Source organism: Candidatus Poriferisodalis sp. (genome assembly GCF_965203655.1).
In the GTDB taxonomy this organism is placed as follows: Bacteria; Actinomycetota; Acidimicrobiia; order Acidimicrobiales; family Poriferisodalaceae; genus Poriferisodalis.
This window is the reverse complement of the sequence record NZ_CBDBDD010000003.1, coordinates 230,687-276,931: the sequence shown is the minus strand read 5'-3', so window position 1 is coordinate 276,931 and position 46,245 is coordinate 230,687. Positions and strand designations below refer to the sequence as shown.

Sequence of the window (46,245 nt, the reverse complement as noted above, 5' to 3'; positions counted from 1 at the left end):
GCCGTGGATGCCATCGAGCGGCTTGCCATCCGGGGCGCGCCAGCCCTCGGGGCCTTCGGGGCGCTTGCGCTGGTTGTCGGCCTCGACGAGGCGCAACCCGGTTCGCTGGGTGACGCCGGTGCGGTGCTGGAACGTTTCAGGACCGAGATCGGCGACGCCCGCCCGACCGCGGTCAACCTGCGATGGGCAGTGGACCGCACGATCGATGCCGCGCTGGCTGCCGCCGGTTCGTTCGGCTCGAGCGACAACACGGGCGATGGCAGCGCCAGTGAGCAGGGCAACACCGGCGACAGCGGCAGTGCAGGCAGCGTTGCCGAGCTGCGCCGGCGGCTGCTGGATGAGGCCCTGGCCATCGGAGCGGAAGATGCTCGGGCGTGCGCCGAGATCGGACGGTTCGGCCGCGAGCTGCTCGCCGACGCCACTGTCATTGCGACGCACTGCAATGCAGGACGGCTCGCCACGGCGGGCACGGGCACGGCACTGGGCGTCGTGTACGCGAAAGCCGCGGGGGGCGAACCGGTGCGTGTGCTGGCCGCCGAGACCCGCCCGCTGCTGCAGGGTGCACGGCTCACCGCCTGGGAACTGGCCGACGCGGGCATTGATGTGTCGGTGGTCGCCGATGCCGCGATGGCGTCGCTGATCGCGGGTGGTGCGGTGGACGCGGTAGTCGTGGGCGCGGATCGCATCGCTGCCAACGGCGACACGGCCAACAAGGTCGGCACGCTGGCGCACGCGCTCGCTGCCGCGGACGCTGGCATCGGCTTCTATGTCGCCGCCCCGACCACCACGATCGACGCAGCGCTTCCATCGGGCGAGTGCATTGCCATCGAGCAGCGGAACCCCGACGAGGTGCACCACGCCGGAGGGACGCGTCTGACCCCTACGGAAGCCGTCGCCATCAATCCCGCATTCGACGTGACGCCCGCCCGCCTGATCACGGCGATCATCACCGACGCCGGCGTGTTGCGACCGCCGTACGACCGGTCCATTGCTCAGGCGCTGGCTGCAGCCGGAGACGACATGCGGGAGTCAGTCGAATGAAGGGCACAAGCGAATATCCGCCGGTGGCGTTGGGCTCGGCCCAACCGGGGAGAGGCCGGTGCTGAACCGCTGGGACGACGCTGAGGCGGCACGCTGGGCCGAGCTGGGTGACCTCGGCGAGATCACCTACGGCTCGCGCGTGGTGGGCGCCGATCCAGCGCTGGTGCTGCACGGCGGCGGCAACACGTCCATCAAGGGCCACAGCACCGACGCCTGGGGCGAACCGGTCCCGACGCTGTGGGTGAAGGGCAGCGGCTGGGATCTCGCGACCATCGAACCGCCCGGCTTCGCACCGCTTCGCTTGGAGCCCGTCCGGCGCCTGGCCGAGCTGGCGGAGCTGAGCGACACCGAGATGGTGAACCAGCTGCGGATCCAACTGCTCGACGCCAGCGCTCCGAACCCGTCGGTGGAGGCGATCCTGCATGCGCTGCTGCCCCACCGCTCGGTGCTTCATAGTCATGCCGACGCCGTGCTGGCACTCACCAACACCGCCGACGGCGACGGGCGGGTGCGCGAGCTGTGGGGCGACCGGGCTGTCGTGGTGCCCTACGTGATGCCCGGTTTCGATCTGGCCCGTCGCTGCGCGGACGAATGGCAGGCGCAGGCCCACGACGGCACCGAGGCGATGGTCCTGCTCAACCACGGCATCTTCACCTTCGGCGAGACCACGCGCCAGGCATACGACTCGATGATCGACCGGATCAGCGAGGCCGAGCAGTGCCTCGCAGAAGCGGGCGTGACATCGTTCGGCGAGACCGGCGACGACAGCCTGCTGCAAGAACTGTGGGGCAGCGCCGACGCCGGGGCTCTGACGGCGGACCAAGTCGAAACGGTGGCCGAGCTGCGTGCAGAGATGTCGGCCGCGGCGGGCGTACCGATGCTGCTGCGGGCCGTGCATGACGAGCGGGCAGCAGCGTTCTGCGCCCGCAACGACCTGGTTTCGGTGGCACAGCGAGGGCCGGCGACGCCCGATCACATCATTCGCACCAAGCAGTTCCCGATGGTGGGCCGCGACGTGGATGCCTTCATCGAGGGTTACCGCGCGTACTTCGAGCGAAACTGCGGGCGTCACGCCGACGGCGCATCGCAATCCGATCACAGATCCGACGAGGAAGGCAGTTCGCAGACCTCGCTCACGATGCTCGACCCAGCACCGCGTGTGGTGCTCGATCCCGAACTCGGGCTGTGGACCGCGGGCCGCCGCGCAGCCGACTGCGACATCGCTGCGGACATCTACCTGCACACGATCGACGTCATCAGCGCCGCAGAGGCTCTCGGGGGCTACGTCGCGCTCAGCGAAGCCGACCTGTTCGACGTGGAGTACTGGGAGCTCGAGCAGGCGAAGCTGGCGCGGGCCGGCGCGCCAGCTGGCTTGGCCGGCCAGGTGGCGCTCGTGACGGGTGCTGCTTCGGGCATCGGACAGGCCGCAGCCGCGGCGTTGGCCGCAGCCGGAGCGGCAATAGTCGGCATCGATATCGACATCGGCATCACGCACGACGATGACGGCGACAGCGACCGGCCGTCAGCACTGCACGGTTCGGCATGGCTCGGAATCGAGGCCGACGTCACCGATGCCGGAGCGGTGACCGAAGCGGTTGCCAGCGCAATCGAGCGCTTCGGCGGCATCGACATCGTGGTAGCGGCGGCCGGCATCTTCGGCCCGTCGGCGCCGCTGGAAGAGCTCGTTGATGACTCCGGCCTCGGCACGGCATGGCAGCAGACATTCGACATCAACGTGAGCGGCGCGGCGAACACCCTCGCCGCGGTTCATCGGGTGGTGCGGCACTCGCCGGCCGGAGGTCGTGTTGTCATCGTCGGTTCGAAGAACGTGCCCGCACCCGGCAAAGGCGCAGCGGCCTACTCGGCATCGAAAGCAGCGCTGACGCAGCTCGCCCGTGTGGCAGCGCTCGAATGGGCGCCCGACGGCATCACCGTCAACGTCGTGCATCCTGACGGCGTGTTCGACACGGGGCTGTGGTCGGACGAGCTCATCGCCCAGCGCGCTGCCAGCTACGGGCTCACCTCCGAGCAGTACCGGCGGCGCAACCTGCTGGGCCGCGAACTGGCGTCACCCGACGTCGGCGCGCTGATCGCCCAAATGTGCGGCCCGGCGTTCGCCCACACCACCGGCGCCCAGATCCCCCAGGACGGCGGCAGCGACCGAGTCATCTAGCCGGGCCGACCCCTCCTATCCGCTACGTGCGCGACGCGACGCGCGAACGTGGGGAGTGCACGCCCGCAAGTGGAGGTGCGCCGTGGAGCGCGCGGACCTGACCGAGTTGCACTACATCTGCCATATGAACAACTTGCCGTCAATTCTCGCGAACGGCATCCTCAGCCATAGGCACGCTCAACGACACCACCCGACCCGAATCGCGAACGAAGATGTCCAAGGCCGACGTGCTAGGACGACGGTGCCGGGCGGCCGTCCGTTACACGACTACGTGAATCTGTATCTCAATGCACGCAACCCGATGCTGTATCGGGTCACCGACGGCGGTAACGACGTAGAACATCTGTGTGTGTTGTCAGTCTCGACGCAGGTACTTGACCACGACGACGTGGTGCTGACCGACGGAAACGCTGCCTCGGGTCCGACGGCGTTCCGCTCGGTGTCCAGCGGCTTGGCTGCGATCGAGCGTCAACGCGTCTTCGCCCAGAATTGGAACCATGCAGATCCGTTGGAGAAGCGAGAGCACCGACGGGTGATGTGTGCTGAAATCCTTGTGCCAAGATCCGTCGACGCTGCGATGATCTCGGGCGTCTACGTCGCCAGTGACCGGATCGCTGCCTCAGTCTCGGCTAGCGTTGCGAACGTTCGCGCGATCGTCAAGGAGTCTCTCTTTTTTCGTTGATGCGAGTAGGCACGAACAAGGCAGGAAGCACAGCCGGGGGGACAGCGTGATTCATCTCACGACAGGCGATGTGCTCTCGGCCAATGCTCAGACGCTCGTCAACACGGTCAATTGCGTAGGCGTAATGGGCAAAGGCGTCGCGCTGGGCTTCAAGCAGCGGTTTCCTGAGATGTTCCGCGACTACGCCGAGCGATGCCGAGAAGGCTTGGTGCGGCTTGGAGAACCGTACCTCTTCAGACCACTCGTCGAGCCTTGGATACTCAACTTCCCTACTAAGGACCATTGGCGATCTGTGTCACGGCTCAGCGACATTGAGGCGGGACTCGACTACCTCGCATCCCATCTCACGCAGTGGGGCATCACGTCGATGGCAGTGCCTCCTCTCGGCTGTGGCCAGGGCGGTCTCGACTGGCCAACTGTGGGACCCGTGCTGTACCGCCGGCTCGAGGAGTTGGCAATCCCGGTGATTCTCTACGCGCCCCAAGACACGCCCGTCGAGCAGGTCTCCAGGGAGTTCCTGATGGAAGGCGGTGGCGGAGCAGCGACCGATCCCGATTCGAACATTCCGGCAGCCTGGATGGCTCTGGCAGTGATCATCCGCAAGCTAGAGCGAGAGCGTTATGCGGCACCTGTCGGACGAACTTCGTTTCAGAAGCTCGCGTACTTCGCGACCGTCGCAAGTGTTCCTACTGGCCTTGAGTTCGAGCAACGAAGCTACGGACCGTTCGCCAACGGACTCAAGTCAATTCAGACGAGGCTTATCAACAACGGAATTCTGGCGGAATCCAAGGTGGGCCGAATGTTCGAGGTTCACACAGGTGCCGCGTACCGCGATGTGGTACGCCGCCGCCAGCATGAAATCGAAGTGCACATCGAAGCGATCGAGCGCACGGCTGATCTCATGCTCCGCGTCGACACAAAGCGGGCTGAAGCCTACGCGTCGGCGCACTTCGCGGCCGTTCTGTTAGCTCACGACAAGGGCGGGCGGCCGACTGAGGCCGAGGTGCTGGCGCAGGTCATGCGCTGGAAGTCACGACGCCGCCCACCTCTGGCCGAAGAGGACGCTGCCGACGCGATCCGCAGTTTGAGCATGCTGGGTTGGCTTGACGCGGAATTCAGCGAGACACTCCCGGCGCACGACGACTTTCCTGATACCGAGAGCGCTGCAGCGTAGGCACCTGCAGGCCACCGGCTGAATCTGACAAGCAGCTAGAACTGGCGGGCGTCGATGGTGACGCCGGCGTCTTGGGCTAGAGCGCGGAGTGTTTCGATATCGGCGGGCTCGGCCGTGAGCGTGATCTGAGTGCTTTGTGTGATGTGCTGGATCTCGTTGTTCTCGAAGCCGTCTTCGATGCGGTTGATGATCTCGCGCAACAGGTTGACGAGGCTGTCCCGGTCTACCTCCGGCCCGAGGCTCGTGTTGGCGGTCAGCGAGAGCTGCCAGTGCTGGGCTGGCGGCGGTGGCGGAGTCGGCGTGGGTGGGGTGGGCTGAGGCTGCGCCGGGGTGACGACATCGGGCGGGGCAGGTTCGGGTGCTGGACTGGGGGCTTCGGGCACCGTCGCGCGCCGGAGGCGCACGGTACGAGAGGCCAGATTGATGTCGCCGCGGTCGTGAACGGTGTACACGTTGTTGCCGTCGTCGATGAGTTCGACATCACCGCGACGGACGGCTTCGTAGATGGCCTCGGACAGCTCACCTGCTCCAGTAGGCAGCAGTGGCTTGTGCGGGTTCGACCAGAAGCTGTCGCGGACCTCGGCGAGTGGCACGCCGTAGTCACTGTCGCGCAGGTTGTGCATCAGAGCGCTGTAGCCGAACTCACCGACTTCGAACGCCTTGCTCTCGTCGCGCAGCAATGCCCACACGTGAGCTCCGTTCAAGGCGTCCTGCTTGTCGGTTGCGAGCCGTACGAAGCGCTCTTCCCGTTCGAACTCGCCCTTCGGTGCGAGGTATGCGATGTGGCGGTAACACAGCTTGACCCGAGCATCGAGCGCCTTGAGCGCTTCGGCGGCGTCCCGCTTCGCTTGGGCAGCCATGTCGTCGTCGGCTTGGACGGCAGGAAGCTCGGCCACACGCTTGCGGGCCAGCCACTCCGAGGCGAGGCCTCGGGCCTGCGCCCGAGTGGCCGTGTTGGCGACTGCAAATACAGCCGACGATGCCCACTGCACGCTCATGGGCGACGAACCCCGGCCCATCGCGGCTGCGATTGCCTCGCGGGTCACCGTGTCGTCGCCGTTGAACAGCGAGAACCAGCGCGAGTCCAGGATCACCAGGCGCGTCTGGTGCTGCCGGTCGATGCCGGCCTGTCCGATCACGTCGCGTGCCGCTGCAAACGAAACGCCCTCTGGAGGGACATCGCCGCCATCGACAGAAACGACGTCACCGAAGGGGCCCGAACTCGTCAGCGCAAACGCGCGCTCCGTGACGGCCTGGTCACGGTCGGCCTCGCTGACCGCCTGTTTCTCGGCTTTGGTGAGCATCCCGAGCGTCTTGCGAGTCTCGACGACCCACCGCTTAGGACTGCTGCCTCGACCCGCAATCGAGTCCACCGAGGCCATGCCCGCATCGGTTTCCAGCAGCTCAACAGCCACCGCCTCGGCATCGCCAGCGCCGTAGCCGCTGACCGGCACGAACGACGCAGCGTGCAGTTCCGCCTCGGTCGCACCCCGAGCACCGTTCGCTCGGGGACACAGCGACCGGACGAACAGCGCTGTAGCCATCCGTTCCGCTGATCGCGGATTGTCGTTGCTCCAGCCCTCGGTGCGAAGCGCGTCTAGCCGACGTGCTACACCCCGGTCCGGATTGTGCTGATCAACGATGTCGACGCTCGCGACCTCGCGCAAGTTCGACAGGGTCCGGTGATCGGCCACCAAACCGGAACTGAGCAGCGAGTCGCGTACCTGATGTGACTGCAAGGGCAGGTCGCCACTATCGATCAGTTCCGGAACCCATTCGCCGTCGGAAGCCCGACGCGACTGCTCATAGGCAGTCGACGCGAAGAGGCGGATGGTGGAACGGACACGCTGGAAACCGGCATGCTGCGCCCACTCGTTCTCGGCGAGGGCAATCAGGCTGGGATGGAACGGAAAGCAGCGGGCCACGGCGTCACGAAACGCGGCGCCTGTCGGCCCGCCAAGCTTGTCGAACACCTTGGTCGCCCACGGACCTCGCATGTGCTCGGTGAAACGGTCCGCGACGTGGTCGGTCTCGGCACGGGGCGGCAGGCGTTCGAACAGCCGCCGTTGGATGATCTCAGCGAAGTCGCCGCCGCCCGTTACCGCCGTTGTACGGCCGTTGCGGGTCAGCAGCGCCTCCAGTTCGGTTTGGCACTGGGCACCCGCTTCGTTCAACGCCATGTCGTCTTGGTCCGACGCGATCATCACCACCACGACGACACAGTTCGGCACGTCGTTCACGACATCGAGCAACGCCCGAAGGAACGCCATCTCACGCAGTGCACCGTCGGGATCGTTGGCCGCCGCCAGCCGGATGTAGTCCATGATCTCGTCGACCAGGATGAGCACCGGCCGACCGGTACTCCGCAGCGCCTCGGCTAGATGCTTCTTACTGGTGATGTGCTCCTTGAACTGGTCGTAGCGGTGCCCGTCCTTGTCGAAGAGCCGCCACAAGAACCGCTCGCCGAGCAGTTGCGCAGGGCCGAAGTCTTCGCTCGCAGCAGTGGTGTTGTCGCAATCAAGCACAACGCAGACCGGGCTGCCGAGGTCGGGTCGCACGTTGCCATCACCGGCGATCTCTCGCGCCGATGCGAATACCTCTCGGCCCAAATCGGTCGGTGCCAGCTCAGTGGGATGAGCGGCGAGATGCCAGAGGCCGATCAACCCATGTGACTTGCCCCCGCCCATCGCTTGGTCGAGTCGCCATACGGCAGCTGTCTGCGTTGATCCCTCCACACCGAGTCGCACAGCAACCCGTGCCATGAGCTCGACGAGGTCACCCGTCGGGTGAGTAATCGCGCCGAAGTACGACGGTGACGCGTATGGCGTCTGATTGGACTCGATGCCAGCCACGCCGAACACGGCGTCGTGCAGTGACATCTGCACGTCGTCTACCGCACCATCGCTGCGCGTGACCTCTGGACGCAAGGCGACGGTTTCCCACCACGGATGCGCTTGGGTACTCGCGTTCATCGTCAGTCAATCCCCTCCTGCACAAACAGCGTGCCCTGTCGATCCTGTCGTTCCTCTTCCGCCAGCCGCTCGCCGGTCTCATGCGTCAGCCGCGTGGCCCGCTCGGCGATCAGATGCCGCTGCCGCACGACCCAAGTGAAGGTCTGCCCGTCACGATCGCTCTCGCCGAGCACGCGACCGAATTCGGACATGGCGGCCCACAGCATCTCGTCATCCGCCCGCTCCAGCAGGTGCAAGGCCGTCGCGATGTCGCTGATCGAACGCCCCTCAGCGGCAACAGCGAACACGATGTCCACCACGGGGCTTGTGGGGTGGAGGCTGAGCGAGTCGACGGTCTCATCGCCGAATGCCAACCGTGGACCGCCCTTCACTTTCTGCAGCACTCCCTTGACATCGTCCTCAGTCACGTCGTAGGACAGTCGCAGCCAACGTGCCTCGGACGCTGGGGCGACGCCGCGGCCGTGCTGACGCAGCCACGAGAGCGCGAACCGGGTACGCACATCGAAGTCAGTCAGCTTGAACCGATCAATCCGTACATCGGCGGCGGCTTCGACTGCACGATGCGCCATCCCCAGAAAGTGATCGAACGGCACAGGCTGGCCAGTGAAGTCGCGCACTTCGGAGTACTTGCCGACAACCTCCATCGCCGGGGCAATCGCCGCCATGCGCTGGTCGGAATCGGCCAAGCCATCAGCAGTCCAAGCAGGGACACGCGATGCGATCACCGCCCGAATCTCCTCGTCCACCATGCGGACATCACCAACGGGCCGATCCTGTCGGGCGGCGCGGCACGCCATCATGATCGTATTGTCGATGTACTCGCCAGCCTGCTTGCCGCCCTTCTCGGTGCTGCACGGCCACGAGCCGGTCAAAACCAGTCCTGCATCGCTGATGGCCGTGAGCACGCGAACCCAAGCATCAGGATCTCCATGCCCGAACACGATGCTGACCACACCGTCGGGCTTGACCTTCAGTCGCGCCTGCTCAAAAGCCTTCGTGATGGTCTGCCTGTAATGAGCTTCCGTGCGGTGATCAGGATCATCGATGGTTGTCTTCTTGATAACCGCTTCATGCGTCTTCTCCTGCAGCCCACCGGCGTCGGTGGTCACCCCGAACCAGGGATCGGCGGTGACCAGGAGCCGCTTGAGCCACACGTACATCAAGTCAGATGAGTCGCAGTAGTTGATCATCGAGTCGTATGGCGGGTCAGTCACCACTGAATCGAGGGACGCATCTGGCAGCGCCAACTCGGTGGCAGAACCGCGCTGCACCGATGCCGGATTGCCAGCAGCTCGCTCAAGTTGCTTTCGGAGGCTTCGAATCGTGTGAACCGACAATGAGATCCACGTGCCCGGACCCTCACCGCATCCGGTTTCGAAGTAATCGAAGCTGTGTGAGATACCGGAGTCGTTGTAGTAGATGTGCCCCGTCTTCTGCGAGGGAACCTGAAGCGTCGCGCACCTGCTGCTGTACTTCATTCGACGGGCGAGATTCGAAGCGGCGTAGCCCGCCAGCGCCGAGACGTAGTCGTCGCTGGCCCCCGCAGCTTGCATCCGCGCACTCATCTGGTTGACGATGCGTGCAAGCCGGACGAACCCAAGGGTTTGGCGGTCGTTGCACAGTTCGCCCCAACTGCGATATCCGAAGTTCACGGGGGCGATGAACCTCGAGAGCCCGGGGTCCATCGGCTCACGGGGCACTGCAGATAAGTCAGGCCCGAATGGCCCTTCCGCGCTGAGTACCGCGTCGAGTCTCTCCGCGGCAGCCAGATCGGCGCTGCTGGGCTCGCGGTAACGCTTGCCAACATCAGCATCAAGATCGGCAACTGCAAGCATCACATCATCCTTGAGGCCGTCGCGCATCATGCGCTTGAGCGTTTCCGAGTGATGTGTGTGGCCGCAGAACGAACAGACGCCGCTCTTGCCGCGATCCCCCGCAGTCTCTCTCAGTGTGGGTTGAGACTCCGGCTTCCCGTCGTGAACCTCGGCAGCACAGGCACCTAACGATTCGTGGGGAACGATTCGGTAGGACTGTCCCGGGTCGTCCTTCTTTGGGTTGGGATTGCGAAGGGCGAGCCTTCCGGTGAGCGGAAATCGGTTGCCGCAGTTCGTGCAGGGCAACGTCACGGCCCACACGTAGCCCCACGGACGCTTGCCGTTGACGACTGGATAAAACTCACCCATCACAGACTCGTAACGACGTCCTACTTCGTTGAGCACGAATCGCACGTCTCGCAATAGCCGCGGTTCGGTGAAGTACTCGGCGGCGTGCTCGTCGTACCCTTCGAACGGCAACGGCGGCTCGTCGTCCCAATTGCGCATCGGGTAGTCGGCCAACAAGCGGCCGGCGAGAGTTGCAACCGGTGAGTAGTCGATGCCCCAGGCCTGCACGCCCAACCGGGCGGCTTCGAGCGGAATCATCGCCCTGCCCGAGAACGGATCACAGAGCTTCGCACCGTCGGGGTAATGCTTGGCAAGCTCGGCGCGCAATTCGACATTCGCGGCGTCGTAGTCAGTCATCGCCTCCCGAACGAGATTCTTCAGGCTTTCTTGTTCGCTCGGATCGTGAGGCCACGGCAACAAAGAGCAGAGCACGGCCGCCTTGGCCTGGGCCAGTGGTCGTGATGCGAACCAGGTGAACAAGCTCTTCTCAGCGAAGCCCGTGCCCCAGCCACGGGCCGAGTGCGTCGATACTTCCTCACACGGGAACCACCGTTCGATCAAGCGCGTGCTCATGCATCGTCGCCTTGATGTTCAAGTGCCGCGCTCAATGCGCTGCCGGCGAGCCGGTACTCGGTGACGTCCTGGAGGCTGTCGCGGAAGACGTTCGCTGGGTCCTGCCAATGCCCGAACAGGCTGCCCTCGCCGTCGATGCAGTTGTCCACCACATACAGCCAGTAGTCATCCCGATGCTGACGGGCACTGGTCAATTCGCCGGAGGTCAGACGCACGCCGCTCGTAGAGGCCTGACCGGCCACGCCCTTGACCTCGATGCAACGCACTTGAGGTCCGCGACGAGCTTCGAGGTCGTAACCACGGTTCTGCGTGTGGACATCGGTGACATGCCAGCCATCGGCTACCAGATGCTCAGTGACCCAACGCATGGACACCTCCTCACTCTCAGCAGCAGACTCCAGATCAGCTGGGTCGGCATCCAGCCCAGCCACAACACGCGCCCAACCGATGCGGCGCGGTCCGGATGTGGTCACCTGCGCGACCTTCTGAGCTTCGGCAAGTCGGCTGTCAACCGCGGACTTGATTCGCTGACGTTCCTTCCTGCCAACCGCACGATCAGCGATGTGGTCGGTCAGATGGTTTGGCAACGGCAGTAGCTGGCTCCGTAGCTGGGCCACCCACTTGCTGAGCCGCTGTTCGCGTGCTGCGCGTTCGGACTCGGCGGCGCTATGCGCCACGGCCAGCGCGGCATTGGCGACTGATTCATCAAGCGGTACGCGCTCAACCGCGATACCGGTGCTAGTCATCTCTGACGACGGCGCTACGAGGTTCGGCAATTCCGCCCACGACATGCGGCGCGTGGTGCCATCGGCCAATACGGCGATCAGCCAAGTCTGCGTGCTGTGCCTGGGGTGATGCCGCGGGTTGTCACTGTTTCCACCCTCGGTGATGTCGCTCTCGAACACGAACAGCGTGTAGCTCTCGGGAGAAGCGGTGTCGCAAAGCACAGCGCCCTGCCACATGTCGGTCTCAAGCCGGGCACGCAGTCCTTCGGCCAGCGCGCCGAACGCGTCGTCGCTCGGCCCGAGCATGTAGGCATCGGCTGCACGCTTCACACCTTGGGCTATTGCGGCCGACTGAGCTTCGTGCCGGGTCACCACCAACAACTGTTGACCGTCGGCACCGCCGAGAGCTGAGGGCAGATCCCAACCTTGGGCTTGTGAGTCCGCAGACAGGTAGTAGAAGCCGTCGCCGAGCGGCGCTGGCCGGCAGCCGATCAAACCCGCTGAGGCGGCCCGCTCCAAGAAATGCTCGACGATGACGGGATTGACGCGGGCAACAACCTCGTCGATGCGCGCTGCGTTCGCCGTCTCGGTATCCACTTCCACGCTGAGTTGCGTGGACTCCGCCAAGTAGTCGTCTCTGGCGCGCCTGAGTTCATCGACGGTGGGCCAAGGGTCTGCCGGATCGAACGAGGTCTCGCCGTACCACGGCAGGAGGGATTGCTCTGCTGTGCCGGCATTAGCGCGGGCGCGCTCCATCACTGCTGCAAGACAATCGAACATTTGGCCATCGAGTTCGTTCGCGGCGGCGATCAGCCGTTCAAGCAGCGTTGCAAGCACGTCCCCTTCGCGCGTGCCGAGCGCAACCAAGTTGTAGAGGTACACCTTGTCGTCTTGGCCGATGCGATGGATGCGCCCCATGCGCTGCTCTAGGCGAACGAGCGACCACGGGATATCCCAGTTGACGAGCACATGGGCGGCTTGCAGGTCGATGCCCTCGTTGCCGGCATCAGTGGAGACGATCACCTCGAACTCGCCGTCCTCGAACTGCTGGCGCGTGGTGGCCCGCTCGGGGTGGCTGTCTGCGCCCGAGTAGCTGCGTGCCGTGTAGCCGGCCTTCGTGAACATGCGCACGAGCCATGTGGCCGTGTCGGCGTACTCGGTGAACACGACGAGCTGCTCGCCCGATCCGGGAGTGATGCCGTGCTCGGCCAAGCACTTGCCCAGAGGCAGCCACTTGGAAACTGCTGAACTGGTGTCGGCGGCGGTGCTGGATGCCGCGTCGACGGCCGTTTCCAAGTCGGCCAGCAATTCGGTGATCGCTTCCCGCTCGGCGCGCGCATTGAGCGAACGGGCTGCGGTGACCTGCTCCTCGGCTGCGTCGTCGTCGCTCTCACGTTCGATGACTGCCACATCGTCGTCGCCCGCGAGCGCCGGTCCGTCGGCGGTGCCCATCCGGTCAAGGCGGCGCCGCAGCGTGCAGGCGAGCGCGTACAGCGATGACGCCGCCCGCTTGCCATAGACCATCGCGGCGAGCTGGCGTCCGCGAACCGGGAAGTAGGTATTGGCGATGTGCTGCGAAGCGTCGTAGTACTGCCGCTCGGTGGCATTCAGCCGCACCTTGAGATTGAACGCCTCGCGCTCACGGAACAGCCGTGTGTGCGAGTCGTAGTCGACCAACTGCTCCTTCATGCGGCGCAGAAAGTGCAGCGAGCCAGGGCGAATCAACTTGCGGGTGAGCGGTGCACCGCCCCCGGGCGGCGACGCCAGAGTGTCGCCGCCAACCGCACTAGGGAAGATGATCGGGTCGACGAGATGTAGTAGTTCCCGGAAGTAGCGTTCATCGCCCCGATGGGGCGTCGCGGTGAGAAACAGCGCGTGCGGCACGTCAGCAGACAGCTCGCGACCGACTCGATGAAATGTCTCCGCAGTCGGTGTCATGCGATGCGCTTCATCGAAGATGACGGCATCCCAACCTGCGCGGTCGGGATGCAGCGCTTCGCGAACCTGCGGATTCGCCGCTGCCAAGTGCAACGAGACGACCCAGGTGTCGGCCTGAGTGGTGGCCAAACCATCCCAGCGCACGGTCTCGGCGGTGACCTCGCGCAGGCCTCCACCAAGGAACCTCTCGAAATCGGCCTGCCATTTGCCAACCAAGTGCGCTGGGCAGACAACAAGCGCCCGCTTCACGAGCCCAAGTCGTTGAGCCTCACGCAGCCACAGCCCCGACATCATCGTCTTACCTGTGCCCGGTTCGTCGGCGAGCAGAAAGCGCAGCAACGGCTGGGGCAGCATCCGCCCGTATACGGCATCCATCTGATGCGGATATGGCCGCAGCCGAGTGGACACCAGCACCGTGGACGCTGCGGCACGAGCAGCGTCGAGCATCCACTCTGTCCACAGCCCGGCCAGCACCGTCTCCGGCGCCGCCAGGCAGTCAGCAGCCACGACCTGCAGCGACTCGAACTCCTCGGTTGTCAGCGACACTTTGCGCAGCGAAGCATCGTCATCGTCGTTGCCGTCCGACTCGGATGGGTCGGCCACGTACAAATCGAGCTTGAGCCCACGCGGCACGCACATGTCCACCAGCACAATCGCCGCCTCGCCCGGCAGCCTGACCCGCTGCCCCACCAGCGCCGCAGCCCGCTCGCCCAGCGTCTGCCCCTCCGCCTCCAGCACCCCCGTGACAGTACCGACCCGCTGCGACATCAGTTGCGTAGCCTCGCCGCCCGCCTCGAACCGCACACCGACTCCAAGATGCAGTCTCAATCCTCCAGATGCGCCCCAGAGGTCCCGAGAACTCAGCGTGAGGTGCCATACCTCTGACGATCATTCTGGATTCGGTCAAAACCTGCCAATTCGTGAGACCGGAGTCGCCATCACCTCAGGCACCCTGCTGTGGTGCCGGACCCAGTCAGCGACTTCGGGCGACAGCATTTGGAGCAACCGGAGAATCCTGGCGTAGTCGTCTCGAAGTCTTCTGCGAATTATCGGTTCGTGATGCGCTATGCGGTTGCGCAGCGTTCGGAGCCGGTCGAGTTGGTCGTATACGTCCTTGCGCGCTGGCGTCGGGTTGAACGCCTGGTGCAGCAGTGGACGCCATAGCAGGCGGTCATTGCCCTTTGCGAGCAGTCCGACCCAGAGGCCGAACGTGCTCGCAGCGACGATCCTCGCCGGCGTCTCGGTCTTGCCTTCGCGGCGTAGAGCCTGCTTCGCGCTCTCGATGGCTTTTTGTTGGCTATTGCCCAAGCCAATCTTCTCGTACCAGTCCTCGCCGTATTGGTCCGAAAGCAGACGGTGCATGGTGTTGCGTAGGGTCACTTCAAGCGCTTGCAGCGGTCCGAGGAATGCTGAAGCGAGCGCTGCGTTGCGCACGTATAGACGCAGGGCCCTGAGTTCGCTCCCGTTGGCGAGCGCGAGATACGTTCGAATGCGATCGGCGGAGATCGTCTCCAAGATTGCCGTTCGTGTCGCATCGTCGTAGATGTACAGGTCGCCTTCGTGCCCTTGATTCTGTGGTGCTAGCCTCATGGGCGTACGCTCCTTGTTCGCCTCTCGCGGAAGCGGCTGGGGGCAGACCTTGGGGGGGCGACACCAGATCTGGTGCCGCCCCCCGACTCCTCCTACGCAAGCTGCGTTAGGTCACCTGTCGCCGGGGAATTCGCGCCAGTCGCTGTCACCGGCGCAGCCGACTCATCGCTGCCGTACACCATCTGCAGTGCAAGCTCCGCCATCTGCAGCCACTGACGTTGCTCAGAGGTTGACAACGGACCCTCGGCTGGCAACTTCGACCACAGGCCACGCAAGAGAGGATCCGTAGGTCCTTCCAGTTCGGCAAGGGGCGGGGGAGCTGGCTCTGGCTGCTCGGTCGCAGCAGCTGGCTCGTCATCGGTAGGAGGCGGTGCTTCCGCTTGTGGTAGCCGAGCACCAGCAGGCTTCACCAGCCGGTTCCTTCCGGACCCGAAGAATCCCGCGGTGCTTGCGGAGCGTTGCAAGACCTGCCGAGCCTTCCCGACAGACTTTTCGGTCACACCGAGCTTTCCGAGTTCTGACTCGAGACCTGCGTCCTGCGGCAGGAGCTTGCCGGAGAAAGTTTCGTAGACCTGTTCGTAGAGAGGCACATTCAGGAAGGCTCGGACTGCGGCATCGTTGCGTTGTTCGGGGTCAACGATTGCCGATCCGAGGTCCGTTAGCACAATCGCTTTCGCCCTGCGCTCAACGAGACCGAACATGCGCGCCGCTGACAGTGTCGACCGGAATTTGCTGCTCGCGACAGTCGTGCCGAGCCATGATGCCAACTGGTCCAGTTCGCACTCGCGGCCAACATTCGCGTGCACTTCGCATACGGCCTTGATGGCCTCGTCGAGCGCAACGTAGGGGAATGCAACCGTCGACCGGCGCGCCCGGCCATCGGGGGCGGTTTCCTCAACTTCCTGGTCCTCTGCAGCTACCGCTATGTCAGACATTCCGCACCTCCTGGTGACACTGAATCTAGTTTAGTACGAGTTGATTACCTCGTGGATGCGAATTGTCTACCACGTAGTCAGACAAATGGCAACAACTCGCATCGGATTCGAGTTTCTCGACCCAGACAGGCTGAGGGGGCCTTGCAGCCTGCGGCGCTTCGAAGGAGTGGGGATTTATCCGCGCGTCGGGCTCGACGAAGTTTCGATGGCCGCGCCGGCCATGAGCAGGCCGATCTCTTCGCGAGTAGTTGTCCGTGGGTCGACGGTGGCCACGATGCGCCCCTCGTACATGACGGCGACACGGTCGCTGAGCGCCAGCACCTCATCGAGCTCGGCCGACACCAGCAGCACCGCCGTGCCCTCGTCACGACGCTCGCGGATGCGGCGCCAGATGAACTCGATGGCGCCGATGTCGATGCCGCGGGTGGGCTGCGCCGCAATCAGCAAGTCGATCTCGTCGGAGAACTCGCGGCCCACGATGAGCTTCTGCTTGTTGCCGCCCGACAGGCTGTCGGCCGGGGACTCCACGTCAGGCGTTCGTACGTCGAAGGTGGCCACAACATCGCGGGCGTGAGAGTCGATGCGTTCACGCCGCAGCATGCCGCCCGCCGCGAAGGGCCGCTTGAAGTAGCGGTTCAGGACCGAGTTGTCGGCCACCGAATAGGAGCCGATGAGGCCGTGCTTGGCCCGGTCCTCGGGGATATGCCCCACGCCGATCACCGTGACCTGGCGCGGTCGGGCACCCGACGCATCCCGGTCGCTGATCGACACGGTGCCGGCCGTGGCGTGGCGCAGGCCGGTGATGGCTTCCACCAGCTCCCGCTGGCCGTTGCCCTCCACGCCGGCGACACCGACAATCTCGCCGGCACGCACCGCCAGCGACAGCTCATCGACTGCTCGCTGGCCCCGATCGTCATCGGCGCAGAGGCCAGCTATGTCGAGCACCACCGGCCGCTCGTCAGCCTCGGCGATCGGGGCTTCGTCGCTGGGGGCAGCCGCCGTCGAGACAGCCGATCCGACGCCGGTGGCGCCGGACTCGAACCGGTCACCGTGCAGATCCACCGCACGGCCGACCATCAGCTCCGCCAGGGCTGCCTCGCTGGTCTGCGCAGGCGTCGTGGTGCCCACCACCCGGCCCTCGCGCAGCACGACAATGTCGTCGGCTGCGGCCATGACCTCGCGCAGCTTGTGGGTGATGAACACGATGCCGACGCCCTGGTCGGTCAAGCCACGCAGCACGTCGAGCAGGTGGTCGGTCTCCTGCGGGGTGAGCACCGCGGTCGGCTCATCCGCGATCAGCACCCTCGCATCGCGGTACAGCGCCTTGAGGATCTCGACGCGCTGCTGGGCTCCGACCGGCAGGTCCTCCACCGCCGCATCGGGGTCGACATGGAGTCCGAATCGGTCGGCCAGGTCCATCACCCGGCGGCGCGCCTGGGCCACGTCGATCATGCCGAGCTTGCGCGGCTCGGCACCGAGCACGATGTTGCGCACCACGCTCATCGGCGGCACGAGCTGGAAGTGCTGATGCACCATGCCGACGCCGCGGGCGATGGCATCGTGCGGGCTCGACAGCTCGACGTTCTCGTCGGCAATCACGACCTGACCCGCATCGGGGCGGTGCAGGCCGAACAGCACGTTGACGAGGGTGCTCTTGCCCGCACCGTTCTCGCCCAGCAGCGCCAGGATCCGCCCGGGCCGCAGCTCGACCGAGACGTCGTCGTTGGCCACGACCGCGCCGAAGCGCTTGGTGATGCCGTGGCCGGCCAGCAGCACCTCGGGCTCCGCCTGCGAGACAGCGGTCGCAGCCATCATCGGACCTCGTACGGCTGGCCGAGCGCAGCCGGGTCGCGCATGCGGCCGAACAGGCCTGCTGCGGCCACGACGATGATCGTGACCACGAACGGCAGCATCCCCACGAACTGCGCCGGGATGTCGAAGGTGTCATTGAGCTGGAACTGGCCTTGCAGTGCCGTGGTGAAGCCGAAGAACAGCGCCGCCGCGTAGGCGCCCAGCGGGGTGCGGCGACCGAAGATCATCACGGCCAACGCCAGGAAGCCCCGCCCGCCCGACATCGCCCGGGTGAACGTGCCCACCGACTCCAGCGCCAAGTACGCGCCGCCGAGGCCGGCCAAGCCGCCCGCCAGCGTCACATTCCAGTAGCGCAGCCGGATCACATCGATGCCCACGGTGGCCGCGGCACCGGGGTGCTCGCCGATGGCGGTCGTGCGCATCCCCCACACCGAGCGCAGCAGCAGCACGTGGAGCACCACGACCAGCACGAGCGCCAAGTACGTCAGCGGCGGGCGGTTGAACAGCGCCGTGCCCACGACGGGCAGGTCGGCGAGCGGGCCGAGCTCGATCGATTGATACTTCGGCTGGCCCAGCGAACGCCCCCGGTCGTAGAAGAACGAGGTCAGGCCCAGCGCCGCGATGTTCAGGACCGTGCCGGCGATGATCTGGTCGGTTCGCAGCCCGACCGACATTGCAGCGAGCATCCAGCCCATCGCCAGACCGGTGCTGACGCCCGCGACAACGCCCAAGAACAGCGAGCCGGACATCGACGCCACGGTGAAGGCCGTAAAGGCCGACATCAGGAACTGGCCTTCGATGCCGATGTTCACGATGCCCGAACGCTCGCCGATCATCCCGCACATGGCGCCCAGCACCAGCAGGGTGGCGGCGCGCACGGTGCCCCCGAGCACGGCGGTGGTCTGCGCCCCGTCCCAGGCGTAGAAGCCCCACACCAACGCCACCAGCACCACGGCACCCGCCAGCCACCACACCCGCTGCGGGGACCAGCCGCGCATGCCGGCATCCCCCGATGCCGCCAGGTCAGGACCAGTGCCGGCGTTGCCCACGACAGTCATCGGCCCCACCCCGCACCGAGCGTCAGGCGACGATCCGGCGCATCAGGCCGGTCACGCAGCCGCAGCAGCCAGCGCACGATCAACGGCGCTGCCACGAACAGCAGGATGAGCGCCTGGATCACGTCGATGATCTCCGGCGCGACCCCCGATTCGAACTGCATCTTGGCGGCGCCCGCCTCCATCAAGCCCACCAGCAGACCGGCCGGGATGACGGCAATGGGGTTGGTGCGGGCCAGCAGCGCGATCGTGATGCCCTCGAAGCCGAGACCCACGTTCACCCCGGCCTCGAAGCGGCCGTCGACGCCGAGCGACTCGATCGCACCGCCGAGACCGGCCAGCAGCCCTGCCACGGCCATGGTCGAGGCCATGATCCAGCCCACCGAGATGCCCGCATAGTGAGCCGCATGGCGGTTCGCCCCCACGCTGCGCACTTCGAAGCCGTAGGTGGTCCGTTCCAGAATGAACCAGCAAGCGAACGCGGCGATCACCGCCAGCACGAAGCCCGCCGGCAGCCACCCCCACGTGGGGATCTCCGCCGACGGCTCCACCAGCGGGGTCCGGGCGATGATGTTGGAACCGGAGCGGTCCTGCCAGGGGTTCGCGGCCAGCCAGTCGGTGAGGTTGCCGGCCACGAAGTTGAGCATGATCGTGACGATCACCTCGTGGGCGCCCGACGTGGCTTTCAGCACGCCGGCGATGGCACCCCAGGCGGCGCCCGCAGCAGCACCGACCAGCAGCGCCAGCGGGAGATGGACCACCAGCGGCACGCCCTCGAGCCCGAAGCCCACGCCTGCGGCGAATGCCGCGCCGACCAGCAATTGGCCCTGCCCGCCGATGTTGAACAGGCCCGCCTTGAAGGCGAAGGCAACGGCCAAGCCGCCGAAGACCAGCGGCGTCGCCTTCTGCAGGGTGCGCAGCAGCGCGTCGGCGTCGCCCGCCCCGCCGAGCACCAGCGCGCCGTAGGCACTCGTCACCGAGTGGCCCTGCACAGCGATGAGCACTGCGCCCAGGACGAGCCCCAGCGCTACGGATGCCAGTGGCACCGCCGCTGCCCGCAGCACCGTTCGCGTCAGGGCGCGGCGGTCATCCGCGGCCGTGCCGTCACCGCCTGTCGGATCTGTCTCAGCGGGCGCCTGCGAAGCAGCGGGAACGCTCACGGTGAGGTGAGATTCCCGCGGCCCGCAGCGACCAGCTCAGCTCATGCCTCGCTGAATCAGCCCGGCGGCCACCCGGTGTCGATCTCACCGGCCTCCAGGCCGGCCAGAACGTCATCGAGCGTCGCCCGCATGTCGTCGGTGACAATGCCGTCGAAGTCGTGGAATGGTGCCAGACCGACCTCGCCGAGGTAGTTGCCCCCGGCAAACTCGCCGCTCTCGGCTTGAGCAACCAGGTCTGCCACTCCCGGGGTGATGAGCTTCATGGCGCTCGTCACCAAGCACGGCTGCGCCTCGGGCACCGTGTTCCACTGGTCGGTGTCGACGCCGACGCAGTAGGCGCCTTCCTGCGAGGCAATCTCGATGAGCGCCCCGTTGCCGGTGGCACCGCCGGCACCGAAGATGATGTCGGCACCCTGATCCAGCGCCTGCCGGGCGGTGGCAGCACCCCAGTCGGGATCGCCGAACGCAACGTCCAGACCGCCGGGGTGGTAGGTGGAGATCGTCTCCACGGCCGAGTTGGTGTAACGGGCTCCGTGCTCCCAGCCTTCCTTGAAGGCCACCACGGGCGGTACAAGATCGGTGCCGAGCACGGCGCCGACGATGTTGGTCTCGGTGAGCATGCCCGCGAGCGCGCCGGCCAAGAAGCCCGACTGGTCTTCGGGGAAGATCAGCCCGGCCAGATTGGGCAGCGCCTCAGCCTGGAACTGGTCGACGCCGATGAAGAAGATGTCGGGGTTCTCCGTCGCCGCGGCGATGGTGGCGTCGCCGAGGCCGAAGCCGACGGTGATGATGACGTTCACGCCGTCTTCGACGAACAGGTTGATGTTGTTCTCGTAGTCCTTGGCCTCTTCGGTCTCGATGTAGTCGGCCTCGGCACCCAGCGCGGCGGCAGCTTCCTGCGCGCCCTCCCACGCCGACTGGTTGAAGCTCTTGTCGTCGACCTTGCCGGTGTCGGTGACCAAGCCGATCTTGAATGCATCGCTGTCGTCGCTGCCCGTGCAGGCTGCAGCCAGCAGCGCCACGATCGCGAGCACTAGTGGTTCGTCGTTGATTTGGTTGGGGCGCGTAGTGTTGGGTGTGTGACTTCGGGATTTGTGGTGTCGGTTGGGGAGCGTGCTGCGCTGGAGCGGGTGTCGCGTTCGGGCTGTGAGCCGTGGCGGCGGGTGCGGCCGGCGAGGGCGCTTTTGGCTTTGGCCGACGGGGGGTCGGTGCGGGGCGTGGCCCGGCGGATGGGCGCTCATCAGGACACGGTGCGCCGCTGGCGCGACGAGTTCGGGCGCTCGGGCGTGGAAGGGCTGGGGGCGGTGGCGCCGGGCCGGGGCCGCAAGCCGTCGGTGCCCGCCGGGGTGGTCGAGGCGATCGTGGCCGACACGCTCGCCGGCGAGCCGCCCGACGGCGCTGTGTGCTGGTCGACGCGCCAGATGGCGGCCCGTCACGGGGTGGGCAAGGACTTCGTCGCCCGGGTGTGGCGCGAGCGAGGGCTGCGGCCGTGGCTCGCGGACGTGTTCAAGGTGTCCGCGGATCCGGACTTCGAGGCGAAGCTCGCCGACGTCATCGGCCTGTATGTGAACCCGCCCGAGCGGGCTGTGGTGTTCAGCTTCGACGAGAAGACCCAGATCCAGGCCCTCGACCGCACCCAGCCGTCGCTGCCGATGCGCCCGGGCCGCAACCGCACCCTCACCCACGACTACAAGCGCAACGGCACCATCGACCTGTTCGCCGCCCTCAACGTCGCCACCGGCGAGGTGCTCCACCAGACCCGCCGCCGCCACACCGGAGGTGACGTTCTGGCGTTCTTCAGATGGATCGACCTGCACACGCCGCGCCACCTCGACGTCCACGTCATCTTGGACAACGTGTCCGCCCACAAGTCCGAGCCCGTCCGCAAATGGCTCGCCCACCCCCGCCGGCGCCGATGGCACCTGCACTTCACCCCCACCAGCTCGAGCTGGGCGAACCTCGTCGAGGGATGGTTCTCGATCCTCACCCGCAAGGCCCTGCGCACCCGATCGTTCGCCTCCGTCGCCGACCTCAAAGAAGCCATCGACCACTGGGCAGCACACTGGAACCACGACCCCCAGCCCCTGCGATGGACCAAAACCGCAGAACACATCATCGCCAAAGTCAAACGAGCCCGAACCGCCCTAAACAAAACCGCGACACACCACTAGTGCCAACCGCTTTGTCAATCTCGTCATGGAGGCCCTCCCGTTCGCACCCGTGACGTGGCCGGACCGCTGCGGCCCCGCCGGTTTGCAGGGGAGCCTACGCGCGCTCATTCCTCGACGAGTTCGACCAATGTGCCGAGGTTGCCCTTCGGGTGAACAAACGCAACCGTGGTGCCGCGGGAGCCCGGCCGGGGTGCGGTGTCGATCGGCACGGCGCCCGCGTCGATCATCGTCTGGAGCGCTGCGGCACAGTCCTCCACCCGGTAGCCCACGTGGTGCAGGCCTTCGCCCCGGCGCTCGAGGAACTTGGCGATGGGCGAATCCGGACGGGTCGCCGCAGTGAGCTGGATATAGCTGTCGGCCACCTTGATCAGCGCCTCCTCGACGCCGTCAGAGTCGACGACTTCCCGGTGGGCGACCTCAGCGCCGAACGCTTCGGCGTAGTAGGCGACCGCCGCGTCGAGGTCCTTCACGGCGATGGCCACATGGTCGATCTCGGTCAGGATCATCAGGATGCTCCTCGTTGGCGTCGGCTCGTAGTCAGCGGCTCAGTGGCAGCGGCCTCAGGCGCCAGCAGCTTCCAGCGAGGCCGCATGGCGGGCGAACAGCGTGATGCGGTCATCGCCGATCCGCTCGCGCTTTTCGGGATCGGTGACGCCCAGGCCCGGCTCGGGGGCCAGGCACAGCACGCCGAGCTTGCCCTCGTGCAGGTTGTGATGGACCTGCCGGGCAGCCAGGCCGGTTTCCTCGAGCGTGAACGTCTTCGACAGGATCGGCTGGATACGCCCCTGATCGATGAGGCGGTTCATCGCCCACGCCTCGGCGTAGTTGGCGAAGTGGCTCGACACGATCCGCTTCAGCTTCATCCACAGATGCCGGTTGTCGTACTCGATCATGTACCCGCTGGTGGCGGCACACGTCACGACGGTGCCGCCCCGCTTGGCGGCGAACACCGATGCTCCCATGGTGGACCGGCCTGGATGCTCGAACACGATGTCGGGGTCATCGCCGATGAGGCTGCGCACCTTCTTGCCGAAGCGCCGCCATTCACCTTCGTCCTGGGTGTGTTCGTCGCTCCAGAAGCGATAGGCCTCCGCACTGCGATCGATGACGTGCTCGACGCCGAGCTGACCGAGCAACTCGGCCTTGTCGGGCGAGCTGACGATTCCGACGGGAACACCGCCGCCGTTGAGCACGAGCTGGCAGGCGTAGCCGCCCAGCCCTCCGGTGGCACCCCAGACGAGCACCGAGTCGCCCTGCTTCATGCGTGCGGCATTGTCGCCGACCAGCATCCGGTACGAGGTCGCAGCGCACAGCGCATTGACGGCGGCCTCTTCCCAGGAGAGATGTGTCGGCTTGGGCATGAGCTGGTTGGCCTTGACGATGGTGAGGTCCGCCAGACCGCCGAAGTTGCTCTCGAAGCCCCAGATGCGCTGGTTGGAGGCCTTCATCGAGTCCTCGTGGGCGGCGGGATCCTGATCGTCGACGTAGTTGCAGTGCACGACGACCCGGTCGCCCGGACGCCAGTTGCGCACCGCCGAGCCGCACCGCAGCACGACGCCTGAGGCATCGGAGCCGAGCACGTGGTAATCGAGCGCGTGGCGGGCACCCCAGGCGCTCTCACGACCCAGCCGGTCCAGGAAGCCGAACGTCGGAAGGGGCTCGAAGATCGAGGTCCACACGGTGTTGAAGTTGATGGCGCTGGCCATCACCGCCAGGTACACCTCGTCGGGCGCGAGCTCGGGCGTGGCGACCTCGCCGATGTGGGTGGCCTCGCGGGGATCCTTGTCGGCCGAAGCACGGCCTTCGAACATCGTCTGCTCGTCGCGGACTACGTATGCCGCCCTGAAGCTTTCCGGGATCGGCATGGCCTCAAGTTCGGGACCGGACGCGCCGGCGGCGATGGCATCAGCGAACTGCTTCACGGGGCCGAACGCTAACGCTGCGGCAGAGCCGCGAATGCCACAATTCTGTGACGATCCGGCCCCGCCGAACTGGGCGTCGCCAGCCGTGCGGGCCGTTTCGTACACTCGCTGTCCACCCAGCCGCGGTCCAACGCTGAGAGCTGGGTACACCGGCACCGTTGAGGGGGTAGCGATGGCTGGATCGGTGATCGTCGGCGGCGCACGGACGCCGATCGGCAAGTTCAACGGCGGCTTGGCCTCGATGACCGGGGCACAGCTCGGCGGCGTCGCCATCGAGGCGGCGCTGGAGCGCTCCGGCGTGGGGGCCGGCGACGTCGACTACGTCGTCATGGGCCAGGTGCTGCAGGCGGGCCAAGGCCAGATCACGGCCCGCCAGGCAGCGACCGGCGCCGGGATCTCGATGGAGGTGCCGGCCATCACCATCAACAAGGTGTGCCTGTCGGGCCTGAACGCCCTGTACATGGCCGACCAGATGATCTCGGCCGGCGACGCCGAGGTGGTCGTGGCAGGCGGCATGGAGTCGATGACCAACGCGCCGTACCTGCTGCCCGACGGCCGCAACGGCATGCGCATGGGCTCGGGCACGGTGCTCGACGCAATGATCCACGACGGCCTGTGGTGCGCGTTCGACAACGGGCACATGGGCGACGGCACCGAGCGTGACGCGGCGGGAGCGGGGATCTCACGCGGCGCGATGGACGAGTACTCCGCCCAGTCGCACGAACGCGCCGCTGCCGCACAGAAGGACGGTCGCTTCGACGATGAGATCGTGACGGTCAGCATCCCCCAGCGCCGAGGCGATCCGCTGACAGTGCTCGACGACGAGGGCATCCGGCCCGGGACCACGGCGGACAGCCTGTCGGGGCTGCGCCCGGCGTTCGCAGCGGACGGCGCGGTCACCGCCGGCAATGCATCGCAGATCTCCGACGGCGGCTGCGCGCTGGTCGTGATGTCACCCGCCGCGGCCGAGCGCTTCGGCGTCGAACCGCTCGCCGAGGTCGTCTCCTACGGCATGGTGGCCGGACCTGATACCTGCCTGCTGCACCAGCCCGCGAATGCGATCCGCCGTGCGCTCGAACGCACCGAACTCGACGTGACCGATCTGTCGCTGTTCGAGATCAACGAAGCCTTCGCGGCGGTTGCGGTCGCCTCGACCGAAGACCTGGGCGTCTCGCCGGAGATCGTCAACCCCAACGGTGGCGCCGTGGCACTGGGCCATCCGATCGGGATGTCCGGCGCCCGGCTGGCACTCACCCTCGCCAGCGAGCTGCGTCGCCGCGGCGGCGGATTGGGCGCCGCGGCGCTGTGCGGTGGCGGCGGTCAAGGCGACGCCGTCATCCTGCGAGTCGCGTAGCTGCTCGACCGGCAGCCGAAGCTGGGGCGCTAGGCCGCGGCCCTCGACAAGACCTCGGTCTTGACGCACATCGGCTGCAGCACTGCTTCGATCGCATCGCGGACCGCGACCGCATCGGCGGCGGGGGCTTCGAGATAGACGCGGCTCGCGCCCAGCAGCTCGGCCAATCGCGCGAACGGCGCGGGGTCGGCAAGCATGGCCCCCACCACTGCGGCCGGCGCGGTGGCGATGGCAATCAGCGCGCCGCATGGATCTACGAACACCGCTCCGACGCCGTGCGGGGGCGCGCAAGCGCTCAGGCACAACGCCCGTGCGTGACATGTCCCGGTGACGAGCACGCGCTCGTCAGGGGACGGCCGGAAGACCGCGACCGGCAGTTCGTGTGATGTTTGTTGGTCGGATTCGAAGGCAGCCATGGCACTCCTCGCGAGTGCAGGCCGCAGGGAACGTGCCGCTGGGACCGTACGCAGCCGGCGGGGCAGGGTCCAGCGAATTACGCCGGGATCAGGGCGTGAGGGCGCGGCGGTTGTTCAGGGCGCGTTCGAGCGTCAGCTCGTCGGCGTATTCGAGATCGCCACCGACGGGCAGCCCGCTGGCGAGCCGGCTCACTTTGACGCCGAGCGGCTCGAGCTGGCGGGCGAGGTACATCGCCGTCGTGTCGCCCTCGATGTTGGGGTTGGTGCACACGATCAGCTCGGTGATCTGCTCGTCATCGAGACGTGCGAGCAGTTCGCGGATGCGCAGCTGCTCGGGGCCGACGCCTTCGAGCGGGTTGAGTGCGCCGCCGAGCACGTGGTAGCGGCCGCGGAAACCGGCCTTCTCCATGGCGACGACGTCACGAGGCTCCTCCACCACGCAGACCAATCCGTTGCGCCGCGTCTCATCAGCGCAGTAGGCGCACGGATCGGACTCGCTGAGGTTCCAGCACTGCGTGCAGAACCCGACACGCTCAGCCGCCGCCGTGATCGTCTCTGCCAGGCGCCGTGCATCGGCCGCAGGCCGCTTGAGGAGCCAGAACGTGATGCGCTGCGCGCCTTTGGGGCCGATGCCGGGCAGGCGGCTGAGCTCGTCGATCAGGTCGTCGACCGCATCGTCGTACACGTCAGTCCCCGCCGCTGGTGGTCGATCAAGGCTGTCAGGTTGCACTCTCGTCATCGCGGACCACGACCGAGCCGGGGAAGCGATCCACTATCCGCTGCACCTTTTCCTCCTGCGAGGAGGCAGAGGTGACGGCTTCCGGCGAAGGCGCTGATGCAGTCGGGCTGGGAGTCTCGGCCAGTTGCGCGGCGTCGGGGGGCACCGGCGCGGGAGACGGTGGTGCCTGCGCATCTGGCACCCCGGCGCCCGACGGGGGCTCGGCGCCGCCCCCGGCGGTGGGCGGGACGACCTCAAGCCGGACCGTCTGGTCGAGCAGATCCGACAGGATCGCCTCCACCTCGTTCTGCCTCCGGCGGGCCTGCTCGATCGGCACGCCTTCGCTGAGCTGCACGCTCACCACGTTGCGGTCGTGTCCCACTATGCGGGCCTCACGGAAGATGCCCTTGGCCACCGCACGCAGCTTCTCGACGACCAGGGGTTCCCACATGCGTTGGAGCTCGGAGGCCGACGTCGTAGACCCAGAGACCGATGCCGGCTCGGCTGAGCTGCCCGGCTGCGGGTCTGTGTCGGGCGGCGCAGGTGCGGCCGGTTCGGCGGGCGCAGCCGATGCAGGCGGCGGTGGGGGCGTGGGCGGAGCCGGAGCTTGCGGCGCCGGTGTCGGTTTGGATTCGAGCGACGGCGGCGCGGTGGTCGCGGCCATCGCGGCTCGGGCCGCCGCGGGCCCGGCGGCAGGGGGTGCAGGAGCGCCCGCGCCGCCACGGGCTGGTGCTGCAGCGGACGGCCCGGCGTCGGGCGTGCGAGCGCCGAGCACCTCGTCGGCCAGCAGGCCCACGAGGGCAGCCTCCAGCGTCAGGCGCCGGTCCGCGGATTGCGGCATCTGCGCCAGCGCAGCGCCGAGCGCCTCGAGCGCTCGAACGTTGGCGCGGCGACCCATGGCGTCCGCCAGCTCGCGTGCCGATGCGATGTCATCGGGAGACAGCTCAGCAGGCTCCACGCCAGCACCCACCAGGAACATGTCGCGCAGGCGGCGAGCGGTGCGCTCGGCCAAATCCCGGGAGTCCACGCCTGCCGAGGCTGCGGCGGCCACCGCGATGAGCGTCGCTGCCAGGTCGGCCCCGGCCAGTGCCTTCACCAGCGCGTCCACATCGGCACGCTCATCGGGGATGCCCCCGGCAGCGAGCACCGTGTCGAGCGCTGACAGGGCATCGCGCACCGAGCCGCCGCCGCGCTCGACCGCGTAGTCGACGATCTGCTCGTCGACAGCGACGCCTGCGGCTTCGGCAATCGCCCGCACGTGCAATGCCATCTCGTCCGCGCCGACCAAGGCCAGCTCGAACTGCTGGGTCCGGCTGCGGACGGTGGGCAGCACCTTCTGCGGATCGGTGGTGGCGAGGATGAACACCACGTGAGACGGCGGCTCCTCCAGCGTCTTCAGCAGCGCGTTGGAGGCCGCCGTCGACAGCATGTGCACCTCGTCGAGCAGATACACCCTGCGGCGACCGGCACCGATCCAAGCCGCCTTCTCGGTCATGTCGCGGATGTGATTGACCGAGTTGTTGGATGCCGCGTCGAGCTCGATCAGGTCCATCGACGTGCCCGCTGTGACTGACCGGCAGCGCTCGCATTCGTCGCACGGCTCACCGTCAGCGTCGAGCGCCTCGCAGTTCAGCGCTTTCGCCAGGATGCGTGCCGTCGAGGTCTTGCCGGTGCCGCGGGGGCCGCTGAGCAGGTAGGCGTGGCCGACACGGTCCTCCCGCACGGCGTTGCGCAAGGCCCGGACCAGGTGCGGCTGCCCGACCACTTCTGCGAAGCGTTGCGGCCGGAATCTCCGGTAGAGCGACTGGTGCTGCATCTCGCGGCGATCCTAAGTGGCGCGCGCAATGGCCCACCATCCCGTCGCGTCACCCGTCGACTCCCGCTCTTGTTCGCTGCGCTCACGGGCCGCTCGGGCCACGGCTTCGCCATACGGCTCAGCCTCTGAGAGGTCACGAACTGACGCTGCGAAGCGATTGCGCCGAGCACGTGCCGGCAGTGACGCGTGCGGCTCGGGCGCGGTTAGCGTTTGGCGTGTGTCGCCGTCTGACGTGGCGGCCGGGTCCTGTGCAACGGCGACCCGTGAACCGAGTCAGGGCCGGGAGGCAGCAGCTCTCAGCGGACTTCGCTGTGTGCCGCAGATCGCCTGGCCGCCTCGCCAGACGGCGACACGTCGGAGAGTTGCCAGAGTGGACGAATGGGCTCGCTTGGAAAGCGTGTGAGGCTTTCATCGGCCTCCGTGGGTTCGAATCCCACACTCTCCGCCACTGGCTGACCGGCCAGCGCGCTCAGTTGATCGCGCGGTCGTGGCCCTCCCAGTAGGGCTCGCGCAGCACGCGCTTGAGCACCTTGCCGGGTCCCGACTTGGGCAGCGGCTCGCCCTGGAAGGTGACGCTCTTGGGCGTCTTGTAGCCGGCGATCACGCCCCGGCAGTGCGCGATCAGGCCGGCCTCGTCGACCTCGGCGCCGTCGCGGGGAACGACGACGGCATGCACGGCTTCACCCCACTGGGCGTCGGGGATGCCGAACACCGTCGCCTCCAGCACTCCGGGGTGGGTGTAGAGGGCGTCCTCGACCTCAGTGCAGTAGACGTTCTCGCCGCCCGACACGATCATGTCCTTGGCCCGATCGACCAGGAACAGGTAGCCGTCGGCGTCGACGTAGCCGACGTCGCCGGTGCGGTACCAGCCCCCGTCCAGCAAGGCGGCTGCGGTCTCGGCGGGCTTGTTCCAGTATCCGGCCATGACGTTCGGCCCCCGCACGGCAACCTCGCCGGGCTCGCCGGCCGGCAGCTCCGAACCGTCGGTCCGCACGATCCGCAGGTCGACGCCGGGCGGCGGCGGCCCGCAGCTCTTGGCCCGCTCGCTGTCGATGTGCTGCTCCTCGTGGCGGAAGATGGTGGCCAGCGGCGACAGCTCGGTGGCGCCGTAGAGGTGGATCAGCTCGCATGCGAACAACGCGTCGGCGCGGCGCAGCACCTCCAGCGCAACCGGGGACGCTCCGTGGGACAGCCATCTCAGCGTCGAGACATCGCGCGGCGAGGCCGCCTGGGTCTCACACATCGCCGCGAGCATCGTGGGCACGGCGATCGCGCAGGTGATGGCCTCACGCTCGATCACGTCGAGGCTGGCGGCGGGCTCGAAGCCCGGCAGGATCACATTGGCCGCACCGACCCACGGCAGGACGAGCGCGCAGTAGACGCCGGCCGCGTGGAACATGGGGGCGATGGTGAGGTAGCGGTCGTCGGCCGCGAGGGGCTGGGAGAGCTGGGTGTGGACCGCGTTGGCCATCAGGTTGGCGTGAGTCAGCATCACGCCCTTCGACGTGCCGGTGGTGCCGCCGGTGTAGAAGAGCCCGGCGAGGGTGTCAGGGCTGATGTCGGGCTCCATCTCGGGTGCGACGGCCAGCAGGTCGTCGTACTCGCCGGTGTCGAGCCGGATGACCCGCTCGACCAGGTCGCCGAGCCCGCCGGGATCCCGGTCGCAGATCAGCACCCTGGCGCCCGCATCGGCGGTGGCGTATGCCAGCTCGGGCTCCGCCCAGCGGGTGTTGTGCGGCACGATCGCCCGTCCCGCTGAGGGGATGCCCAAGAACAACTCGAGGTAGCGGTCGGAGTTGAGGGCCCACAGCGCCACACGGTCGCCGGGCTCGGTCATCTCCGACAGGAGCCCGGCCACCTTCAGCACCCGGCTGCCGAACTCGGCGTAGCTGCGCCGCACGTCGCCGAAGACCACGGCCTCGCGATCGCCGAACAGCTGGGTCGCTCGGCGGATCGGATCTCGCATCGTGTACATGCCGCGAACCTATTGGGCGAACCCATGGGGCGAAACTGCCGGATCTGTCCTCGGAGACGGACTGCCGGATGAGCCTGCTGCCGCTGCCAGACTCTCAGCCATGACCGACGAGGCGGCGATGGCCGCGGCACTCGAGCAGGCCCGGCTGGCGGCTTCCATCGGCGAGGTGCCGGTCGGCGCTGTGGTGGTCATCGACGGCGAGATCGTCGCCGCACGCCATAACGAGCGCGAGTCCACCATCGACCCCACCGCCCACGCGGAGGTCCTGGCGCTGCGCGACGCTGCCGCTGCTGTCGGCGACTGGCGGCTGGAGGGCGCCTCGCTGGTGGTGACGCTCGAGCCGTGCCCGATGTGCGCCGGCGCGGCGCTGGCAGCGCGGGTGAGCCGCGTGGTCTTCGGGGCCTACGACCCCAAGGCGGGTGCTACGGCGACCCTGTACAACCTGCTGGTGGATCCGCGCTTCAACCACAACGCCGAGGTCATCGGCGGCGTGCGCGAGGACGAGTGCGGCGCCCTGCTCACCGAGTTCTTCAGCGCCCACCGCTGATCTGGGGGAAGCCGTGAGCGACCTGACGATCACCACGATCTCGTTTGAGACCAGTCCCCCCCAGTACCGCCACTGGGGCATGGAGATCGACGGGGAGCGGGCCACGCTCACCATGAACGTGGACCCGAGCGCGGGGCTGCGCGACGACTACGAGCTCAAGACCAACTCCTACGACCTCGGCGTCGACATCGAGCTCTACGACGCGACACAGCGGCTGCGGTTCGAGCACCCCGAGGTCAAGGTGGTGGTGGTCACCGGCGGCCTCGAGCGGATCTTCTGCGCCGGCGCCAACATCCAGATGCTGGCGGGGGCCACCCATGAGCACAAGGTGAACTTCTGCAAGTTCACCAACGAGACCCGCAACAGCATCGAGGACTCGACCGCCAACTCGTCCCAGGTGTGGATCGCGGCGGTGAACGGCACGGCTGCTGGGGGCGGCTACGAGCTAGCCCTTGCCTGCGACGAGATCCTGCTGGTCGACGACCGCGCCTCGTCGGTCTCGCTGCCCGAGATTCCCCTGCTGGCTGTGCTGCCCGGCACCGGAGGGCTCACCCGTGTGGTGGAGAAGCGACACGTGCGCCGAGATCTCGCCGACGCGTTCGCTACCCGCACCGAGGGAATCCGGGGCCGCCAAGCTGTCGAATGGGGCCTCGTCGACCAGGCGGCCCCGCTCAGCTCGTTCGGCGACCTCGTCGACGAGCGCGTGGCTGCCCGAGCCGCCGAGTCCGACCGGCCTGATCACGGGCCCGGCATCCGTCTCGAACCCCTCGACCGCACCGTCGACGGCGACTACATCAAGTACTCCGCCGTGTCGGTGAGCATCGACCGGCGAGCGGGCACCGCCGCATTCACGATTGCTGCCCCCGCCACTCCCCAGCCTGCGACGCCCGAGGAGCTGATCGACGCCGGTGCGGGCGCCTGGATCCTGCGATGCGCACGCGAGCTCGACGCCGCCATGCTCCACCTTCGATTCAATGAGACCGCCATCGGCACGTGGGTGTTCCGCACCGAGGGCGATCCCGAGGCCGTCGCCGCGGCCGAGCAGCTCCTGGCCGATCACTCCGATCACTGGCTGGTGCGCGAGGTCCGGCTGTACTGGGCACGAACCCTCAAGCGCCTGGACCTGTCCGCTCGCTCGCTGGTGACCCTGATCGAGCCGGGCAGCTGCTTCGCCGGGATCCTGGCCGAGCTGGTGCTGGCCGCCGATCGCAGCTTCATGCTCGACGGGACGTGGGAAGACCTGGACGACCCGCCACCGGCCGCGACCATCCGGCTCAGCGCGGCCAATCTCGGCTGGTTCGCCATGTCCAACGGGCTCAGCCGGCTCCAGACCCGCTTCTGGGGCCGACCGGCTGCGCTCGAAGCAGCCGAGGCCACTATCGGCACCGACCTCGAAGCGGGCGACGCCGGCGAGGCCGAACTGGTCACCTTCACCCCCGACGACCTCGACTGGGACGACGAGGTCAGGGTCGCGCTGGAGGAGCGCAACAGCTTCTCGCCCGACGCGCTCACTGCGATGGAGGCGAACTATCGGTTCGTCGGTCCGGAAACCCCCGAGACCAAGATCTTCTCCCGCCTCTCGGCCTGGCAGAACTGGATCTTCCAGCGGCCGAACGCAGTGGGGCCCGACGGGGCGCTGCAGCGCTTCGGCACCGGCGCGCGGCCGGATTTCGACACCAGGAGAGTGTGAGCATGAGCATCGTCGACATCGACGCCAAGATCCCCAACAACGTGGACCTGGCCGACGACCGCCGGTTGCAGCGCGCGCTGGAGGGGTGGCAGCCCAAGTTCATCCGGTGGTGGGAAGAGCTGGGCCCGGTGGCGTTCAAGCGCAGCCCGGTGTTCCTGCGGACCGCGATCGACGTGGGCCGCGACGGCTGGGCGCACTTCGATCACGTGGAGATGCCCGAGTACCGCTGGGGGATCTTCCTGGCCGAGCCCGAGCGGGACCGCAAGATCGCCTTCGGGGATCACAAGGGCGAAGACGCCTGGCAGGAGATCCCCGGCGAGTACCGGGCCGATCTGCAGCGCCTCATCGTGGTGCAGGGCGACACCGAGCCGGCCTCGGTCGAGCAGCAGCGGCAGCTGTGCCTGACCGCCCCCTCGCTGTATGACCTGCGGAACCTGTTCCAGGTGAACGTCGAGGAGGGGCGCCACCTGTGGGCGATGGTGTACCTGCTGCACCGCTACTTCGGCCGGGCAGGCCGGGACGAGGCCGACGAGATGCTCGAGCGTCACTCCGGCGATGCCGACAATCCCCGCATCCTCGGAGCGTTCAACGAGGAGACGCCGGACTGGCTGTCGTTCTTCATGTTCACGTACTTCACCGACCGCGACGGCAAGTACCAGCTGGCCTCGCTGCGGGAGTCGGGCTTCGATCCGCTCAGCAGGACGTGCGATTTCATGCTCAAGGAGGAGGCGTACCACATGTTCGTCGGGGCCACCGGGGTCGGCCGAGTCGTGCAGCGCACCCTGGAGCTGATGCGCGAGCACGACACCGACGATGTCCACCCCCACGGCGGTCTCAACCTCGACCTGATCCAGCGGTACCTCAACTTCCACTGCTCGGTGTCGCTGGATCTCTTCGGTGCCGAGACCTCGACCAACGCCGCCAACTACTTCGCCGCCGGGCTGAAGGGCCGCTTCGGCGAAGAGCGCCGCGACGACGACCACGTGCTGCGCGACGCAACCCGGCTGGTGCCCGAAGCCACGGGCGAGGGCATCGGCAGCCGGGAAGTGACACAACTCGCCGCCCTCAACGAGACGCTGCGCGAGGACTACATCGACGACTGCCGGAAGGGCCTCGATCGCTGGAACCGATCCATCACCGAAGCCGGGGTGGATTTCGAACTGCGGCTGCCGCACATCGGCTTCAACCGCAACGTCGGCACCTTCCGGGACCATCACGTCTCACCTGACGGCCGGCTGGTCCGCGACGACGACTGGAATGCGAACGCGGCGGCGTGGCTGCCGAGCGATGACGACAAGGCCCACGTGACGTCGCTCCAGGTCAGCGTGACCGAGCCGGGAAAGATGGCCGGCTGGGTGGCTCCCCCGGCTACGGGAATCAACCGCAAGCCGCTCGAGTTCGACTACGTGCGACTCTGAGACTGCGGGCGAGGAGGCCGGCAGATGCGCGAACCGTTCAATGCTGCGACTTGGCTGGTCGATCGCCGCATCGCCGCCGGCGACGGCGACCGGCTGGCGGTGATCTGCGAGGACCGGCGATACACCTACCGCGAGCTGGCCGGCGAGATCGAACGCACGGCGGCTGCGCTGCGGGCGCTCGGCGTGCGGCCCGAAGAGCGGGTCGCCATGGCCGTGCTCGACTCGGTCGACTACGTCGCCGTGTTCCTGGGCGCATTGCGGATCGGGGCCGTGCCGGTTCCCATGAATCCGCTGCTGCCGGGGCGGGACCTGGGGGTGATCACTGCCGACGCGCGTGCGACCGTCGCCGTGGTGTCCGGAGCCGTCGCCGGCTGCATCGGCGACCTGTGCTCGGGAGCGCCGGAAGTCGCGACCGTGGTCGTGGCTGGCGAGGTGCCGCCCGATGCCGCCAGCGGTGATGCCCGCATCCTGAGCTGGGACGAGTTCGCGTCGGGGGCCGATGGTGCGGACAGTTCGCCGTACCCGACATGGGACGAGTCGCCCGGATTCTGGCTCTGCACCTCGGGCTCGACCGGCCAGCCCAAGCTGGCGATGCACCGCCACATCGACATCCGCGTCACCTGCGAGACCTACGCCCGTTCGGTGCTCGACATCACGCCGGAGGATCGCTTCTATTCGGTGGGTCCGATGTTCCACGCCTACGGGCTCGGCAACTCGCTCACCTTCGCGTTCTCGGTCGGGGCCTCGACAATTCTCGAACCGGCCAGGCCGCCGACGCCGGCCCGCGTGGCCGAGATCGTGACGGCGCACCGGCCCACGCTGTTCTTCTGCATTCCCACCTTCTACGCGGCGCTCAACAGCTCAGATCTGGCGACCGACACGTTTGCTTCGGTACGTCTGGGCGTCTCGGCTGCCGAGCCGCTGCCGGCCGAGACCTTCGAGCGGTTTCGCGAGCGGTTCGGCGTCACGGTGCTGGACGGCATCGGCTCGACCGAGATGCTCCACATCTACCTGTCCAACTCGCCCGTCGACCTGCGGCCGGGGACGAGCGGCAAGCCAGTCGACGGCTACGAGGTTCGCGTCGTCGACGACGACGGCCAGGACCAGCCGATCGGCGAGCCTGGACAGCTTCTCGTCACGGGCCAGTCCATGACCACCGGCTACTGGTGCCAGTCCGAGATCAACCAGGCCACGTTCGACGGGCCGTGGATGCGCACCGGCGATCTGTACGCCGTCGACGGCGACGGCTATCACGCCTACCTGGGCCGGGTCGACGACATGCTGCGGGTCGGCGGCGAGTGGGTGTCGCCAGCCGAGGTCGAGGCCACCCTGATCTCCCATCCCGCTGTGCTCGAGGCGGCGGTGGTCGGCGAGCACGATGCCGCCGGGGTGCTGCGACCCGTGGCCTTCGTGATCAGGGTTGACGGCGACAGCGCCGATGCCGACAACCTGGCGCACGAGCTGGCCGACTTCTGCCGGGAGCGGCTGGCGGGCTTCAAGCGCCCCCGGCGCTATGAGTTCGTCGACGATCTGCCCAAGACCGCGACCGGCAAGATCCAGCGGTTCAAGCTGCGCACATAGTGCCCGGGATGCCCGGCTGCTTGCCCGGACTGGCTGCACGGCCCCGGTGGCGGAAGGTGTGGGATTCGAACCCACGGTGACCCGAAGGCCACAACGGTTTTCGAGACCGCCCCATTCGTCCGCTCTGGCAACCTTCCGCAGCGCACCCTATCGACGCCCACACGGCTGACCGCTTGCCTCGCAGCCCGGCTGGCGTGGCGTAATTCGGTCGCGACGCGGACGAATTCGTGACAGCCTCAGAGCCGTGAACAGCGCTGTCGAAGGCACTAGGGCCGCGGCCGGGGACCAGGCAGGCCAGCCCGACGGCACGTGGTCGGTCTCGGATCTGACGGCCGCCGTCGGCGAGACGATCCAGCGAGCCTTTCCCGGCGAAGTCTGGGTGCGCGGCGAGATCATCGGCTACTCGGTGGCGGCGAGCGGCCACATCTACTTCAACCTCATCGAGCCGGGCTCGGGCAACGATCGCCGGGGCGCACGCATGCGGGTGGCGCTGTTCAAGGGACGCCAGCGGCTGGTGAACCGCGACCTCACCGCAGCAGGCGGGCTGACGCTCGACGACGGCATCGAAGTGCGGATCCGCGCCGAAGTGGAGTACTACGCCGGCAGCGGGCAGGTGCAGCTCATCATGAGCGGCGTCGACCCGCACTTCACCCTGGGCCTACTGGCGGCCGACCGCGAGCGGATCCTTGCCGAGCTGGCCGAATCGGGGCTGCTGCGGCGCAACGCCGGCGTGCCGCTGCCGATGGTGCCGCTGCGCGTCGGGCTCGTGACGGCCGACGGCAGCGCGGCCCACGCCGACTTCGCCCATGAGCTCAAAGCGAGCGGCTACGCGTTCGAGGTGCTGCTGTGCGACGCCCGAGTGCAGGGCGCGACCGCCGAGGCCGACCTGGTGGCGGCGCTGCACACGCTCGGGCAGGCCGACGTCGACGTGATCGCCGTGGTGCGCGGCGGGGGCGACCGCACCGACCTGCTGGCGTTCGACCTCGCAAGCGTGGCGAAGGCCATTGCGCTGTGCCCGCTGCCAGTGTTCTGCGGGATCGGTCACGAGATCGACACCTCGGTGGCCGACCAGGTGGCGCACACGGCCGCCAAGACACCGACCGCGTGCGCCGCCGCGCTCGTCGCCCACGTCGCCGCGTTCGACGAACGCCTGGCTCGAACCCGTCGTGACGTGGACCGGCTTGCCCGCTGCCACTCGGCTGCGGCAGCGGCACGCCTGGCCACGGCTCGGAGCGCGCTGGGACTGCTGGCCGAGCGTCGCCTTGCTCGGCCGCGCGCGTGGCTCGGTCAAGCGCGGCTGCACGTTGCCCATCGGGCCCAGCGGCGAGTCGCAGATGCACACGCTCGATTGCGTTCTGCATCGGCACTGGTGACGGCGGTTGCGCCCGAACGAACCCTGGCCCGGGGTTTCTCGATCACGCGCACGGCGGACGGCAGCATCGTGCGCGAGATGCCTGCTCCCGGCGACACAATTGCCACCGAGACTCAGCACGCAGTGTTCGCCAGCGTCGTGCAGGCAGACGATCCGACGACGGGAAGGACAACTGATGGCTGAAGAAGCCGACAACAGCGCGAACCCAGGCGATGCCCCGTTCGGCGGCTACGCCGAGTCGATGGCCGAACTCGAATCGATCCTGGCCGGCCTCGAGAGCGACGACGTCGACATCGACACGCTGGCTTCGCAAGTCGAGCGGGCATCGCAGCTGATTGCACACTGCGAAGGCCGCCTGCGCGCCACGGAGCTATCGCTGCAGACGATCCTCGCGCAACACGATTCGCCGACAGACGCAGGGGAGGAATCCTGAACCGCATCTGTGCAGGCGCGTGTGGACCGAGGGAGTTGGTGGGCGCTCCCCCGGTCCACCTGCGCGTCACGGGCCGGTGGAAAACCCGGAGCGCACGCTGGGCGCCGCTACGGAACCTGTTCGGAATCGATGATCGCGGCGACGCTTCGAAACCATGGAGGAACCTATGAGTTCGCCATCGAGTTGTCAAGGTGATGCGCACCGGATTCCCAGCAAATCCGGGGCTTTTTCGTTCGGTGCGTGGCCGTCGCCGCTCAGCGCTGCCGACGTCGCCGCGGGCGCGGTGCGACGGAGCGAGCCCCAGATCGCGGGCAACTGGGCCTACTGGGTCGAGGAGCGACCGCTCGATCGCGGGCGCGGCGCGGTGGTGCGGGTACCGCTGGATGAGGCCGGCGCACCGCCGGCCGATGTGCCCCATACGGCTGGGGCCGACATTCGCACCTCCGTTCACGAGTACGGGGGCGGCGCCTGGCTCGCCGTCGAGGCGCCCGACGGCACCCATCTCGTTGCCGGCGCGTGCATGGGCGACCAGCGGATCCGGCTCTTCGATGGGGACGGGCGCGCTGACCCGCGCCCGCTGACCCCCGAGCCGCCGAGCCCCCGGGGCCTGCGCTACGCCGATCCGGGACTGGTGCCCTCGACCGGCGATGCGTCGAACTCGGCCGGCGGCGAATTTGAAGCCGTCACGATCTGGGTGCGCGAAGCCCACGACGACACCCGACACGAGCCCCGCAACGAGCTGGTGGCGGTCAGCCTGGACGGGACAGTGAGCGTCGTGGCGACCGGCGCCGATTTCTACGCGGCGCCACGGCCCTCGCCCGACGGCAGCGTGCTGGCCTATCTCAGCTGGGACCATCCCAACATGCCGTGGGACCACGTCCGGCTGCACCTGGTGGATCTGGACGGCGGCATGGCAGTGCCCGGGACCGATCGGGTGCTGGTGGACGGTCCCGCAGTGACCCAGCCGGCGTGGAGCCCCGACGGTGATCTGCACGTCGTGACCGACATCGACGGGTGGTGGGCCATCCACCGTGTCGATCTGGACTCGGGCACGAGCGAACCGGTGCTACGAGATGCCGCTCAGCCCGGCACCGAAGGCCGCGAGTTCGGCGTGCCGGCGTGGGTCTTCGCGGGGGCCACTTACGGCTGGGACGGAACCGGTGCGCTGTGGTGCACCTGGACATCGGCCGGGGTGGGTTACATCGGCATCATCCGCGACGGTGCGCTCGACGAGATTGCGAGCGGATTCACCGACTTCGGCCGTCTGGCCCCGACGCCGAACGGCACCGTGGTCACCGTCGCGGCCAGCTGGACTCGCCGGGCTGCGGTGGTGGAGATCTCGCCCGACGGCAGGCACCGCCAGCTCAGCGACGCCGAGCCGCTGGTGCTCGAGCCCGACGACGTCTCGGTCGCACAGCCGTTCACCTTCGACAGCGACGACGGCCGCCAAGCGCACGCCTTCTTCTTCCCGCCCACCAACTCGGCCGTGGCGGCCGATACTGCGTCGTCTGGTACTGGGCCGTCCGATACTGGGCCGCCGCTGCTGGTGCTCAGCCATGGCGGACCCACCGGTGCCGCCCGCAGCTCGCTCGACCTGGGCATCCAGTACTGGACCACCCGCGGCATCGCCGTGGTGGACGTGAACTACGGCGGCAGCACCGGCTACGGCACCGCGTACCGCAACCTGCTGGCCGGCCAGTGGGGTGTCGTCGACACCCAGGACTGCATCAACGCGGCGCTGCACCTGGCACGCGAGGGGGCCGTGGACCCGCAGCGGCTCGTCATCAAGGGCGGCTCGGCCGGCGGCTACACCACCCTGTGCGCGCTGTCGGGCAGCGACGTGTTCGCTGCGGGCATCTCGCGCTACGGCGTCGCCGACCTCGAAGCGCTCGCCCGCGACACCCACAAGTTCGAGGCGCGCTATCTCGACGGGTTGATCGGTCCGTGGCCCGAAGCCGCCGAGCTGTACCGGGAGCGCTCCCCGATCTGGCGCACCGACCAGCTGCGCACCCCGATGATCGTGCTGCAGGGCACCGAGGACCGGGTGGTGCCCCAGAGCCAGTCCGAACAGGTGGTGGCAGCCCTGGCCGACGCGGGAGTGCCGCACGCCTACCTGCTGTTCGAAGGCGAGGGACACGGCTTCCGCAGCGGGCCCAACATCGTGGCCGCGCTCGAAGCCGAGCTGTCATTCCTCGGACAGGTGCTGGGCTTCGAGCCGGCCGGTGACATCGCCCGGGTCGAGGTGCGCGATCCCCACCAGCAGCAGCCCCAATAAGTTCGGACCGTGTACAGCTTCGCCCGGAAGCCGATCTGGCTAGCCGGACATGCGCTGGCCGGCTGCCTGCTGGTGATCTTCGTGATCGCCGGCTTCTGGCAGCTCAGCCGCCACAACGAGGTGCGCGACCGCAACGCGGCGATCACCGAGCGCCAAGACATGCAACCGCTCGATGCCGACCGCTTCTTCGAAGCCGTGGCCGACTCCGAGAGCATCGAACAGCTGGAGTACCGGACGGTGACCCTGCCGATTCGACGTCTCGATATGGATGACACCGTGCTCATCCGCAACCGGAGTCTTGACGGCGTCGCAGGGTGCCATTTCGCCGTGCCTGCGGAAGTTCCCTCCGACGACAGCACCGAGTCCCGAGGTGTCTTGGTAGTTGCCGGTTGGCTTCCTCAGCAAACGTGCGAAGCGGTGCTCGTGCGCGAACCGATAGTCATCCGGACTCCGCTCGTGGCCGCCACTCAGGTGGAAGGTCGGATACGACGAAGCCAAGAACGCGGGTGGCTCGGACCTGCTGATCCTGCGCAAGGACGGTTAGAGACGCTGGCACGTGTCGACGTCGAGCGCATCGACCGCCAATCCAACCTCGACCTTGTGCCGGTGTACGTCGAGGTGATCAGCTTCCGCAACCCCGACGGCGCCGTGATCGAGCCTCGCAGCGACCAACCGGATGACACCCCGGTGCTTGAACTCATCCCGCCGCCTGAGCTCGACGCCGGACCGCACTTGGGCTACACGTTCCAGTGGTTCAGCTTCGCCGCCGTCGCCATCGTGGGCTACACGTTCGTGCTGCGCCACCAGGCTCGCAAGGGCGAGTCCGAACAGATCGCCGACGACTGAGCGGCTAGCGGCCGATGGCTTTGGCCATTCGGGCGGTGGCCTCGTCCAGCATGGCGGGGGACGTGGCGAAGTTGAGGCGCACGTGGCCTGCGCCTTCGGGGCCGAAGTCCAAGCCTGAGTTCAAGTACACGCGACCCCGTCCCAAGAAGACCGAGGCGGGATCGTCGCCGAGGCCCAGCTCGCTGCAGTCCATCCACGCCAGGTACGTGGCATCGGGCGGCCGGTAGCGCACCTCAGGCAGCCGCTCGGCCAGCAATTCCGCCAGCAGGCGGCGGTTGGCGTCGAGCCCGGCCACCAGCTCGTCCAGCCAGTCCAGCGCCTCGGTCCAGCCGGCGATGGTGGCGACCTGCCCGAGGATCCCGATGCCGCCGATCAGCCGCTTGGGGATGTTCTTGATGATCGGGCCGTAGCGCGACGACGCCGAATGCAGGAACGCCATCCGCAGCCCCGCCATGTTGAACGATTTCGTGGCAGCGGTGACGGTGACGGTGCGCTCGGAGGCCAGCTCGCTGACCGATGCCACCGGGATGTGCCGCCTGGGCGCATACACCAGATCGCAGTGGATCTCATCGGAGATCACCACCAGGTCATGACGCTCGGCAATGTCGATCACCGCCGCGATGTCGTCGGCGTCAAGCACCATGCCGCAGGGGTTATGCGGCTGGCACAGGATCACTGCCGTCACATCAGGCGCCGAAGCCACTGATTCGAAATGGTCCAGGTCGAGCTGCCAGCCGTCGTCGTGGCGGATGAGCGGGTTGGGCACCACCCGGCGCCCGTGTCCCTCGACGCTGGAGAAGAACGGCGGGTAGGCGGGGGTCTGGAAGATGACGCCGTCGCCGGGTTCGGTGCAGTAGGTGATCGCCAGCTCCAAGCCTTGGATCACGTCGTGCACCCGGACGACGTCGAGCGGGTCGACCTGCCAGCCAAACGCCTCGCCCATGCGCTTGGCGAAGACACGCAGCACGGGAATCGGCTGGTCGTAGAAGTCGTAGCCCAAGCCGCCCGAGTCGATGCGCTCGCGCACAGCGTCGAGCACTACTGCAGGCAGCTCGACGTCCATGTCGGCGACCCACGCCGCCAGCACGTCCGGGCCCTCGCGGCCCCACTTGATGCCGGGCCGGTTGCGAACCCGTTCGGCGTCCAAGTCGAAGATCACGGCGTGACCCTACGCGCCCAGCCGCGCTGGTTACCCGCTCTTGTTCGCTGCGCTCACGGGCCGCTCGGGCCCCGGGCTCAGTACAGGCCGATCATGCGGCCGGCGAGGCCGAGGACCGCGACAGCCAGGACGGGGCGGATGAGGCGCTCGCCGCCGCGCACGGCCCAGCGGGCGCCGAGCCAGCCCCCGACGGCGAAGCCCGCTGCCACGATGACCGCAAAGCCCCAGTGCACCTGGTCGTTCAGGATGAACACCGGCACGGCCACCACGGTCAGCACGGCGATCACCACCACCTTGACCGCGTTGGCGTTCACCAAGTCGAGCCCGGCATGCGACAGCGCCAACACCAACAAGAGCCCCACGCCTGCCTGAAAGGCCCCGCCGTAGGCGCCGATCAGCAAGAACACCACGACGGTCAGCGCTCTCGGCCAGACGATCTCGTCGCCGCGGGCCTTCGGCGGCCACAGGCTCAGGATCAGCAGCGGCACCATCAAGATGCCGAAGACCCGCTCGAAAGCCGTGTCGCTGAGCAGGCTCGAGACTGCATACGCGCCGATCACCGAACCGACCAATGCCGGCAGCAGAACGGGCACCGAGCGGCGCAAGCCCGACACCCCCTCGGACCGATAGCCCGCCACCGACGCCAGGTTCTGCGTCACGACACCGATGCGGTTGGTGCCGTTGGCAACCAGCCCGCCGAGGTCGCCCACCACGGTCAGCAGGCTGACCGTCAGCAGCGAGCCGCCGCCCGCCATGGCGTTCACGATGCCGGCAACCACACCCGCGGCTGCGACCAGCGCAATCTGGGTGATGTCCATCGGCCGCTCGTCAGCCGGATGGCTGCTGCGGCGAGGGAGGTGCGGCGAGCTGGGTCGTCTGCTGGCGCAGCAAGTGATCGGCCAGCACCAGGCAAACCATGGCCTCGACCATCGGTACCGCTCTGGGCAGCACGCAGGGATCGTGGCGGCCCCGGGCGGCCAGCACGGTCGGCTCGTTGGCGTTGGTGACGGTCTTCTGCTCGGAGGCAATCGTGGCAGTGGGCTTGAACGCGACGCGCAGCACGATGTCGGCGCCGTTGCTGATGCCGCCCTGGATGCCGCCGCTGCGGTTGGTCACGGCAATGGGTCGGCCGTCGGGACCGGGCGCGAACTCGTCGTTGTGGGTGCGACCCGTCATGAGCGTGCCGGCGAACCCGCTGCCGATCTCTATTCCTTTGGCTGCCGGCAGCGACATCACCGCGCCTGCCAGTGCGGCGTCGAGCTTGTCGAACACGGGCTCACCCAGGCCAGGCGGCACGCTGCGTGCCACGCAGGCCACGACCCCGCCGAGGGAGTTGCCGTCACTGCGGGCCGCGTCGATGGCCTCGATGATGCGAGCTGCAGCAACCGGGTCAGCGCAGCGCGTCGGGTCCGCCTCCACGTCGTCCCTTGTCACCTCTGCAGGATTCACATCGGCGTTGATGTCGCGCACCGAGCTGACCCAGCCCAGTACTTCGATGCCCACCGCGGCGAGCACCTTGCGCGCCACCGCGCCCGCGGCGACCCGGCCGACGGTCTCGCGAGCCGATGCCCGGCCGCCGCCCTGCCAGTTGCGGATGCCGTACTTGGCGTCGGTGGTGTAGTCGGCGTGGCTGGGACGGTACTTGGTGGCCATCTCGGAATAGGCGCCGGGGCGGGCATCGGTGTTGGCCACCGTCATGCCGATCGGGGTCCCCAGCGTCAGCCCCTCGAAGACGCCCGAGTGGATCGTGACCTGGTCGGCCTCCTTGCGCTGGGTGACGATCCGGCTCTGGCCGGGGCGGCGACGGTCCAGGTCGATCTGCACATCGGCTTCGCTCAACTCGATGCGCGCGGGGCAGCCGTCGACGATCACGCCCAGCGCCCCGCCGTGGGACTCGCCGAAGGTGGTGACCGCGAATCGCTCGCCGAACGTGCTGCCGCCCATGGGAGAACCCTACGACGGCGAGTGCGCGCAAGCGCCTCTATTTTTCCTGCTCGCGGCTGGCGAAGCGGCGGGGCTCAACCCGCGTCGTCGCCGTCGTCCTCAGCGTCGTCTGTACCGCCGTCGTCGCCCTCCGCGCTGGAGGGCGACTGGCGCTGCTCGGCCAGAAACTTCTGGAATTCCAGCGCCAGGTCGTCACCGCTGGGCAGATTCTCGGTGGCAGTGCGGTCGGCCTCCGCCTCGAGCTGCTGGATGTAGGCCACGATCTCGGGGTCGCGAGCCACCGCCTCGTCGACCCGCTGCTCCCAGGCCTGCACGCTCGAATCCAGTTCCTGGTAACCCGTCGTGACGCCGGTGACCGTCTCGAAGTGGGCAAGCAGCGCCCGCATGCCCTTCGGGTTCGGCGGCCCTGCCACGTAGTGCGGCACGCCCACCCGCAGCGAGACAACCGGCAGCGATGCCCGGTCCAGCATGTCGTGCAGGGTCCCGATGATGCCGGTGGGACCCTGATAGGTCGGCCGGTCGAGGCCCAGCCGGTCAGCCAGCTCGCCATTCTGGGCGCTGCCCTTCACCGACGCGGCCCGCGAGTGCGCCACGCCCGCAACCATCGCCCCGAGCGTCACCACCATCTGGCACTCGAGTCGATCGGCGATATCCACGATGCCCTGGCAGAACGTGCGCCAGCGCATCCGGGGCTCGATGCCCGTCAAGAGCACGAGGTCATGCGGCGGCGCCGCAGGCACGACGTGACACTCGATCTCCGGCCAGCGGATGCGGCGCTCCCCCGCATCAGTGATCTCGATCTCCGGTCGGCTCTCCTGGAAGTCGAAGAATTCCTCGGGATCGATGTGGCAGACGCGCCGGGCCTCGCTGCGGCGGCGAATCCACGACAGCGCGCCCGTCGCGCATTCGCCGGCGTCGAACCAACCTTCAAAAGCGACGAGCAGGAGCGGATCCTGCAGCCTGGGCGCGCCATCCCACACGACGATCGGACGCTCCGCAGCGTCATCAACACCATCGGTCACGTCGTCCGTCACATCGCCCATGTCCTCACTATGGCCGAAACGCGGCGCGAACACGCCCGAGTTTTCGGCTCGATCGGCGAGGTCGTGATGGAGGTCGTCCTAGAGGCTGTGACGGAGACAGGCCTAGAGATCGTCGTGGAGGTCGTCGTAGAGGCCGTTGCGGCCGAGGCGCACCAGCAGCTCTTCGGTGCTCCAGGGCAGCATCGTGGCGCCGCAGCGGGCATCGCGGTAGTGCTGCTCGAGGCGGCCGGGTCGCAGCAGCGACCTCCCGCCGCAAGTGCGCAGTGCCAGCGAGGCCATCTCGGGGGCGCTTTCCATCGTGGTCACCGTCGCCACATGCGCCCGCCGCAGCTCCTCGGGGTTGGGGTCGGCCCGCAGTTCGCTGAGCACCCGGTAGGTCAGCGACTGCGCCCGGTCATAGATGAGCTGCAGCTGCGCCCAGCCGGTCTGCTTGATCGGGTGATCGCGTGACGCCTTCACCCCCGACTCGCCCCGCAAGTAGGTGCGGGTGGCATCCAGGATGGCCCGCATCAGCCCCAGATAGCTGAACGACAAGGTCATGTAGAACTGCGGGAATCGCTCCACCATCGCGTTGAACATGCCCGGCGGCAGCACCTCATTGCGGGCCGGGACGAACACGTTGTCCATCACCAGCGTGCGGGAGTCGGTGCCGCGCATGCCGATCGGATCCCAATCGCCGACGATCTGCGCGCCATCGCCGTCGGCCGGCACGCCGAGCAGGCGGATGTGGGGATCGCCCTCCACCACCGCCAGCACGTTGTGCACGTGGGCAGCGCCGCTCAGCGAGGCGAAGATCTTGCGGCCCGTCACGCGATAGCCGCCCTCGGTGGGCACCGCCATGGTGCTGAAACCCGATCGGGCACCCGGCGCCTGGCCCTCGGAGAACGGCTGGGAATGGATGACGGTGCCGCGGACCATGCCTTCCCACAGGTGCGGGCGGGTCTCGGCGAGGTGTGCGGCCATGGCCCCATCGGGATCCAGCCCACGTCCGCGCTCGCCGGCCAGCAGTGCTTCGGCGATCGGGCCGGACAGCAGCGCTGTGGCCGTGTGCATGTTGAACGTCAACGCCGTGGTCGCGCAGTGCCGACCCATCTCCTCGGCCACGAGCGCGTAGCCCACGAAGTCGGCACCCAGCCCGCCGACCTCTCTGGGCACGCACAGGCCCAGGAACCCGGCATCGGCCAGGTCGGCCCAGTTCTCGTGCGGGAAGCTGGCATCGCGGTCGTAGGTGGGCGCACGCTCGGCAAATGCCGGCCCCAGCTCGGCCATCCGGGCCACGAGCTCGGCTCGCTCGGGCGTCAGCACCTGTTCATTCATCACTCACCCTGTCTCACTCGACGGTTCACGTACAGCTCATGGGCATTCACCCCGCAGCGGCCGGGAGCGGCGTGCCGTAGCCGCCGCCTCCGGGCGTGTGGATCTCCATCACGTCACCCTCGCCCACCTCCACCCGAGCACAGCCGGCCAGCTCGGTGACGGTGCCATCGATCCGTTCGAGCAGATTGCGCCCGCGTGCACCGTCCTCGCCACCGGCGACGCCGAACGGGGCGATCCGCCGGCAGCTCGACAGCAG

General features: G+C 67.6%; 35 protein-coding genes, 2 tRNA genes and 1 other RNA gene (1 of these 38 running past the window's edge). 16 read left to right on the top strand and 22 right to left on the bottom strand.

The annotated features are described in order from the left end of the window. From mtnA to ACOGW9_RS02720, 4 genes are all read left to right on the top strand, one after another. Positions 1 to 1,041 (top strand): S-methyl-5-thioribose-1-phosphate isomerase (gene mtnA / locus ACOGW9_RS02735; RefSeq protein WP_419908125.1); only part of this gene is annotated, 1,041 nt, incomplete at its 5' end. Positions 1,042 to 1,099: 58 nt separating this feature from the next. Beyond that, positions 1,100 to 3,214 (top strand): bifunctional aldolase/short-chain dehydrogenase, encoded by a 2,115-nt coding sequence (locus ACOGW9_RS02730; protein ID WP_419855066.1) that lies wholly within the window; start codon positions 1,100 to 1,102, stop codon positions 3,212 to 3,214. Positions 3,215 to 3,296: 82 nt separating this feature from the next. Then, positions 3,297 to 3,896: a DUF4433 domain-containing protein gene (locus ACOGW9_RS02725; RefSeq protein ID WP_419908123.1), complete on the top strand. Its 600-nt coding sequence runs from the start codon at positions 3,297 to 3,299 to the stop codon at positions 3,894 to 3,896. A gap of 46 nt (positions 3,897 to 3,942) precedes the next feature. Then, the gene (locus ACOGW9_RS02720) at positions 3,943 to 5,070 is read left to right on the top strand and encodes a macro domain-containing protein (RefSeq protein WP_419855064.1); all 1,128 of its coding nucleotides are present in this window, start codon (positions 3,943 to 3,945) and stop codon (positions 5,068 to 5,070) included. A gap of 35 nt (positions 5,071 to 5,105) precedes the next feature. Here ACOGW9_RS02720 and ACOGW9_RS02715 read toward each other — a convergent pair whose 3' ends face one another. From ACOGW9_RS02715 to ACOGW9_RS02675, 9 genes are all read right to left on the bottom strand, one after another. Next, a complete protein-coding gene (locus ACOGW9_RS02715; RefSeq protein WP_419855063.1) occupies positions 5,106 to 8,042 on the bottom strand; it encodes a DUF499 domain-containing protein in 2,937 nt (978 codons plus the stop codon). A 2-nt stretch (positions 8,043 to 8,044) separates the two neighbouring features. Continuing rightward, complete coding sequence (locus tag ACOGW9_RS02710) at positions 8,045 to 10,561, bottom strand: DUF1156 domain-containing protein (RefSeq protein WP_419855062.1); 2,517 nt, start codon at positions 10,559 to 10,561, stop codon at positions 8,045 to 8,047. A gap of 212 nt (positions 10,562 to 10,773) precedes the next feature. Further along, a complete protein-coding gene (locus ACOGW9_RS02705; RefSeq protein ID WP_419908121.1) occupies positions 10,774 to 14,208 on the bottom strand; it encodes a helicase-related protein in 3,435 nt (1,144 codons plus the stop codon). Between the two features lie 135 nt (positions 14,209 to 14,343). Next, positions 14,344 to 15,030: a hypothetical protein gene (locus ACOGW9_RS02700; RefSeq protein ID WP_419908119.1), complete on the bottom strand. Its 687-nt coding sequence runs from the start codon at positions 15,028 to 15,030 to the stop codon at positions 14,344 to 14,346. A gap of 92 nt (positions 15,031 to 15,122) precedes the next feature. Beyond that, positions 15,123 to 15,965, bottom strand: coding sequence for a hypothetical protein (locus ACOGW9_RS02695; protein ID WP_419908117.1), 843 nt, complete (start codon positions 15,963 to 15,965; stop codon positions 15,123 to 15,125). Between the two features lie 174 nt (positions 15,966 to 16,139). After that, complete coding sequence (locus tag ACOGW9_RS02690) at positions 16,140 to 17,777, bottom strand: ABC transporter ATP-binding protein (protein WP_419908115.1); 1,638 nt, start codon at positions 17,775 to 17,777, stop codon at positions 16,140 to 16,142. Next, complete coding sequence (locus ACOGW9_RS02685) at positions 17,777 to 18,835, bottom strand: ABC transporter permease (RefSeq protein ID WP_419908113.1); 1,059 nt, start codon at positions 18,833 to 18,835, stop codon at positions 17,777 to 17,779. The genes ACOGW9_RS02690 and ACOGW9_RS02685 overlap by 1 nt, the downstream gene beginning before the upstream one ends. Then, on the bottom strand, positions 18,832 to 19,992 hold the full coding sequence (locus ACOGW9_RS02680) for an ABC transporter permease (protein WP_419908111.1): 1,161 nt from the start codon (positions 19,990 to 19,992) through the stop codon (positions 18,832 to 18,834). Before ACOGW9_RS02680 ends, ACOGW9_RS02685 begins: the two co-directional genes overlap by 4 nt. Before the next feature lie 56 nt (positions 19,993 to 20,048). Further along, positions 20,049 to 21,026 carry a BMP family ABC transporter substrate-binding protein gene (locus tag ACOGW9_RS02675; RefSeq protein ID WP_419908109.1) on the bottom strand — a complete coding sequence of 326 codons (978 nt, stop codon included), beginning with the start codon at positions 21,024 to 21,026 and terminating at the stop codon, positions 20,049 to 20,051. Positions 21,027 to 21,071: 45 nt separating this feature from the next. On the opposite strand from ACOGW9_RS02675, the gene ACOGW9_RS02670 reads away from it, so the two are divergent. After that, positions 21,072 to 22,163 (top strand): IS630 family transposase, encoded by a 1,092-nt coding sequence (locus ACOGW9_RS02670; RefSeq protein ID WP_419908107.1) that lies wholly within the window; start codon positions 21,072 to 21,074, stop codon positions 22,161 to 22,163. A 104-nt stretch (positions 22,164 to 22,267) separates the two neighbouring features. On the opposite strand, the gene mce is transcribed toward ACOGW9_RS02670, so the two are convergent. After that, positions 22,268 to 22,669 (bottom strand): methylmalonyl-CoA epimerase, encoded by a 402-nt coding sequence (gene mce, locus ACOGW9_RS02665; protein ID WP_419908105.1) that lies wholly within the window; start codon positions 22,667 to 22,669, stop codon positions 22,268 to 22,270. A gap of 54 nt (positions 22,670 to 22,723) precedes the next feature. After that, entirely contained in the window at positions 22,724 to 24,085 is a 1,362-nt protein-coding gene (gene ccrA / locus ACOGW9_RS02660; RefSeq protein ID WP_419908103.1) for a crotonyl-CoA carboxylase/reductase, read from the bottom strand. A gap of 172 nt (positions 24,086 to 24,257) precedes the next feature. Between ccrA and ACOGW9_RS02655 the strand changes: the two genes are divergently transcribed. Beyond that, positions 24,258 to 25,439: an acetyl-CoA C-acetyltransferase gene (locus ACOGW9_RS02655; RefSeq protein WP_419908101.1), complete on the top strand. Its 1,182-nt coding sequence runs from the start codon at positions 24,258 to 24,260 to the stop codon at positions 25,437 to 25,439. A 29-nt stretch (positions 25,440 to 25,468) separates the two neighbouring features. Here the strand turns inward: ACOGW9_RS02655 and ACOGW9_RS02650 are convergent, their stop codons facing one another. From ACOGW9_RS02650 to dnaX, 3 genes are all read right to left on the bottom strand, one after another. Then, positions 25,469 to 25,855 carry a hypothetical protein gene (locus ACOGW9_RS02650; protein ID WP_419908099.1) on the bottom strand — a complete coding sequence of 129 codons (387 nt, stop codon included), beginning with the start codon at positions 25,853 to 25,855 and terminating at the stop codon, positions 25,469 to 25,471. Between the two features lie 88 nt (positions 25,856 to 25,943). Further along, complete coding sequence (recR, locus tag ACOGW9_RS02645) at positions 25,944 to 26,540, bottom strand: recombination mediator RecR (RefSeq protein ID WP_419908097.1); 597 nt, start codon at positions 26,538 to 26,540, stop codon at positions 25,944 to 25,946. Between the two features lie 34 nt (positions 26,541 to 26,574). Then, positions 26,575 to 28,389: a DNA polymerase III subunit gamma/tau gene (gene dnaX, locus ACOGW9_RS02640; RefSeq protein WP_419908095.1), complete on the bottom strand. Its 1,815-nt coding sequence runs from the start codon at positions 28,387 to 28,389 to the stop codon at positions 26,575 to 26,577. A 237-nt stretch (positions 28,390 to 28,626) separates the two neighbouring features. Between dnaX and ffs the strand changes: the two genes are divergently transcribed. Beyond that, positions 28,627 to 28,725, top strand: an RNA gene (gene ffs / locus ACOGW9_RS02635) — signal recognition particle sRNA small type. 20 nt (positions 28,726 to 28,745) lie between these two features. After that, a tRNA-Ser gene (locus ACOGW9_RS02630) sits at positions 28,746 to 28,837 on the top strand. A gap of 21 nt (positions 28,838 to 28,858) precedes the next feature. Here ACOGW9_RS02630 and ACOGW9_RS02625 read toward each other — a convergent pair. Further along, positions 28,859 to 30,364 (bottom strand): class I adenylate-forming enzyme family protein, encoded by a 1,506-nt coding sequence (locus ACOGW9_RS02625; protein WP_419908093.1) that lies wholly within the window; start codon positions 30,362 to 30,364, stop codon positions 28,859 to 28,861. 100 nt (positions 30,365 to 30,464) lie between these two features. Here ACOGW9_RS02625 and ACOGW9_RS02620 point away from each other — a divergent pair, with 100 nt between their 5' ends. The 4 genes from ACOGW9_RS02620 (at position 30,465) to ACOGW9_RS02605 (ending at position 35,600) form a co-directional block, all read left to right on the top strand. Next, positions 30,465 to 30,911, top strand: coding sequence for a nucleoside deaminase (locus ACOGW9_RS02620; protein ID WP_419908091.1), 447 nt, complete (start codon positions 30,465 to 30,467; stop codon positions 30,909 to 30,911). Positions 30,912 to 30,990: 79 nt separating this feature from the next. Continuing rightward, positions 30,991 to 32,601 (top strand): 2,3-epoxybenzoyl-CoA dihydrolase, encoded by a 1,611-nt coding sequence (gene boxC / locus ACOGW9_RS02615; RefSeq protein WP_419908133.1) that lies wholly within the window; start codon positions 30,991 to 30,993, stop codon positions 32,599 to 32,601. A 2-nt stretch (positions 32,602 to 32,603) separates the two neighbouring features. Beyond that, positions 32,604 to 34,019 (top strand): benzoyl-CoA 2,3-epoxidase subunit BoxB, encoded by a 1,416-nt coding sequence (gene boxB / locus ACOGW9_RS02610; RefSeq protein WP_419908089.1) that lies wholly within the window; start codon positions 32,604 to 32,606, stop codon positions 34,017 to 34,019. Between the two features lie 24 nt (positions 34,020 to 34,043). Further along, complete coding sequence (locus ACOGW9_RS02605; RefSeq protein WP_419908087.1) at positions 34,044 to 35,600, top strand: benzoate-CoA ligase family protein; 1,557 nt, start codon at positions 34,044 to 34,046, stop codon at positions 35,598 to 35,600. Positions 35,601 to 35,647: 47 nt separating this feature from the next. Here ACOGW9_RS02605 and ACOGW9_RS02600 read toward each other — a convergent pair. Next, positions 35,648 to 35,737: transfer RNA gene (locus ACOGW9_RS02600), tRNA-Ser, on the bottom strand. A gap of 107 nt (positions 35,738 to 35,844) precedes the next feature. Between ACOGW9_RS02600 and xseA the strand changes: the two genes are divergently transcribed. The 4 genes from xseA to ACOGW9_RS02580 all read left to right on the top strand — a co-directional run bounded on the left by xseA (position 35,845) and on the right by ACOGW9_RS02580 (position 40,526). Beyond that, positions 35,845 to 37,155, top strand: a complete 1,311-nt coding sequence (xseA, locus tag ACOGW9_RS02595; RefSeq protein WP_419908085.1) for an exodeoxyribonuclease VII large subunit — start codon at positions 35,845 to 35,847, stop codon at positions 37,153 to 37,155. Further along, entirely contained in the window at positions 37,148 to 37,405 is a 258-nt protein-coding gene (xseB, locus tag ACOGW9_RS02590; RefSeq protein ID WP_419908083.1) for an exodeoxyribonuclease VII small subunit, read from the top strand. The genes xseA and xseB overlap by 8 nt, the downstream gene beginning before the upstream one ends. Before the next feature lie 166 nt (positions 37,406 to 37,571). Further along, on the top strand, positions 37,572 to 39,680 hold the full coding sequence (locus ACOGW9_RS02585) for a S9 family peptidase (RefSeq protein WP_419908081.1): 2,109 nt from the start codon (positions 37,572 to 37,574) through the stop codon (positions 39,678 to 39,680). A 9-nt stretch (positions 39,681 to 39,689) separates the two neighbouring features. Further along, positions 39,690 to 40,526 (top strand): SURF1 family protein, encoded by an 837-nt coding sequence (locus ACOGW9_RS02580; RefSeq protein WP_419908079.1) that lies wholly within the window; start codon positions 39,690 to 39,692, stop codon positions 40,524 to 40,526. Between the two features lie 4 nt (positions 40,527 to 40,530). On the opposite strand, the gene ACOGW9_RS02575 is transcribed toward ACOGW9_RS02580, so the two are convergent. From ACOGW9_RS02575 to ACOGW9_RS02550, 6 genes are all read right to left on the bottom strand, one after another. Beyond that, positions 40,531 to 41,685: a MalY/PatB family protein gene (locus ACOGW9_RS02575; protein WP_419908077.1), complete on the bottom strand. Its 1,155-nt coding sequence runs from the start codon at positions 41,683 to 41,685 to the stop codon at positions 40,531 to 40,533. Positions 41,686 to 41,762: 77 nt separating this feature from the next. Then, on the bottom strand, positions 41,763 to 42,503 hold the full coding sequence (locus ACOGW9_RS02570; RefSeq protein WP_419908075.1) for a sulfite exporter TauE/SafE family protein: 741 nt from the start codon (positions 42,501 to 42,503) through the stop codon (positions 41,763 to 41,765). Between the two features lie 10 nt (positions 42,504 to 42,513). Continuing rightward, the gene (gene aroC, locus ACOGW9_RS02565; RefSeq protein ID WP_419908073.1) at positions 42,514 to 43,629 is read right to left on the bottom strand and encodes a chorismate synthase; all 1,116 of its coding nucleotides are present in this window, start codon (positions 43,627 to 43,629) and stop codon (positions 42,514 to 42,516) included. A 74-nt stretch (positions 43,630 to 43,703) separates the two neighbouring features. After that, positions 43,704 to 44,672, bottom strand: coding sequence for a PAC2 family protein (locus tag ACOGW9_RS02560; RefSeq protein WP_419908071.1), 969 nt, complete (start codon positions 44,670 to 44,672; stop codon positions 43,704 to 43,706). Between the two features lie 102 nt (positions 44,673 to 44,774). Further along, positions 44,775 to 45,989, bottom strand: a complete 1,215-nt coding sequence (locus tag ACOGW9_RS02555) for an acyl-CoA dehydrogenase family protein (RefSeq protein WP_419908069.1) — start codon at positions 45,987 to 45,989, stop codon at positions 44,775 to 44,777. A 46-nt stretch (positions 45,990 to 46,035) separates the two neighbouring features. Then, on the bottom strand, positions 46,036 to 46,245 hold the final stretch of the coding sequence (locus ACOGW9_RS02550) for a hydantoinase B/oxoprolinase family protein (RefSeq protein WP_419908067.1). 3,540 nt of this gene lie beyond the right edge of the window; 210 of the gene's 3,750 nt are visible here — the last part of the coding sequence; its start codon lies off the right edge, out of view; its stop codon occupies positions 46,036 to 46,038.

Excerpts from the sequence above, each read along its gene's own strand:
- ACOGW9_RS02715 (WP_419855063.1), bottom strand. The coding sequence starts at position 8,042 with ATGAACGCGAGTACCCAAGCGCATCCGTGGTGGGAAACCGTCGCCTTG.
- ACOGW9_RS02710 (WP_419855062.1), bottom strand. The coding sequence starts at position 10,561 with ATGACTGACTACGACGCCGCGAATGTCGAATTGCGCGCCGAGCTTGCC.
- ACOGW9_RS02705 (WP_419908121.1), bottom strand. The coding sequence starts at position 14,208 with ATGTCGCAGCGGGTCGGTACTGTCACGGGGGTGCTGGAGGCGGAGGGG.
- ACOGW9_RS02700 (WP_419908119.1), bottom strand. The coding sequence starts at position 15,030 with ATGAGGCTAGCACCACAGAATCAAGGGCACGAAGGCGACCTGTACATC.
- ACOGW9_RS02695 (WP_419908117.1), bottom strand. The coding sequence starts at position 15,965 with ATGTCTGACATAGCGGTAGCTGCAGAGGACCAGGAAGTTGAGGAAACC.
- ACOGW9_RS02690 (WP_419908115.1), bottom strand. The coding sequence starts at position 17,777 with ATGGCTGCGACCGCTGTCTCGCAGGCGGAGCCCGAGGTGCTGCTGGCC.
- ACOGW9_RS02685 (WP_419908113.1), bottom strand. The coding sequence starts at position 18,835 with ATGACTGTCGTGGGCAACGCCGGCACTGGTCCTGACCTGGCGGCATCG.
- mce (WP_419908105.1), bottom strand. The coding sequence starts at position 22,669 with ATGATCCTGACCGAGATCGACCATGTGGCCATCGCCGTGAAGGACCTC.
- ACOGW9_RS02655 (WP_419908101.1), top strand. The coding sequence starts at position 24,258 with ATGGCTGGATCGGTGATCGTCGGCGGCGCACGGACGCCGATCGGCAAG.
- ACOGW9_RS02650 (WP_419908099.1), bottom strand. The coding sequence starts at position 25,855 with ATGGCTGCCTTCGAATCCGACCAACAAACATCACACGAACTGCCGGTC.
- dnaX (WP_419908095.1), bottom strand. The coding sequence starts at position 28,389 with ATGCAGCACCAGTCGCTCTACCGGAGATTCCGGCCGCAACGCTTCGCA.
- ACOGW9_RS02625 (WP_419908093.1), bottom strand. The coding sequence starts at position 30,364 with ATGTACACGATGCGAGATCCGATCCGCCGAGCGACCCAGCTGTTCGGC.
- ACOGW9_RS02620 (WP_419908091.1), top strand. The coding sequence starts at position 30,465 with ATGACCGACGAGGCGGCGATGGCCGCGGCACTCGAGCAGGCCCGGCTG.
- boxC (WP_419908133.1), top strand. The coding sequence starts at position 30,991 with ATGGAGATCGACGGGGAGCGGGCCACGCTCACCATGAACGTGGACCCG.
- boxB (WP_419908089.1), top strand. The coding sequence starts at position 32,604 with ATGAGCATCGTCGACATCGACGCCAAGATCCCCAACAACGTGGACCTG.
- ACOGW9_RS02605 (WP_419908087.1), top strand. The coding sequence starts at position 34,044 with ATGCGCGAACCGTTCAATGCTGCGACTTGGCTGGTCGATCGCCGCATC.
- xseB (WP_419908083.1), top strand. The coding sequence starts at position 37,148 with ATGGCTGAAGAAGCCGACAACAGCGCGAACCCAGGCGATGCCCCGTTC.
- ACOGW9_RS02585 (WP_419908081.1), top strand. The coding sequence starts at position 37,572 with ATGAGTTCGCCATCGAGTTGTCAAGGTGATGCGCACCGGATTCCCAGC.
- ACOGW9_RS02570 (WP_419908075.1), bottom strand. The coding sequence starts at position 42,503 with ATGGACATCACCCAGATTGCGCTGGTCGCAGCCGCGGGTGTGGTTGCC.
- aroC (WP_419908073.1), bottom strand. The coding sequence starts at position 43,629 with ATGGGCGGCAGCACGTTCGGCGAGCGATTCGCGGTCACCACCTTCGGC.
- ACOGW9_RS02560 (WP_419908071.1), bottom strand. The coding sequence starts at position 44,672 with ATGGGCGATGTGACGGACGACGTGACCGATGGTGTTGATGACGCTGCG.
- ACOGW9_RS02555 (WP_419908069.1), bottom strand. The coding sequence starts at position 45,989 with ATGAATGAACAGGTGCTGACGCCCGAGCGAGCCGAGCTCGTGGCCCGG.